General features: G+C 59.1%; 51 protein-coding genes and 10 pseudogenes (1 of these 61 running past the window's edge). 27 read left to right on the top strand and 34 right to left on the bottom strand.

Going from position 1 to position 56,147, the window contains the following annotated elements:
• The first annotated feature begins 9 nt into the window (after positions 1 to 9).
• Positions 10 to 543, top strand: coding sequence for a Bro-N domain-containing protein (locus LJU32_25070; GenBank protein WKV88606.1), 534 nt, complete (start codon positions 10 to 12; stop codon positions 541 to 543).
• 136 nt (positions 544 to 679) lie between these two features.
• Here the strand turns inward: LJU32_25070 and LJU32_25075 are convergent, their stop codons facing one another.
• Both LJU32_25075 and LJU32_25080 read right to left on the bottom strand, forming a co-directional pair.
• Positions 680 to 913: an HNH endonuclease gene (locus LJU32_25075; GenBank protein WKV91194.1), complete on the bottom strand. Its 234-nt coding sequence runs from the start codon at positions 911 to 913 to the stop codon at positions 680 to 682.
• Positions 913 to 1,695: a hypothetical protein gene (locus tag LJU32_25080; protein ID WKV88607.1), complete on the bottom strand. Its 783-nt coding sequence runs from the start codon at positions 1,693 to 1,695 to the stop codon at positions 913 to 915. The genes LJU32_25075 and LJU32_25080 overlap by 1 nt, the downstream gene beginning before the upstream one ends.
• A 270-nt stretch (positions 1,696 to 1,965) precedes the next feature.
• Between LJU32_25080 and LJU32_25085 the strand changes: the two are divergent.
• Positions 1,966 to 2,951: pseudogene (locus LJU32_25085) on the top strand (hypothetical protein).
• 3 nt (positions 2,952 to 2,954) lie between these two features.
• Here the strand turns inward: LJU32_25085 and LJU32_25090 are convergent.
• From LJU32_25090 to LJU32_25100, 3 genes are all read right to left on the bottom strand, one after another.
• Positions 2,955 to 4,145: a hypothetical protein gene (locus LJU32_25090; GenBank protein WKV88608.1), complete on the bottom strand. Its 1,191-nt coding sequence runs from the start codon at positions 4,143 to 4,145 to the stop codon at positions 2,955 to 2,957.
• A gap of 125 nt (positions 4,146 to 4,270) precedes the next feature.
• A complete protein-coding gene (locus LJU32_25095) occupies positions 4,271 to 4,948 on the bottom strand; it encodes a hypothetical protein (protein WKV88609.1) in 678 nt (225 codons plus the stop codon).
• Positions 4,949 to 5,506: 558 nt separating this feature from the next.
• The gene (locus LJU32_25100; GenBank protein WKV88610.1) at positions 5,507 to 6,322 is read right to left on the bottom strand and encodes a sulfite exporter TauE/SafE family protein; all 816 of its coding nucleotides are present in this window, start codon (positions 6,320 to 6,322) and stop codon (positions 5,507 to 5,509) included.
• A 109-nt stretch (positions 6,323 to 6,431) separates the two neighbouring features.
• Here LJU32_25100 and LJU32_25105 point away from each other — a divergent pair.
• The 4 genes and pseudogenes from LJU32_25105 to LJU32_25120 all read left to right on the top strand — a co-directional run bounded on the left by LJU32_25105 (position 6,432) and on the right by LJU32_25120 (position 8,324).
• A pseudogene (locus tag LJU32_25105) lies at positions 6,432 to 7,197 on the top strand (helix-turn-helix transcriptional regulator).
• Positions 7,198 to 7,290: 93 nt separating this feature from the next.
• Positions 7,291 to 7,608 (top strand): XRE family transcriptional regulator, encoded by a 318-nt coding sequence (locus tag LJU32_25110; GenBank protein WKV88611.1) that lies wholly within the window; start codon positions 7,291 to 7,293, stop codon positions 7,606 to 7,608.
• Between the two features lie 98 nt (positions 7,609 to 7,706).
• A complete protein-coding gene (locus tag LJU32_25115; protein ID WKV91195.1) occupies positions 7,707 to 8,018 on the top strand; it encodes a type II toxin-antitoxin system RelE/ParE family toxin in 312 nt (103 codons plus the stop codon).
• Positions 8,008 to 8,324: pseudogene (locus tag LJU32_25120) on the top strand (helix-turn-helix domain-containing protein). Before LJU32_25115 ends, LJU32_25120 begins: the two are co-directional and overlap by 11 nt.
• Here the strand turns inward: LJU32_25120 and LJU32_25125 are convergent.
• Positions 8,286 to 9,388, bottom strand: a pseudogene (locus LJU32_25125) (MBL fold metallo-hydrolase). The pseudogenes LJU32_25120 and LJU32_25125 sit on opposite strands and share 39 nt — an antisense overlap.
• A gap of 211 nt (positions 9,389 to 9,599) precedes the next feature.
• Between LJU32_25125 and LJU32_25130 the strand changes: the two are divergent.
• Together LJU32_25130 and LJU32_25135 are read left to right on the top strand one after the other, a co-directional pair.
• Positions 9,600 to 10,208 (top strand): TetR/AcrR family transcriptional regulator, encoded by a 609-nt coding sequence (locus tag LJU32_25130; GenBank protein WKV88612.1) that lies wholly within the window; start codon positions 9,600 to 9,602, stop codon positions 10,206 to 10,208.
• Positions 10,209 to 10,440: 232 nt separating this feature from the next.
• Positions 10,441 to 11,760, top strand: coding sequence for a methyl-accepting chemotaxis protein (locus tag LJU32_25135; GenBank protein WKV88613.1), 1,320 nt, complete (start codon positions 10,441 to 10,443; stop codon positions 11,758 to 11,760).
• A gap of 165 nt (positions 11,761 to 11,925) precedes the next feature.
• On the opposite strand, the gene LJU32_25140 is transcribed toward LJU32_25135, so the two are convergent.
• Complete coding sequence (locus LJU32_25140) at positions 11,926 to 12,252, bottom strand: DUF2025 family protein (GenBank protein ID WKV88614.1); 327 nt, start codon at positions 12,250 to 12,252, stop codon at positions 11,926 to 11,928.
• Between the two features lie 220 nt (positions 12,253 to 12,472).
• Here LJU32_25140 and LJU32_25145 point away from each other — a divergent pair, with 220 nt between their 5' ends.
• The gene (locus tag LJU32_25145; protein WKV88615.1) at positions 12,473 to 13,600 is read left to right on the top strand and encodes a glycerophosphodiester phosphodiesterase; all 1,128 of its coding nucleotides are present in this window, start codon (positions 12,473 to 12,475) and stop codon (positions 13,598 to 13,600) included.
• Positions 13,601 to 13,757: 157 nt separating this feature from the next.
• Complete coding sequence (locus tag LJU32_25150) at positions 13,758 to 14,063, top strand: PepSY domain-containing protein (protein ID WKV88616.1); 306 nt, start codon at positions 13,758 to 13,760, stop codon at positions 14,061 to 14,063.
• Positions 14,064 to 14,245: 182 nt separating this feature from the next.
• On the opposite strand, the gene LJU32_25155 is transcribed toward LJU32_25150, so the two are convergent.
• A complete protein-coding gene (locus tag LJU32_25155; GenBank protein WKV88617.1) occupies positions 14,246 to 15,868 on the bottom strand; it encodes a methyl-accepting chemotaxis protein in 1,623 nt (540 codons plus the stop codon).
• 275 nt (positions 15,869 to 16,143) lie between these two features.
• On the opposite strand from LJU32_25155, the pseudogene LJU32_25160 reads away from it, so the two are divergent.
• Positions 16,144 to 17,165 (top strand): annotated as a pseudogene (locus tag LJU32_25160) (transporter).
• Between the two features lie 217 nt (positions 17,166 to 17,382).
• On the top strand, positions 17,383 to 18,996 hold the full coding sequence (locus LJU32_25165) for an inorganic phosphate transporter (GenBank protein ID WKV88618.1): 1,614 nt from the start codon (positions 17,383 to 17,385) through the stop codon (positions 18,994 to 18,996).
• 125 nt (positions 18,997 to 19,121) lie between these two features.
• Here the strand turns inward: LJU32_25165 and LJU32_25170 are convergent, their stop codons facing one another.
• Positions 19,122 to 20,018, bottom strand: coding sequence for a LysR family transcriptional regulator (locus LJU32_25170; protein ID WKV88619.1), 897 nt, complete (start codon positions 20,016 to 20,018; stop codon positions 19,122 to 19,124).
• A 121-nt stretch (positions 20,019 to 20,139) separates the two neighbouring features.
• Between LJU32_25170 and LJU32_25175 the strand changes: the two genes are divergently transcribed.
• Complete coding sequence (locus LJU32_25175) at positions 20,140 to 20,898, top strand: SDR family oxidoreductase (protein WKV88620.1); 759 nt, start codon at positions 20,140 to 20,142, stop codon at positions 20,896 to 20,898.
• A 119-nt stretch (positions 20,899 to 21,017) separates the two neighbouring features.
• Here the strand turns inward: LJU32_25175 and LJU32_25180 are convergent, their stop codons facing one another.
• Entirely contained in the window at positions 21,018 to 21,455 is a 438-nt protein-coding gene (locus tag LJU32_25180; GenBank protein ID WKV88621.1) for a multidrug/biocide efflux PACE transporter, read from the bottom strand.
• An 88-nt stretch (positions 21,456 to 21,543) separates the two neighbouring features.
• Here LJU32_25180 and LJU32_25185 point away from each other — a divergent pair, with 88 nt between their 5' ends.
• Entirely contained in the window at positions 21,544 to 22,398 is an 855-nt protein-coding gene (locus LJU32_25185) for a LysR family transcriptional regulator (GenBank protein WKV88622.1), read from the top strand.
• A gap of 144 nt (positions 22,399 to 22,542) precedes the next feature.
• Here LJU32_25185 and LJU32_25190 read toward each other — a convergent pair whose 3' ends face one another.
• From LJU32_25190 to LJU32_25200, 3 genes are read right to left on the bottom strand one after another with little or no spacing between them, the layout of a single operon-like run.
• On the bottom strand, positions 22,543 to 23,772 hold the full coding sequence (locus LJU32_25190) for an RNA polymerase sigma factor (protein WKV88623.1): 1,230 nt from the start codon (positions 23,770 to 23,772) through the stop codon (positions 22,543 to 22,545).
• Positions 23,765 to 24,109, bottom strand: coding sequence for a YciI family protein (locus LJU32_25195; protein ID WKV88624.1), 345 nt, complete (start codon positions 24,107 to 24,109; stop codon positions 23,765 to 23,767). The genes LJU32_25190 and LJU32_25195 overlap by 8 nt, the downstream gene beginning before the upstream one ends.
• A 40-nt stretch (positions 24,110 to 24,149) precedes the next feature.
• The gene (locus tag LJU32_25200) at positions 24,150 to 24,575 is read right to left on the bottom strand and encodes a nuclear transport factor 2 family protein (protein ID WKV88625.1); all 426 of its coding nucleotides are present in this window, start codon (positions 24,573 to 24,575) and stop codon (positions 24,150 to 24,152) included.
• A gap of 141 nt (positions 24,576 to 24,716) precedes the next feature.
• Here LJU32_25200 and LJU32_25205 point away from each other — a divergent pair, with 141 nt between their 5' ends.
• Entirely contained in the window at positions 24,717 to 25,202 is a 486-nt protein-coding gene (locus LJU32_25205) for a GNAT family N-acetyltransferase (protein WKV88626.1), read from the top strand.
• Between the two features lie 18 nt (positions 25,203 to 25,220).
• Entirely contained in the window at positions 25,221 to 25,826 is a 606-nt protein-coding gene (locus LJU32_25210) for a pyridoxamine 5'-phosphate oxidase family protein (protein ID WKV88627.1), read from the top strand.
• Between the two features lie 122 nt (positions 25,827 to 25,948).
• Here LJU32_25210 and LJU32_25215 read toward each other — a convergent pair whose 3' ends face one another.
• From LJU32_25215 to LJU32_25225, 3 genes are all read right to left on the bottom strand, one after another.
• Positions 25,949 to 26,437, bottom strand: a complete 489-nt coding sequence (locus LJU32_25215; GenBank protein WKV88628.1) for a GNAT family N-acetyltransferase — start codon at positions 26,435 to 26,437, stop codon at positions 25,949 to 25,951.
• Between the two features lie 88 nt (positions 26,438 to 26,525).
• Complete coding sequence (locus tag LJU32_25220) at positions 26,526 to 27,011, bottom strand: GyrI-like domain-containing protein (GenBank protein ID WKV88629.1); 486 nt, start codon at positions 27,009 to 27,011, stop codon at positions 26,526 to 26,528.
• Positions 27,012 to 27,080: 69 nt separating this feature from the next.
• Positions 27,081 to 27,743 (bottom strand): LysE family translocator, encoded by a 663-nt coding sequence (locus tag LJU32_25225; protein WKV88630.1) that lies wholly within the window; start codon positions 27,741 to 27,743, stop codon positions 27,081 to 27,083.
• Positions 27,744 to 27,880: 137 nt separating this feature from the next.
• Here LJU32_25225 and alaC point away from each other — a divergent pair.
• A pseudogene (gene alaC, locus LJU32_25230) lies at positions 27,881 to 29,096 on the top strand (alanine transaminase).
• 179 nt (positions 29,097 to 29,275) lie between these two features.
• Here alaC and LJU32_25235 read toward each other — a convergent pair.
• A complete protein-coding gene (locus tag LJU32_25235; protein ID WKV88631.1) occupies positions 29,276 to 30,628 on the bottom strand; it encodes a GntP family permease in 1,353 nt (450 codons plus the stop codon).
• A gap of 81 nt (positions 30,629 to 30,709) precedes the next feature.
• Positions 30,710 to 31,242: pseudogene (locus LJU32_25240) on the bottom strand (gluconokinase).
• Between the two features lie 215 nt (positions 31,243 to 31,457).
• Between LJU32_25240 and LJU32_25245 the strand changes: the two are divergent.
• A pseudogene (locus tag LJU32_25245) lies at positions 31,458 to 32,488 on the top strand (LacI family DNA-binding transcriptional regulator).
• A 139-nt stretch (positions 32,489 to 32,627) separates the two neighbouring features.
• Here LJU32_25245 and LJU32_25250 read toward each other — a convergent pair.
• Positions 32,628 to 33,500 carry a LysR family transcriptional regulator gene (locus LJU32_25250; GenBank protein ID WKV88632.1) on the bottom strand — a complete coding sequence of 291 codons (873 nt, stop codon included), beginning with the start codon at positions 33,498 to 33,500 and terminating at the stop codon, positions 32,628 to 32,630.
• 122 nt (positions 33,501 to 33,622) lie between these two features.
• Here LJU32_25250 and LJU32_25255 point away from each other — a divergent pair, with 122 nt between their 5' ends.
• The 3 genes and pseudogenes from LJU32_25255 to LJU32_25265 all read left to right on the top strand — a co-directional run bounded on the left by LJU32_25255 (position 33,623) and on the right by LJU32_25265 (position 36,238).
• Positions 33,623 to 34,063, top strand: coding sequence for a PACE efflux transporter (locus tag LJU32_25255; GenBank protein WKV88633.1), 441 nt, complete (start codon positions 33,623 to 33,625; stop codon positions 34,061 to 34,063).
• Between the two features lie 125 nt (positions 34,064 to 34,188).
• Positions 34,189 to 35,612: pseudogene (locus LJU32_25260) on the top strand (MFS transporter).
• 227 nt (positions 35,613 to 35,839) lie between these two features.
• The gene (locus LJU32_25265) at positions 35,840 to 36,238 is read left to right on the top strand and encodes a hypothetical protein (GenBank protein ID WKV88634.1); all 399 of its coding nucleotides are present in this window, start codon (positions 35,840 to 35,842) and stop codon (positions 36,236 to 36,238) included.
• A gap of 163 nt (positions 36,239 to 36,401) precedes the next feature.
• Here LJU32_25265 and LJU32_25270 read toward each other — a convergent pair whose 3' ends face one another.
• From LJU32_25270 to LJU32_25290, 5 genes are all read right to left on the bottom strand, one after another.
• Entirely contained in the window at positions 36,402 to 37,544 is a 1,143-nt protein-coding gene (locus tag LJU32_25270; protein ID WKV91196.1) for a PAS domain-containing methyl-accepting chemotaxis protein, read from the bottom strand.
• 651 nt (positions 37,545 to 38,195) lie between these two features.
• Entirely contained in the window at positions 38,196 to 39,215 is a 1,020-nt protein-coding gene (locus LJU32_25275) for an ABC transporter substrate-binding protein (GenBank protein ID WKV88635.1), read from the bottom strand.
• Complete coding sequence (locus LJU32_25280; protein ID WKV88636.1) at positions 39,212 to 39,739, bottom strand: sigma-70 family RNA polymerase sigma factor; 528 nt, start codon at positions 39,737 to 39,739, stop codon at positions 39,212 to 39,214. Before LJU32_25280 ends, LJU32_25275 begins: the two co-directional genes overlap by 4 nt.
• 113 nt (positions 39,740 to 39,852) lie before the next feature.
• Positions 39,853 to 40,644 carry a PhnD/SsuA/transferrin family substrate-binding protein gene (locus LJU32_25285; GenBank protein WKV88637.1) on the bottom strand — a complete coding sequence of 264 codons (792 nt, stop codon included), beginning with the start codon at positions 40,642 to 40,644 and terminating at the stop codon, positions 39,853 to 39,855.
• 135 nt (positions 40,645 to 40,779) lie between these two features.
• Complete coding sequence (locus LJU32_25290; protein WKV91197.1) at positions 40,780 to 41,772, bottom strand: fatty acid desaturase; 993 nt, start codon at positions 41,770 to 41,772, stop codon at positions 40,780 to 40,782.
• A gap of 270 nt (positions 41,773 to 42,042) precedes the next feature.
• Here LJU32_25290 and LJU32_25295 point away from each other — a divergent pair, with 270 nt between their 5' ends.
• On the top strand, positions 42,043 to 42,459 hold the full coding sequence (locus LJU32_25295) for a GNAT family N-acetyltransferase (protein ID WKV88638.1): 417 nt from the start codon (positions 42,043 to 42,045) through the stop codon (positions 42,457 to 42,459).
• 120 nt (positions 42,460 to 42,579) lie between these two features.
• Here LJU32_25295 and def read toward each other — a convergent pair whose 3' ends face one another.
• The 3 genes from def to LJU32_25310 all read right to left on the bottom strand — a co-directional run bounded on the left by def (position 42,580) and on the right by LJU32_25310 (position 44,427).
• On the bottom strand, positions 42,580 to 43,119 hold the full coding sequence (gene def, locus LJU32_25300; protein ID WKV88639.1) for a peptide deformylase: 540 nt from the start codon (positions 43,117 to 43,119) through the stop codon (positions 42,580 to 42,582).
• Positions 43,116 to 44,072, bottom strand: a complete 957-nt coding sequence (locus LJU32_25305) for a YihY/virulence factor BrkB family protein (protein WKV88640.1) — start codon at positions 44,070 to 44,072, stop codon at positions 43,116 to 43,118. Before LJU32_25305 ends, def begins: the two co-directional genes overlap by 4 nt.
• Before the next feature lie 163 nt (positions 44,073 to 44,235).
• Entirely contained in the window at positions 44,236 to 44,427 is a 192-nt protein-coding gene (locus LJU32_25310) for a CsbD family protein (protein ID WKV88641.1), read from the bottom strand.
• 194 nt (positions 44,428 to 44,621) lie between these two features.
• On the opposite strand from LJU32_25310, the gene LJU32_25315 reads away from it, so the two are divergent.
• Positions 44,622 to 44,999, top strand: a complete 378-nt coding sequence (locus LJU32_25315; GenBank protein ID WKV88642.1) for a hypothetical protein — start codon at positions 44,622 to 44,624, stop codon at positions 44,997 to 44,999.
• Positions 45,000 to 45,160: 161 nt separating this feature from the next.
• On the opposite strand, the gene fadD1 is transcribed toward LJU32_25315, so the two are convergent.
• Complete coding sequence (gene fadD1 / locus LJU32_25320; protein ID WKV88643.1) at positions 45,161 to 46,858, bottom strand: long-chain-fatty-acid--CoA ligase FadD1; 1,698 nt, start codon at positions 46,856 to 46,858, stop codon at positions 45,161 to 45,163.
• Positions 46,859 to 47,204: 346 nt separating this feature from the next.
• Positions 47,205 to 48,892, bottom strand: a pseudogene (gene fadD2, locus LJU32_25325) (long-chain-fatty-acid--CoA ligase FadD2).
• A 225-nt stretch (positions 48,893 to 49,117) separates the two neighbouring features.
• On the opposite strand from fadD2, the gene LJU32_25330 reads away from it, so the two are divergent.
• Positions 49,118 to 50,062 carry an alpha/beta hydrolase gene (locus LJU32_25330; protein WKV88644.1) on the top strand — a complete coding sequence of 315 codons (945 nt, stop codon included), beginning with the start codon at positions 49,118 to 49,120 and terminating at the stop codon, positions 50,060 to 50,062.
• A gap of 42 nt (positions 50,063 to 50,104) precedes the next feature.
• Entirely contained in the window at positions 50,105 to 50,575 is a 471-nt protein-coding gene (locus LJU32_25335; GenBank protein ID WKV88645.1) for a MaoC family dehydratase, read from the top strand.
• 139 nt (positions 50,576 to 50,714) lie between these two features.
• On the opposite strand, the gene LJU32_25340 is transcribed toward LJU32_25335, so the two are convergent.
• A complete protein-coding gene (locus LJU32_25340; protein ID WKV88646.1) occupies positions 50,715 to 51,182 on the bottom strand; it encodes a PA2169 family four-helix-bundle protein in 468 nt (155 codons plus the stop codon).
• A gap of 206 nt (positions 51,183 to 51,388) precedes the next feature.
• Here LJU32_25340 and LJU32_25345 point away from each other — a divergent pair, with 206 nt between their 5' ends.
• Positions 51,389 to 51,625 (top strand): DUF3820 family protein, encoded by a 237-nt coding sequence (locus LJU32_25345; protein WKV91198.1) that lies wholly within the window; start codon positions 51,389 to 51,391, stop codon positions 51,623 to 51,625.
• Between the two features lie 30 nt (positions 51,626 to 51,655).
• Entirely contained in the window at positions 51,656 to 52,837 is a 1,182-nt protein-coding gene (locus LJU32_25350; GenBank protein WKV88647.1) for an aminotransferase class V-fold PLP-dependent enzyme, read from the top strand.
• On the opposite strand, the gene LJU32_25355 is transcribed toward LJU32_25350, so the two are convergent.
• From LJU32_25355 to zwf, 4 genes are all read right to left on the bottom strand, one after another.
• Positions 52,767 to 53,414 carry a hypothetical protein gene (locus tag LJU32_25355; protein ID WKV88648.1) on the bottom strand — a complete coding sequence of 216 codons (648 nt, stop codon included), beginning with the start codon at positions 53,412 to 53,414 and terminating at the stop codon, positions 52,767 to 52,769. The genes LJU32_25350 and LJU32_25355 overlap by 71 nt on opposite strands.
• A 167-nt stretch (positions 53,415 to 53,581) precedes the next feature.
• Positions 53,582 to 54,247, bottom strand: a complete 666-nt coding sequence (locus LJU32_25360) for a bifunctional 4-hydroxy-2-oxoglutarate aldolase/2-dehydro-3-deoxy-phosphogluconate aldolase (GenBank protein ID WKV88649.1) — start codon at positions 54,245 to 54,247, stop codon at positions 53,582 to 53,584.
• Positions 54,248 to 54,264: 17 nt separating this feature from the next.
• A complete protein-coding gene (pgl, locus tag LJU32_25365) occupies positions 54,265 to 54,978 on the bottom strand; it encodes a 6-phosphogluconolactonase (protein WKV88650.1) in 714 nt (237 codons plus the stop codon).
• Positions 54,965 to 56,147 carry the 3' portion of a glucose-6-phosphate dehydrogenase gene (zwf, locus tag LJU32_25370; protein ID WKV88651.1) on the bottom strand. The gene runs 284 nt beyond the window's last position, so 1,183 of the gene's 1,467 nt are visible here — the last part of the coding sequence; its start codon lies off the right edge, out of view; the stop codon is at positions 54,965 to 54,967. The genes pgl and zwf overlap by 14 nt, the downstream gene beginning before the upstream one ends.

The following is a 56,147-nucleotide window of genomic DNA, read 5'->3' on the forward strand; positions in this document are numbered from 1 at the left end:
GTCATAGATATGTCGGATCCATGCTCGGTAACTGTTTTCTCTCGCCACAATCTTTTTCTGCATGGCCTTCTATTAGAGAACCAGCCATGGTTCTCCGCCCGCGATGTCGGCCGCTTGATGGGTTTCCATCTGAATGAACGGGTGGTCAACAAGCTAGATAGCGACCAGCGCCGCGTTATGTGGATTGAGTACTTTCGAGAACCTGAACAGCATCTGATGCTCAGTGAGTCTGGGGTTTATGCGCTGTTGGTCTATCACTACGTTCCGGGAAATCGGTTATTGCGTGAATGGCTCACCAACGAGGTCGTGCCGACCTTGCGTGACGCTGCGGATTCAGGAGATTCAAATCGGCCAATGTTGAGCTTGTTGGATTGGCCGGAGATGTCGTTGAGTTTGCTGCATTGGCAGGATGAGGGCTGGATTCGGCTACGGGATATGCCGCACCTGTTAAATGATCAGACGCAGCGGAGAGCAACTACGATTCGACCTTGGTGGCGACGAGTTGCTCAGGCGTTCCAATCTTCGAAGCGCTCAATGGGCTAGGTGACGTGTTTATAGGAGCACTTTCGAGCCCCACGACTCTTCATAAGCAGTTCATGACAGCCATTCAATATCGACCGAGGGTTCGCACCCTCGGCGATCGTATGGGTAGGAAAAAGAACAACCGTGATTGGAATATTCAACCTTCAATTGCTTCCAACCGAAGCTTCAATCTCTGATTCACCAATGCGCCATGCACCCCAGAATGAATTTCCCGGTGACAACTTGGACATACAGCTGCCACATACCGTGGGTGGTCTAAACCACCATCGGAGAGCCTATTCACATGATGAGGTTCTAAATAGGGTATGCCATCTTTCTTCAAGAATGGAGCAGGCATCTCACAGCTTTCGCATATTCCCTGAGCACGCATCAATACGTAGAACGAGACCTTCCGGCTACGCTGATAAATCTTACGGGGGCGGATTGTCCGAATCCATCACTGCTAAGCTTACACGCAGCCACCGCGACCAGCCGCGCAGCAGCCAGAGACTCGGGAAGGTCAGCCTTGTCCTCGTACTCGTCACCAACTTCAATCGTTCCGCCAGAAATACCGACTGGGACTAGTCGAAAAACAATAGCCGCACGATCCTGGCCAGTTACATCAGGTTGAATCCGCGTGAACATATCTGCACAAGAAAATTCACCTACATAAGCGCAGCCTTTACCTTTGCCGAGTGACTTAAACAAATGCAGTGCTCGGCCGTCCACGGCATGCTCAGCAATGGCGCGGTTGCCACGAGTCAAAGTCATCGCACCTCGCTGTCCTTCACCCGTGTAAAGGTATGCGCCGTCGTCCCAACGATCTGCATAACCGTATTGTTCACCGCTATCGCCAGTAAACAAAAAAATCACTGGATAGATAGCTGACGCTGCAATGCCACTTTGGCGACTACCACCGAACGGCCCATTGATTTCAGTTTTTCGGTCATAAACAACCCCTGGCGTGAACTGCAACAAAAGCTCACCTTCTTCACGAGGTAACTCCACAATAGTGAAGCCTCGCTTCTTAAGGTAACTGTTGGTCGGATGCCCACCCGAAAAATCGCCTACCGCAACGCCAGTCGCCAAAGAGACAATTTTCTTCGCTGGATACAGGACCCCGCCCGCTTCAATGGCATAACGATGCGATTGGTTTTTTCCCAGCCTTGCCACTCAGGCCTACTCCGAAATTTGTGATCAAACTCCAGCATCGCGTTGCCTATTCGTTCCTTCGAGACCGCTTTGATCACCATGAGTGCCGCCCTTTGTAGTCAATGGCTGTAGGAAAATTCCTATAGTCGCCAAACTCCAAAAGGGTTTCAATACATGACAGAGCAAAGAGCCACTATTTCCAGGCGTTGCCTTTAATATCGGCGTGCTCCCCACCTGACTCGTTTACTCGTCTTAACGCGCCATCTTCTCCTCAAGGATCCGAGCCCCACCATGAAATTCGATCTCGCCTACTGCCTCAGCCTCGACGACAAGTTGTCGATCTATGACGTTCGCGATCTCAATTTCGATGAGACGGTGGCGTTTGACTCGGCGAAGGAACACTTCCAGTGCCCCAATGATGCCTGTCGCTCGGCGTTCGAGGCTTCCAATGAGTTGGGTACGTTTAACGCCAAGAACGTGAATTACGTGCGTACGCCGCACTTCAAGAATCTGCCCACGACGCAGCATGTGGCGGGTTGTCCGTATGCGAGTTTGAAGGCGTCGGCGTCTGGCGTTGAGACGGCGGATGGCGAGGTGGATGACGGGCGTGAGGAGCATTTCCCATCGGAGTTATTGCTGACCCGGCGTGAGTATGTGCGCAAGCCTGTCGCGCCAGCGGGGCGGCGGATGTGTTGCGGGATGATCCGGTGCGGGTGACGGCGGAGAGTGGTAAAGAGTCGGTGGGTCGTGAGTCGGCGCCGGACAAGACCAGTGTGTTTGCGCATCCGGTGGAGTGTTTTGTTTCGAACTTCGCCGACAAGGAGTTGCTCAAGCGGATGCCGTTGAAGGTCGGCGAGCATACGGCGCCGTACAGTTCGTTCTTCAAGAAGATCGAGTATCTGACGGACAACAAGGGGCTGATCTACTGGGGGCGGATCAAGAAGATCGAGGACTTCCACAGTGCCAGTTTTCGGATCGATTTCGAGGACAAGGTCTGGTTCAAGAAGCCCGAGGACAGCAAGAAGAAGCCGTATCCGGTCAGCGTTTATCTGAACAAGAAGCTGATCGACAACTACCGCAAGCGCAAGGCGTTTCTGGAGGAGATCAAGCACGCGGTGGATAGCGACAAGGCGTTGTTCTGTTTCTTCTATGGGGTGACGCCGGAGTTGAAGCAGGTACCCGGCAAGAAGAACCCCGAAAAGCCTTTCGAGGTCTTCAATGCCAATATCGAGAACCTGGATCACTTCATTATTCGTGAAGCGCCGGGGTTGGAGTGATGGCTAGCCTTGGGGCAGTTGCAGTTTTACGGCGCCAGGGTGTTGTTTGACTAGGGAGTACGGCAGGATCGACCAGTCAGGTCTATCACAAGAGCGTTGCACGCGAGCGAAGTACGCGCCGAGGTACAAGCCCTTCTCGGTGAAGTACCAAGGTGAAGTCCCCCAGATGCTTTCGTCCTGGAAGTTGCAGTCGTCATCTCCCGTCGGTGTCTTCATTTCTGTGGGGTACAGGGCCGTGAATTGTTTGATCACCCACGGCACCAACTCTTTGCTGACGTACTGATAGCGCGCGTTACTTTCGTCCTTGCTCAGAGGTTCGTCGCCCAAGCTGTCGCGTTCGGCATGTAAAAGTGGTTTGCCCTCACCGACCCACAGCACATCTTCGAGGGACAGCGGGTGGCCGGTTTTGACGTCAATGTTGAGCGGTGAATCGCCGAAGTCTGGATGCGCGCCGCCGCAGTAATAGCTGGTCGAGATGTTCAGGCTGACCACGGCTGGCGAGATCATTTTCGGTTGCACCTGTTGCATAAATTCGACGTTTTCGACGCCCTGCAGCTGGCAGCCGTGGTAACTGATGACTTCATTCCAGAGGCGTCCAAGCAACTGCTGGTTGACCCGTTGCTGATCATCTTTCGACAATCCGGACTCCACGCTGAACAGGGAAATCTTTGTCTCAGGCTCTGTCCACCATTGCAGGTCGTAGCCCATGAAGTTTTCTTTCTTCGCCGGTTTCAGTTTGAGTCCCTGCAGGCGCAAATAGTCGTAAGGCTCGCTGTAGGGCAAAGCGGCAATGAACGGCAAAGTTGATGAGGTGGGGGCGGTAAGTCTGGCCTCGATGAGTTTCACTGGCAGCTTCTTGCCCTGCGGACTTTTCCATTCGCCCTGCCAGCCGCTGCCGGTTTCTTCAAGTTCCAACGTTGACAGCGGCTTTTCGTCACCATAGCGATTATTGCCCTCGGTCAAGGTCAGCGTGCTGTTCTGCAACGCGCCACTGAGCGGCAAATCACGATGGTATTTTTCGTAGAAGTACCGACCGGTTACTTCGTCCTGCTGCGTGGTATTGAGCTCTACGACGATCGGCATTTTGCCCAACGTGCCGGTGAACACGCGTCGGCCATCATCGGCGTGGACACTTGGAATCAGCGAGAACAGCACAGAAGCGCATGGCGCCAGGCGCATCAGTCCCTTGAGCATTGATCGTTCCTTGAAAGAGTCAGAGGTCGCGCCGGCATTTGAGGGCCGGCGCGGATAAATTCGCGGCGATTATGGCGGGGTTGTGGTCGGGAATCGAGGGGCTGCGCAGGAAAGTAAACGCCACGTCAAGGCAGTTGCAGTGCAACCCCGCCCGGATGTTGTTTGACGATTGTGTACGGCAGAACGCTCCAGTCGACGAATCCGCAGACCGCCGCGACGTGGGGAAATGATGGCTCGAGCTTGATGCCCAGTTCCGTGAAGTGCCAACCAGGAAATTGCCAGGGATAACTCTCGTCGTAGTTGCAGTCGTTTTCGCCTTCGAGGGTAACTGTCATTTCACTGGAGTAGAGTTTCAGCAACTGCGCGACCAGCCAGGGTGCCAGTTCCTCACTGCGGTAGTTAGACCAGGAATCAGACGAGCCGGACGCCTCCCCGCCGAAGTCGCCCTCTCGTTGGAAATGCAATGGCTTGCCCCGCCCCACCCACAAAACATCATCAAGGGTCAGGAGTCTGCCTGTTTTAGTGTCGAAGTTGAGCGCATCCTGGCTTTGATCCGGATAGGCACCGCCGCAGAAATAATCTGATGAAATCAGAACACTCATCACTGTTGACGACATCCACAGCGGTTGGCTCGACTGCGCGTAACTGCCTGAACATCCATAAGACGACAATACCTCGCTCCACAAACGCGCCATCAATTGTTGGTTGATGCGTCGACGCTCTTCAAGGGAATAACCCGAGACCACTTCAAACAGAGAAGTGCCTGTCTTCGGCTCGCTCCACCACTGCAGCGTGTAGCCCATGAAGGTGTCGATGTTGCCTTTTTGAGTGTAACGCCCTGCAGCCGCAGGTACTCATAAGGGTACTTGTCGTGAAGTGTGGTGAAAAAGGGCAAGGCATCATCCGCTACATCGGGGATGACGGCTGGCTGTAACTTGATCTTCAGGCTTTTCCCAGCGGTGCTCGTCCAATCGCCATACCAACCATCAGTTGTCGGCTGCAGACGCAAGGTCGGGCGTGAGTCTTCCATCCGCGAGCCTTCCTCCAGCACAAGCGTTTCCCCGTCCGGAGCACCGTCGAGTGGTAGATCCTTGCGGTACTTCTTGTAAAAGTAACGTCCCTCTCCGGTACGAGGATTTATTTCGAGGACGATAGACGATTTACCCAACGTGCCGGTGAACAACTGCGCGCCGGTCTCGGCCCAAGTTGCCGTCGAGACAAAAGAACCCGTTAGAAAAAAACAGCAAAAATACGTAACAGTCCTCGGTACATCATTTCATCCCTGAATAAACGAGCAGCTGCCTGCGAAAGTAGCTGCGGATTATGGCGAGCTTGCGCGCTGGAATCGAGCGCCGTCGCGCTCAGCTCAAGCACAAGCTGATCATCACCACCATAAGTAAACCGATGTACGCGCGCGCATGCACCCGATCCGGTATCCGCCCAATCCATCGCGCAGCCAATCTGATCCCCAACAACGAGCCAACCGTCAGCACTGCAAACGCCAGGACATCGACATATCCGATATACCAAACACCCAGATCAGACTCAGTGAAACCGGCCAGCGCCATGTACGTCAGCGTCCCGGCCAGCGCTACCGGCACGCTGAGCGGATTGGCCATGGACGTCGCTTGCGACATGCTCAGCCCGCAACGGCGCAGCAGCGGCACGGTCATGACGCTTCCTCCTACGCCGAGGAACGTCGCGATGGCGCCGATGCCTACGCCGCCGGCGGATGTTTCTGTTGAGGTCAGTCGCCGTGGGAATGTGGTTTGGGACTGTGTGAGAAATCCTCGGCGCAGCAGGCAATCGACGATGGTCACGCCCAGATAGGTGATGAAGGCGTAGCGGATCACTTGGCCGCTGACCCACATCGCAGCGATGGCACCGACGACCGCGCCTACGCCGATAAACCCGCCCAATGGCCAGAGGTAGTCCCGGAGCAGATTGCCCGCGCGCTGGTGTTTGCGCGTGGCGATGAGGGCGTTGACGATCATCACGCAGGTCGAGGTGGCCACGGCGATGTGCATGGCCGATTGCGCGATGGGGTCGTCGGCTGCGTGGCTGGCGGTGAGCATGCGATAGAGCAGCGGCACGATGACGAAGCCGCCGCCGAAACCGAAGAGCACGGCGCTGATGCCGGTGAGGCAGCCGAACAATGTAAGCAGGAGGTAGAACATGGTGAGCGTCCAGAACCGGGAGCCGTGACATTAGTGCGGCAGGCATTGGCCGGCTTCAGCAGTTGGGCCAATAATGTTCGCGTTTACGCCAATCGCTGGAACTCGCCTGATGCGCAATATTTCGATCAATCAGCTTGATGACACGCCTCGCCCGGTCGTGGCCATCGGTACCGATTATTCCCACGGCCACCTACTCCCGTTTCATACGCATCGACGTGGGCAATTGCTCTACGGCGCCACTGGTGTAATGCGGGTCAGTACTCAGAGCGGCAACTGGGTGGTGCCGCCGCAGCGTGCAGTGTGGATTCCGCCGGGAGTCGCCCACGAAGTATTGATGCTAGGGGTGAGCACGCGCAGCCTCTACATTGAACCGTGCACGGTGGATTTGGGCCCGAAGTGCCAAGTGCTCAACGTGTCGGCGCTGCTGCGGCATTTGCTGATGGAGGCGGTGGACGTGCCGCTGATGTACGACCAGGCCGGACGCGACGGTGTGCTGATCAACTTGCTGTTGCATGAACTGACACGCAGTGCCCCCTTCCCCTACACATTCCTATGCCCGTCGAAGGAAAGCTCCTCAGTCTATGTCAGACCTTTCTGAACATGCCCAACACCCATCAATCCCCGCAGCATTGGGCGGACCAGTTACACATAAGCTTGCGTACCTTTAACAGATTGTTTCGGCAGCAGACCGGGCTCAGCTTTCGTCAGTGGCGCCAGCAGGCGTGCGTCGTGCAGGCGTTGGCACGGTTGGCGGCGGGGAAGCGGTGACGCGGATTGCTCTGGACTTCGGCTACGAGAGCCCGGCGGCGTTTTCGACGATGTTTCGGCGTGTGCTGGGACAGGCACCGTCCGTCTGGTTGGAGCCGACGAACTAGGCAAATTCGAAAAATGCGTTTGATCCCGGCCGAAAACAACTGTACAAAAACACAGTACATTTTCAATCAGCACTTTTGAGCCCGGAGCACACCATGGCCTCTCTTGCGATGAACCACGTCCTCGAACGCATTGCACTTTTCCAGTTCACCCCGACCCACTGCGTCCAAGCCCGCGCCATGCTGGGCTGGAGTGTTGAACAACTGTCGCGCGAGGCCGAGGTGGCAGTGGCAGATATCCAGCGTTTCGAAGCGCAGCAGGACGTGGCGGACGCCGCAAGACTGGCACTGGCTTATCGGTTTGAAGCGCAGGGGTTGGTGTTCTTCCCGGGGTTTGCACCGGGGCGCAGTGTCAGGGCGCAGGGGATGGCGGGGGAATCGGTGGGGCGTGGGGATTTTGCGATGGCTGACTGAAACGGCAATTTGATAATTATTCCAAAATAGGTATATTTCGCATGAGTGCAAGGAAGCCGCTTATGTGGGTCTGCAGTAGTAAAAAAGATCTCAAGCAGATGCCCACAGAGGTACAAGACGTTTTTGGTCACGCACTGGATCTGGCTCAACGTGGCCTGAAGTATTCAGATGCAAAACCAATGAAAGGGTTCGGAGGCGCAGGTGTCCTGGAGTTGATAGAAGACTTCGACACCGACACCTACCGCGCCATTTATACGGTTCGTTTTGGCAGTGCAATTTACGTTTTGCACTGCTTTCAGAAAAAGTCGAAAAGCGGGATTAAAACCGCCCAGTCGGACATTGATCTGATCAGAAACAGACTTCGAGCCGCCCAGGAACATGCGAAAGGATCAGAAAACCATGGAGATTGAAGTAGGTAGCGGAAACGTCTATCACGATCTGGACTTACCCAATGCAAGTGAAATGCAGGTGAAGTCGCAGCTCGCAGCGAAAATTGGCGCAATCATTAAGGCGCGTCATCTCACTCAGATTCAGGCGTCAGAAATCTTGGGACTATCACAACCCAAGCTTTCCGAAATGTTGCGTGGCAAATTTCGCGGAATCAGTGAGGCCAAAATGATGGAATGCCTTTCACGTCTCGGACGAGATGTGCAAATTGTAGTCAAATCGGCCCCCGATCACGGAAAGAGGGCCGTATTGAGGTGGTATTCGCTTGAGGCGAACGCGTCAGGCATTCTGAGCAAGCGCCTCCCCTCCTCTTCAACCGCCATCCACCACGCACTCCCCCGTTGTGGATGCGCAAGGTTGAACGCCTCCCCATCCGCGGTGTGGTAATCGCAATACTGCGTTCCCATGCAAGCGCAAGGATGCGATCAAAAGGTTCATGCCAGGCGTGCATGGCCAGGTCGAAGGTGCCGTTGTGGATCGGGAAGAGCCAGCGGCCCTTGAGGTCGATGTGGGCTTGCAGGGTTTCTTCCGGTTGCATGTGCACGTGGGGCCATTCGACGTTGTAGGCGCCGGTTTCCATCAGGGTCAGGTCGAACGGGCCGTATTGTTCGCCGATGCGTTTAAAGCCGTCGAAGTAACCGCTGTCGCCGCTGAAAAAGATTCGTGTGTCGGCGTCGATCATCACCCATGACGCCCACAGCGTGCTGTTGCCGTCGAACAGGCCACGGCCGGAGAAGTGCTGCGATGGGGTGGCGATGAAGCGGATACCGGCGATTTCGGTGCCCTGCCACCAGTCGTACTGGCGCACCTTGCTGGCGTCGATGCCCCATTTGATCAGGGTGTCGCCCACGCCCAGCGGGGTCAGGAAGTACGTGGTTTTGTTGGCGAGTTTGAGTACCGCTTCGTAGTCGAGATGGTCGTAATGATTGTGGGAGAGGATCACCGCTTCGATCGGCGGCAGTTCGTCGATGCTGATCGGTGGTTGGTGGAAGCGTTTCGGGCCAGCCCATTGCACTGGCGAGGCGCGCTCGGCGAACACCGGGTCGGTGATCCAGAATTTGTCGCGCATCTTCAACAAAAGCGTCGAGTGTCCCAAGCGGTAAACGCTGTGATTGGGCGCTGCGAGCAGATCTTCACGGGTCAGCGGCTGTACAGGAATGGCGGCGCTCGGACGGGTGTCGCGCGGTTTGTGAAAAATCATGTTCCACATGATCCGCAGCATTTTGCGCAGGCCTTCGCGCTGAACCGGCGCATGATTGCGAAACAGCCCTTGATCCTGGCGCGAGGCTTCAGGCGTGGGAGTGTTTTCCGGGAGAGAGACTGGATTGGCCATGACTGAACGACTCCGAAAAACCGTGTGCTGCACGGTATTCCACGGGAAATGAAAATGGCCAGGCTGCACGCAAAGGCCAAACGCTCTAGTTTGTAAGGTACGAGGATTAACGCAACATTACACTGAGCGGTGTAGTTTCTAGGTTGCATCAAAGCCGACGACAAGTAAACTGCCGAGTGTAATTTCCTCCCTTCTCTGCCGAAGCCCGCTCATGACCGCTCCACAACGCCTCACCGATCGCAAACGCGAAGCCATCATCCAGGCAGCGATCGCCGAATTCCGTGCCCACGGGTTCGAAATCACCAGCATGGACAAGATCGCCGCCACGGCGGGGGTGTCGAAGCGGACGGTGTACAACCACTTCCCGAGCAAGGAAGAGCTGTTCGCCGAGATCCTTAATCAGCTGTGGGCGCGGATCATTGCCGAGCCATCGGTGAGCTACGACCGCGAGCGACCGCTGCATGAGCAGCTGCGCCTGATGCTGCGAGAAAAAGTGCAGATGATGGCTGACGAGAATTTTCTCACCCTCGCCCGGGTGGCGATTGCCGCGACCATTCATTCCCCTGAACGTGCGCAGAACATGATCGAGCGCATGGGCGAGCGCGAGGAAGGCCTGACCGTCTGGATACGCGCGGCGCAAGCCGACGGACGGCTCAAGCCGGTGGATCCAGAGTTTGCCGCGCATCAAGTGCAGGGGTTGCTCAAGGCATTCGCGTTCTGGCCGCAGATCTCGCTGGGTCGCGCGGCCCTTGATCCAGACGCGCAGAATGCAGTTGCCGAGTCGGCGCTGGAGATGTTCCTGGCACTGTATCAGCGGTGAATCACCGACAGCGTCGAGCCGCGTACAACTAATCTCACAAAAAGTTATACAAACTCGCGAAAAATTCCTTTCTTGTACAACTTTATTAAGTTTTGTATAAGTAGCCATCTGCCAGTAACGGAACGCTGGCATTGAGCAGCCACCACCGAATGCCGTCTGTGCATTTCGGTCTGCCGGCGCAGGAATAGGGACTGAATCCTTTTGATTTTTCCCACTCCCGAGTATCGCAAGCATGTTTTTCAACCGCCACAAAGCCGCCCTCGAAGATCTGCAACACACCGTTTTTGACCAAGCTGCAATGCTCGAAGCGATCAACCGTTCGATGGCGGTGATCGAATTCGATCTTGATGGCGTGGTGTTACGTGCCAATGACAACTTCCTCAAGACCATGAGTTACACGGCTGCGCAGGCGATCGGCCAGCCACACCGGCATTTCTGCACGCCAGAGTTCGGTCGCAGTGCACAATACACTGAGCTGTGGTCGCGCCTGAAAAACGGTCAGTTCCAATCCGGCACTTTTGAACGAGTCAACAGCCAAGGCCAGCCGATCTGGCTGGAGGCCAGTTACAACCCGATCAAGGATGCGTCGGGACGGGTGGTCAAAGTGGTCAAATACGCGATGGACGTCACCGCCAAGGTGCAGCAGGAGAACGAGGCCAACGCCAAGCTGCAGGCGATCGATCGCGCGATGGCGGTGATCGAGTTCGATCTCGACGGTAACATTCTTACTGCCAACCAGAACTTTCTCATGCGCATGGGTTACAACCTCGCAGAGCTAAAAGGCCAGCATCACCGCTTGTTCTGCACCCCGGCGCTGGTCAACAGCAGTGCCTATCAGGATTTCTGGCGCCGCCTGAATCAGGGCGAGTTCTTCCACGGGCAGTTCGAGCGCGTGGATAAACGCGGTCAGATCGTCTGGCTGGAGGCCAACTACAACCCGGTCTACGACGCTTCGGGGCGTTTGTACAAAGTTGTGAAGTTCGCGTCTGACGTTACCGCCCGTGTCGAGCAACACGAGCAGGACGCGCGCAGTGCCAGCACCGCTTATCACATCTCGGTGGCGACGCGAAAAGTCGCCGAGCAAGGTACGCAGGTGATTCAACAGGCTGCCAGCGAAATGCGCGAAATCGCCGAGGACATCAGCCAGTCTTCAACTCTGATCGCGCAACTGGGCGAACGCTCTGAACAGATCACGGCCATCGTCAACACCATCCGCGCGATCGCCGATCAGACCAACCTGCTCGCCCTGAATGCTGCCATCGAAGCGGCGCGCGCCGGTGAACAGGGTCGCGGTTTTGCCGTGGTGGCCGATGAGGTCCGGCAACTGGCGGCGCGCACCAGCGGCTCCACAGCGGAAATTTCTACCATGATCAGTCTGATCCAGAGCGAAACACGGCAGGCGATCAAGAGCATGCAAGGCACCCGCGACCGCGCCGCAGAAGGCGTGGAATTGGCCAATCAGGCCGGGACGGTGATTCTGCAGATTCGCGACGGCGCCAGCGAGGCAGTGGATGCGGTGAGCATGTTTGCCAATGAGCGGGTGCCGGGGTGATCGGGACTGACATGAGCGCGTGACTGGATCGCAATTGCGGCTGGCGGTGAACCGAGGAGTGGCCTTCGCGAGCAGGCACGCTTCCACAGGGATTTTGTGAACGCCACAGATCCAATGTGGGAGCGAGCCTGCTCGCGAAGAGGCCCGCAACCCCACCGCAAAACCTCAACCGCGCACCAGACTCCGCACCGCCACAATCTCTGGCACTTCAGCCCTGCTCATGTAAACCCGCAACGGTTCGGTGATGTTGATGCGGTCGTCGATGTGTTGATCGAGCAACAACTGAATCAACTCGCGCCTGAGCGTCATGGTGGTGTCCGACGCCGTCGCCCAGACGAATTCACTGGCCGGGATGATGCCGTCGTCAGCCACGTCCATGCCGAAGGAATCTTCGCTGAAGCGCACGATATATTGGCTGGTCTTGCGGTTGAGGCCGACGAAGCCTTTGAGATCGTCGGCGGCCTGGCAGATGAGTTGGGAGGTGATGCGCATGGTAAACCTCACGAAAGATGATCGATGGTTTACACGCAGGGCAACGCAGCGGCGCGCCCTCTGCCGGGACGTCTGCCGAGGGCAAGCCTACTGCAAACAGCGCCACAAAAGTGCAGGAAATTTCCGTTTTGCTCGGTTTATGTCGGTCTGGCGATAGCCCTGCGGCGCTTCAGTTGTTAAAAGATACGTCTCGAAAAATACCTGCGAAAGGAACTCGACCATGCCTGCCACTTTTACCCGAAGCGCTCTGGTGCTGAGTCTGTTGATCGGCCTCGGTCAGGCGCACGCCGCCAGCCATCCCGAGCCCAAGGCAATCGCTGCCGCCCATGGCATTCCGCATCCGGCGGTGATCGCCCACCGTGGCGCGTCGTTCGATGCCCCGGAATCCACCGCTGCGGCCTACAAACTGGCCCGTGACCTCGGCGCCGATTACCTGGAGATGGATTTGCAGCGCAGCAAGGACGGCGTGCTCTTCGCCCTGCACGACGACAACCTGCAACGCACCACCGACGTCGCCAGCAAATTCCCCGAGCGCAAGGACAGTCCGGCCACCGCGTTCACCATGGCCGAACTGAAAACCCTCGATGCCGGCAGCTGGTTCAACACCAAATACCCTGACCGCGCACGCCCCTCCTACGCCGGACTGAAAATTCTCACCCTCGATGAAATCATCGACATTGCCCGCGCCAACCCGCAGCACAAACCGGGCCTGTACATCGAAACCAAAGAGCCGCAGCTGTTTCCCGGCATCGAACATGACCTCAAGGAAAAACTTCAGGATCGCGGTTGGCTGAGCCCGGCCGGTTCGAAACTGGCGAAAAGTGCGCTCGGCGTCGGTCAGGGCAAAGGCAAGGTGATCCTGCAGACCTTCGATAAGAACAGCCTGCAATTGCTGGAAAAGGAAATGCCGCAAGTGCCGAAGATCCTGCTGTTGTGGGTCGGCGAAGGCAGCATCGAGCCTAAATCCGCCGTGACGTTTGCCGCGTCCGGCGAGAAAGACAAAAACGTGTTCTACGGCAAGCAGGAACCGAAGTCGGAAGCTGAATTCAAGCAGTGGGTCGACTACGCCAAAGCTCAGGGCGCGATCGGCACCGGCCCTTCGGCGAAGCTGACTCATGGTGGAGATCAGAGCTACTCCGACCTGGTGCAACCGTGGATGAATCAGTACACCCACGATCAGGGCATGCTGGTGCACGTTTATACGGTCGACGAGGCGGTGGACTACGAGAAAGTCATGGCGGCGGGGGTTGATGGCATCTTTACCAACCGCGCCAGTGAATTGTTGAAGTTTTATAAGCGTCCGGTTGTTGGCAGTGTTGATGAGGTTTTGAAGAAGAACGGTTTCTGACTGGTTATCGAGTCGCCTGCTTCGCGAGCAGGCTCGCTCCCACAAAAGAGCAGTTTTATCGCGAAGCAGAGATTTAAGGGTGAGTTAAGTTGCGCTGGTTAATCTGAACCCACTTACACAGATCAACCACTTCAACGCACTGCCAAGGAATGAACCGATGAAAACTTTGACTGCCCTGTTTACCGCCGCTGCCCTGACCCTCACCGCTGGCCTGGCTCAGGCTGATGTTCGCATCGACCAAGTGCCGCAACTGGTCAAGGACGGCAAGATCAAGTCGCTGGAATCGATGAACGCCGAAGCACTGAAATTGCACCCGGGCGCAACGATTACCGACACCGACCTGGATAACCACTTCAACGGTTACGAGTACGAAGTTGAACTTAAAACCGCTGACGGCAAAGAGTTCGACGTGGACTTTGACGCCACCACCGGTAAAGTGCTGAGCAACAAGCAAGACACTTGATAGACCGCTGTTAAAAAGCCGCACGATTGAAAGATCGTGCGGCTTTTTCATGCCTGCCGTAAATCATGTGGGAGCGAGCCTGCTCGCGAAAGCGGAGTGTCAGCGACATCAATGTTGACTGTTCCACCGTTATCGCGAGCAGGCGAAGACCTACGAAAGTTGCCGGACGCTTGAACTCGCAATCAAGCACTCAACCGCGCCGTCACCTCATTCAACTGCCCCGACAACCCATGCAGGTTCTGACTGGCACTTTCGGTGCGCTGCACGTTGTCCAGGTTGGTACTGGCGATCGCCGTGATTTCAGTCAGGTTGCGCGAGATATCTTCGGCCACCGACGTCTGTTCTTCTGCTGCCGTGGCGATCTGACGGTTCATGTCGCGAATCGCCTCCACGGCCAAAGTGATGCGCTCCAGCATCGCGCCGGCCTGGGTCACTTGCTCGACGCTTTCGTCACTGCGCGCCTGGCCGCTCTCGATAGCCTGCGCGGCATCCACCGCGCCGGTCTGCACGTTCTGAATGATCTGGTTGATCTCGATGATCGACTCCGCCGTGCGCTGCGCGAGGTTGCGCACCTCGTCGGCGACGACGGCAAAACCGCGCCCGGCCTCACCCGCGCGTGCCGCTTCGATGGCTGCGTTGAGGGCCAACAGGTTGGTCTGCTCGGCGATGCCACGAATCACTTCCAGCACCTTGCCGATACGACCGCTGTCGGTTTCCAGGCGACGAATCACCGTGGCGGTGTTGGCAATTTCACCGCGCATCTGGGTGATCGAGTGAATGGTGGTCTGCATGACCTTTTCACCCTGCTGCGCCGACTGATCGGCATCGTCGGCAGCACGCGCGGCATCGGCGGCGTGACGGGCCACTTCCTGCGCCGTGGCAGACATTTCGTTCATCGCCGTGGCTACCTGATCGGTGCGGCTGAATTGCTCGCTGGTGCCGCCGGCCATGGTCGTGGCAATGGCATTCAACTCACCGCTGGCGCTGTCCCGATTGCTCGCGCTGTGCTGCAACCGAGTGAAGGTGTCCGCGAGAAAATCGCGCAAGGTGTTCGCAGCAGCAGCGAGGTTGCCCAGCTCATCGCGACGCTCGCTGACTACGCGCTCGGCCAATTGGCCACGGCTCAAGCGAGTGACGTAATCGATGAGGTTGCGGATCGGCTCGATCAGGTTGCGGCTGACCAGCCACAGGCTCAGCAGACCGATCAGCAAGCCTGACGCGAGCATCACCAACAGGCCCAGCCACACGGTGCGATCAGCGCTGGCACTGATCAATGCCGATTGCGCGGTGCCCTGCTCGCGCAGCTCGGCGACCAACGCGCTCATCTGTTCACTGGTGGCGCGGTCGACGCCTTTGACCGCAGCGTCGCCGGCGCTCGGATCACCACCGGCAGCCACGTAGGCATCGCGGCCCTTCTGGTAGGCAGCACCTAACTGGCGATGCTCTTCGCGCAAGCGTTCGATACGTGATTTGAGATTGGCCTCGATACCCTTCTGGCCGGCCAATTCACCGAGAATGTTCTGCACGTCGCGCTGGCGATCCTCGAACTGGCTCCAGTATTTCGCCAGATCTGCCGGTTGCTTGCCGCGCAGCAAGACGTTTTTCCACTCCTGCACCTGCACTTTGAATTGCAGGTTGGCTTCATCGATCAGTTGCGAAGTGTGCAACGGGCCAGCAATCAACTGGCTGTAGCTTTGCACGCCGTTGGAGAGGAAATGAAAGCAGGCCAGCGCGATCAACAGCATCGCCAGCAGACTGCCGCTCAGCAGGGCGAGAATTTGCGCTCTCAGGGATTTTTGCAGCATTGCAAGGTACTCGAAGCAGGGATGAGGCACGCCCGGGCGGACGTGAGAAATGGCCGGACTTCCCTGTCGTCGCACCGTGGCAAACGCCAATGGCGCGCAACCTAACTCACCTGAGATCGGCGCGCCAGAGCCTTCCTTGAGAAACTTCCGACAGCCGGCAAGGCATTGATTTGACGTCATTTTGCTGTCACAAAACGGTCACGTGAGCTTGCGATGATGCCGCTCAGGTGAACCTGAAAATCCTGCCCCAGACATCCTCCTCGCAGCGAGCCGCCATGAACCACAGCCTCGATATCAGTCATCGCGACCCGGACCTGTTTGGCTTGCTCTACGGCTTTCGCTTTCTGCCCGGTGAGCGTGGTCGGGAAATCGATTCGGCGACGGCTTTGCGCTGTTTGCAGGACGACAGTGACAGCGGCGAATTCCTCTGGCTGCACTTGAACCTGGCCCACGCCGCGTGCGAGCGCTGGATGAAAAATCATCTGCAATTGCCCGATGAGTTTTTCGAAGCGCTGCACGAAGGTTCGCGTTCGACGCGCATCGAGCATGTCGATTCGGCGCTGCTGGCGGTGGTCAACGATGTGGTGTTCAACCTCAGCAGCATGGTCTCCTCCGACGTGTCGACGCTGTGGGTCTGCGTGCGCAGCAAACTCATCGTCAGCGCGCGCCTGCAACCGCTGCACTCCGTGGACAAGTTGCGCTCGTCGGTGAAGGCCGGCGAGTGCTTTCGCTCGCCCTCGGAATTGCTCGTGCACCTGCTGCGCGATCAGGGCGAAGTGCTGACGCAGATCGTGCGCAAGACCAGCCTGAGTGTCGATCAGGTCGAAGACGAATTGCTCTCTTCGCGTCTGTCGACCAACCGCGCCGAACTCGGCGCCAATCGCCGCGTGCTGGTGCGGCTGCAACGGCTCCTGGCGCTGGAGCCGGGTTCGCTGCTGCGCCTGCTCAATCGTCCGCCGCCGTGGTTGCAGAAGGAGGACGTCAAGGAGTTGCGCAAATCCACCGAGGAGTTTGCGCTGATCATCAACGACCTCACCGCCCTCGGCGAACGCATCAAACTGTTGCAGGAAGAAATCGCCGCCAACCTCAACGAACAGAGCAACCGCACGCTGTTCACCCTGACCGTGGTGACGGTGCTGGCCTTGCCGATCAACATCATTGCCGGTTTTTTCGGCATGAATGTGGGGGTGTGCCGCTGTCGCAGGATCCCCATGGGTTCTGGGTGCTGGTTGCGTTGGTGGCGACATTCACCGTGATTGCCGGACGCTGGGCGTTTCGCAAGCGTGGGGATTATTGAGCTCTTGCCATGATCGTTCCCACGCTCTGCGTGGGAATGCATCAGGTGACGCTCTGCGTCACTGGGACGCGGAGCGTCCCGGGCGGCATTCCCACGCGGGAGCGTGGGAACGATCATGGTCAGACTAATAAGACAAACACTGACCTGCCGCAGTCTCTCCGTAACATTCTGCAACGATCATGGACGACATTCCTTCCCTCGCTCAGGATTGTTCGCCATGGCTACGCCTTCACTGACCGCCAGCCCTGCGTCCGCCGCCAGCGGCAGGCCGGCGCTCGACAAGAAACCCGGTCCGTTCACCTACGTGATCTTCTTCGCCGTGCTGGCCATGGGCATGCTGTTCACCGCCTACAGCCTGATGCACGACATGCACGAACTCGGCACGGTCGTCACCACGTGGACGCCGTTTCTGCTGCTCGGCGTGGCGCTGCTGATTGCGCTGGGTTTCGAGTTCGTCAACGGTTTCCATGACACCGCCAATGCCGTCGCGACGGTGATCTATACCCACTCGCTGCCGCCGAATGTCGCGGTGGTCTGGTCGGGCTTCTTCAATTTTCTCGGCGTGCTGCTGTCGAGCGGTGCGGTGGCGTTCGGCATCATCGCGCTACTGCCGGTGGAGTTGATTCTGCAGGTCGGCTCGTCTGCCGGTTTTGCGATGATCTTCGCCCTGTTGATCGCGGCGATCCTGTGGAACCTCGGCACCTGGTGGCTGGGTTTGCCGGCCTCCTCTTCGCACACGTTGATCGGCTCGATCATCGGCGTCGGCGTGGCCAATGCCTTGATGCACGGCCGCGATGGCACCAGCGGTGTCGACTGGGCACAGGCAACCAAAATCGGTTATGCGCTGCTGCTGTCGCCGCTGGTGGGTTTCGGTTGCGCGGCGCTGTTGCTGCTGGCATTGCGCGCGTTCGTCAAGAACCGCGCGCTGTACAAAGCACCCGAAGGCAATGCCCCGCCGCCGTGGTGGATTCGCGGTTTGCTCATCGCCACCTGCACCGGCGTGTCGTTCGCTCACGGCTCCAACGACGGTCAGAAAGGCATGGGCCTGATCATGCTGATTCTGGTCGGCACACTGCCGATGGCCTACGCGTTGAACCGCACCATGCCGGAAGAACAATCGCTGCAATTCGCCGCCGTGGCGCAAGTTACCCAGCAAGCGCTGGTGAAAAGCGCGCCAATGCCGGCACCTGCCGATCCGCGTCCGGTCCTTTCCGATTACGTGCGCAGCAAGGAACCGACGCCGCAACTGATCCCCGCCCTCGCCGCCCTGACCGGGCACATCGGCGAGGAAGTCAGAGGCTACGGATCGCTGGCGAAAGTCCCGGCCGAAGCCATGGGTAACGTGCGCAACGACATGTACCTGGCCAGCGAAAGCATTCGCCTGATGGACAAGAACAAGGTCGGTAACTTCGATGCCGACACCAGCAGCAAACTGCAGCTGTTCAAACAACAGATCGACAACGCCACGCGGTTCATTCCGCTGTGGGTGAAGATTGCCGTGGCCATCGCACTGGGGCTCGGCACCATGGTCGGCTGGAAGCGCATTGTCGTGACCGTCGGCGAAAAGATCGGCAAGACGCACCTGACCTACGCCCAGGGTGCCTCGGCAGAAACCGTGGCGATGCTGACCATCGGCGCGGCGGACATGTTCGGCTTGCCGGTGTCGACGACCCATGTGTTGTCATCGGGCGTGGCCGGGACCATGGTGGCCAATGGTGCAGGATTGCAGATGCGCACGATCCGCAATCTGCTGATGGCCTGGGTGTTGACCCTGCCAGCGGCCATTTTGCTGTCGGGCAGCCTGTATTGGCTGTTCACCCAAATCTTCTGACCCTACACAAATCCAACATGTAGGAGTGAGCCTGCTCGCGATAGCGGACTGTCAGTCAGCATTGATTTATCTGACCCACCGCTATCGCGAGCAGGCTCACTCCTACAACGCTTTGCATTCTCATGTTAGAGCGTCGAACGAACCACATCGCCGAGCCAATCCATGAACACCCGCACCCGCAGCGGCAAATGCCGTTGTCGCGCATACAACAATGAAATCGCCATCGGCGGTGCGGTGTATTGCGGCAGTACGGTTAGCAGTTCGCCATTTTCCAGATGCGGCTGCATGCCGGTGCGCGGTACCTGCGTCAGGCCGAAGCCGCCCAGGCACGCCGCTTCATAGGCGTCGGTGCTGTTGACCGTGACACTGCCGGCCATCGCCACCCGTCGCACTTCGCCACCCTCCTCATACACAAACCCTTCAGAACGCGAGCCCAGTACGCCGACGTAATGCACCAGCCGATGCTGCGCCAGATCCTCGATGGTCTGCGGCACGCCGTAACGTTGCAGGTAAGCCGGGCTGGCGCAATTGACCATCGGGAAGTCGCCAAGATGCCGGGCGACCACCGACTGATCCGGCTGCGCGCCGATGCGCAACACGCAGTCGAAGCCTTCGCCGAGCAGATCGACGCGGCGATCGGTGCTGCTGATTTCCATCTGCAGATTCGGATGGCGATCCATGAATTCCGGCAGACGCGGCATGATCAGCCGTCGCGCGAGAATGTTCGGCATGTCGACCCGGATGCGCCCGGTCAGCGACGCCTCGTCCTGACGAAACAGCCCTTCAATTTCATCCATGTGCGAGAGCAAATCCTTGCTGCGCTCATACAGCACCAGTCCATCCTGCGTGGCCTGCACCTTGCGTGTGGTGCGCTGCAACAGCCGCGTACCGAGCAAGGCTTCGAGTGCCTGCACTTGCTCGGACACGGTGGAGCGCGGCAGGCCGAGGCTTTCACCGGCGAGGGTAAAACTCGACAGTTCGCTGACCCGGACGAAGGTCCGCAGCAGTTCCAGTTTGTTCATGACAAGCCCCGGTGATTGTTCGGATGAACCGATCAGTGATTCCGCTTTTGCTGTGTTTATCAGCTCATGGCGGATAAATAAACTTCTTCCATCCCCACTCAATGCAATCGAGGAAGTCAGCATGAATCGCAAAATCGCACTGATCACTGGCGCCAGTCGTGGCCTGGGCCGCAGCGCCGCCCTGCACCTCGCCGCGCAAGGCATCGACATTATCGGCACCTACAACAGCCGCGCCGACGAGGCCCAAGTGCTGATCACTGAGTTGCAGGCACTCGGCGCGAAAGCGGCGATGTTGCAACTGGACGTCGGCCGCAGCGAAAACTTCGCCGCGTTTGCCGAGCAGGTTGAACAGGTATTGGGGCAAACCTTTGAGCGTCAGCGCTTTGATTTCCTGATCAACAATGCCGGGATTGGCGTGCACGCGCTGTTCAGCGAAACCACGCCGGAGCAGTTCGATCTGCTGATGAACGTGCAGTTCAAAGGACCGTTCTTCCTGACTCAGCAACTGCTACCGCTGATCAACGACGGTGGGCGCATCGTCAATATCTCCAGCGGCCTCACCCGCTTCAGCCTACCGGGGTACGGCGCTTATGCGGCAATGAAAGGTGCGATGGAAGTGCTGACCCGCTATCAAGCGAAGGAGCTCGGCGCGCGGCAGATTGGTGTGAACATTCTGGCGCCGGGTGCGATTGAAACCGATTTTGGCGGCGGCACGGTGCGCGACAACAACGCTGTCAACGCGATGGTCGCCGGCAACACCGCGCTGGGTCGCGTCGGGCAGCCGGATGACATTGGCGGTGCATTGGCGCTGCTGCTGTCGCCGGGTGGACAGTGGATCAATGGCCAGCGGGTCGAGGCGTCTGGCGGCATGTTTCTCTGACCTCAACCAACAGACTGTTTGTGGCGAGGGGATTTATCCCCGCTGGGCTGCGGAGCGGCCCCAAAATCGGGTCTGCTACGCAGCCCAACGGGGATAAATCCCCTCGCCACAGGGCTACCTCAGCTTTCATATGCGCGGCGGGCCATGAAGCGCTCGCGCAGCACGTCATAACCCCAGTGGTAGACATAGGTGTACGGCAGGAAAAACAGCAGCACGCCAATGTCAAGCAACAACGCCTGCCACAGGCTGACCGACAGCCACCAGGCAATCAGCGGCACGCCCATCACGATCAGTCCACCTTCGAACAACAACGCATGCACCACCCGCACCCAGGCGCTGTGCGGCAGATTCATCCGCGCCAGTGCACGGTCGAAAAAACGGTTGAACACTACGTTCCACGCCAGCGCCAACAGCGCGATCAACACGGTCACCGCGCCCATGTCGAGCAGCGGCTTTTGCATGATCCAGGCGAGCAGCGGTGTGCAGATCAGGATGGCGAGAAATTCGAAACCGATAGCCTGGAAAACACGTTCGGTGATGGACTTGTGGGCAGTCATGGCCGACTCCTAGTTTGACGATGGTTGCCATGATCCGACCGAATCCCGATACTTCATAACCAATAACCATCGATCAAGGCGATAGTTCATGGCTTCGCAGGAAGTGTTGTTGGCGTTTGTCCAGGCAGCGACGCAAGGTTCGTTTTCCGCAGCGGCGCGTAAATTGGGCCGCAGTCAGTCGACCATCAGCGCGGCGGTCGCGAGCCTGGAAATCGATCTGGACCTGCAGCTGTTCGACCGCAGCAGCCGCAAGCCCACGCTCACCCCCGCCGGCCACGTCATGCTGCAAAAAGCCGAGGGGATTCTGGCCGCGACCAGCCGCCTGGAAATGAGCGCTCGGCAATTGGCGCAAGGTGTGGAGCCGAAGCTGACGGTCGCTATTTCCGATACCTATCAGTCCTATCGTTTCGAGGCGGCACTGGTGGGTTTCGAGCAGCGTTACCCGGAGCTTGAGCTGGAATGCCTGATTGCCGAATGCGATGACCTGATCGAACTGGTCCAGCGCGGCCGGGCGCATCTGGCCTTCGCGGAAATGCAGGACAACTACCCGCCGGATCTGGTGACCTCGACTGTGGCCGAGCGCACGGAGATTGCCCTGTTCGTCAGCCGCGAGCATCCGTTGGCCAAGCTTGAGCATGTCGATCAGCAGATCCTCGAGCAACATCGTGAGTTGCGTCTGGCGACCATCGTCAATCCGTATGACAGTCGCGGCAAAGGCCGGGTGTGGTCGGCGCCGAGTTATCTGATGTTGCTGGAGATGGCTGAAAAAGGCTTTGGCTGGGCACCGTTGCCGAGGTGGCTGGTGCAGCGTTATGCCGCTGATTTGCTGATGGAGCTGGACGTGAGGGGCTGGCCGAAACCGGTGTTTGTCGATGCCTTGTGGTCACGCCTGTATCCGCCGGGGCCGGCGGGGAGCTGGTTGCTCAGCAAGATGCTGGAATAAGCGGTGCTGCCATTCGCGAGCAGGCTCGCTCCCACAATTGAAACGCGCTCACCTGTGGGAGCGAGCCTTCCAAAGAGGAATGCAACCACCTGTGGGAGCGAGCCTGCTCGCGAAAGGGCCAGCCGCACCGACGCAGCTTCCAGATCAACCCAGTCCCCTCAGTCGCCCCTCGATAAACCGCTGCTCCGGCGCCTGCCGCGTCAGCTCCAGCGCCCGCTGGTACGCCGCCCGCGCCTGCTCCACCCGGCCCAACTGCCGGCAAAACTCCGCTCGCGCCGAATGGGCCAAGTGGTAATCCTGCAACTCGCCACGCGCCAAAATCCCTTCAACCAACAACAACCCGGCCAACGCTCCATCCCGTTTGGCCACCGCCACCGCGCGGTTCAGCTCGATCACCGGCGACGGCACCGCGCGCAGCAACACGTCGTACAGACCGACAATCTGCTGCCAGTCCGTTTCCGCCGCCGACGGCGCTTCCGCATGCACCGCTGCAATCGCCGCTTGCAGGCAATATGGCCCGAAGCGCCGGGTAGTCAGCGCGCGCTCCACCAGTGCGCAGCCTTCGGCCATCAACCCGGCGTCCCACAACGAGCGATCCTGATCGTCGAGCAACACCAGTTCACCGCTCGGTGAGGTGCGTGCCGGCCGGCGTGATTCGTGCAGCAGCATCAGCGCCAGCAGACCCATGACTTCCGGCTCCGGCAGCAGCTCCATCAACAAACGCCCCAGCCGAATCGCTTCGCGCGTCAGATCCTCGCGGGTCAGCTCAGCGCCGACCGAAGCCGAATAGCCTTCGTTGAACACCAGATAAATCACCCGCAACACGCTGTCGAGGCGCTCGGGTAATTCATTCAGCGTGGGCACTTGGTAAGGGATTTTCGCGTCGCGGATCTTGGCTTTGGCGCGGACGATGCGCTGGGCAATCGCCGCCGGCGCCGAGAGAAAAGCGCGGGCGATTTCCTCGGTGGTGAGGTCGCAGACTTCGCGCAAGGTCAGCGGCACCTGCGCATCCGCCGCCAGTGCCGGGTGGCAGCAGGTAAAGATCAGCCGCAAGCGATCGTCTTCCACGTCTTCGCCGCTCCAGTCAGCCTGTTCCAGCTCATCGAGTTGCGCCAGCAGAAACGGTTGCGACGCCTTGAACCGCGCGCGCCGACGCAACACATCGATGGCTTTGAAGCGTCCGGTCGAGACCAGCCAGGTGCGCGGATTGTCCGGCACGCCATCGCGCTGCCAGCGTTCGACCGCGACGAAGAACGCCTCGTGCAAGGCTTCTTCGGCGAGGTCGAAATCACCGAGCAGGCGGATCAGCGTCGCCAGAATCCGCCGCGAATCCTCGCGGTAGACCTGCTCGACCCGCGCCCTGACGTCAGACATTCAACTGCCGCACCGGACGTACCTCAACGCTGCCAACCCGGGCTGCCGGAATGTTGCCGGCGACCTGAATGGCTTCGTTGAGATCCTTGGCATCGATAAGGTAGAAACCGGCCAGTTGCTCCTTGGTTTCAGCGAAAGGCCCGTCGGTGATCGACACCTTGCCGTTGCGCATCCGTACCGTGGTGGCGGTTTCCACCGATTCCAGCGCTTCGGCAGCGATCATCCGCCCGCTGCCCTGAATCGACTCGGCGTAGGCCCAGCATTCGGCGTCCTCCGGGCTGTCCGGCGAGGTGTGCAGCAGACGTTCATCGCTGTAGACCAGGCATAGGTATTTCATGGCGATCTCCTGATTCGAACGGATCAACTATGGCTGAAGATCAGGGAGTCACATCGAACAGCGTCGCGCCGCTCATCGGATCGAACGGTGCCGACCAATGCTCGTGCGCGATCTTCCACGCCCCGCCGATCTGCCGATAGCACGCGGTGGCGCGCATCCAGCAGCTCTGGGTTTCGCCCTTGTCGTTGGTGCCGCCGCAATTGGCCACCCAGTGGGCGAAAGCGATGTTGTCGGCGCTTTCGATGGCGATTTCGTGGAACTCGAAAACGTGCGGGCCGGGGCACATTTCCATGCACTCGACCCAGTGCGCGCGGTACGCCGCTTTGCCTTTGAATTGCAGCGCCTTGATCGCATCGAACGAGACGATGTCGTCGTCGTACAGGGCCATGACTTTCTCGACGTCCTTGGTCATCACCGCTTCGCGGTAGGTGTTGATCAGGGTCTGGATTTCGCTGTGTGCGCTCATGGTGTTCTCCGGGTTTTTTGTTGTGAAGACACCCTTAGTCGTTTGCCCTTTGCGTAGATCGACAGGCGAAACAAAAAAATTCACCGACGACAATCTCGCTAGAATCCGAGGCTCACTCCTTGTAGGAAAAAGGAAACTCCCTTGTCATCCCAACTCGTGCCTTACGACAGCCTTAGCCCTTTGCAACGTGAGCAAGTCGCGGCGATTGAAATCCACCCCGAGCAAATCAAGTTCTCCGGTGATATCCACGGTGCCCTGCACACCCTGCTGTCGAAACCCGGCCCCGGCGTCAAGGGTTTCGCCCTGCTGGCGGACGACGTGCCGGTGGCATTTCTGTTGCTCAAGCGCCCGCCGGTATTGCCCGCCTGGGCCGACGAGCACAGCGCCACGTTGCATGCGCTGCAGGTCGATCGGCGTGCGCAGGGCAAGGGCTACGGCAAGGCCTGTCTGCAAGCGCTGCCCGCTGTCGCCCGTGAAGCGTGGCCGGAGATCAAGGGGCTGGAATTGTCGGTGGACGCTGATAACGAGGCGGCAATTGCGCTGTATGCCAGGCATGGCTACGTCGACAGCGGCGAAGCGTACAAGGGCCGGATTGGGTACGAGCGGCGGATGGGCCTGTTTTTTTAAATCGTAGAGGGATAAACGATGATCGATTCGATAGAAGCATTGGAAGCCATTTACGGCCGGCCCCACGAACGCGCCGTGCGCAAGCAGATCGGCTTTCTCAACGAGGATTATCAGGCGATGGTGCGCCTGTCGCCGCTAGTGATCGTCAGCTCGGTGGGGACCGATGGCCTCGATAACTCGCCGCGCGGTGATGCGCCGGGGTTCGTTCGGATCATTGATCAAAACACGTTGGCCCTGCCAGATCGCCCGGGCAACAACCGCATCGATACCTTGCGCAATGTGCTGCACGATTCGCGGGTGTCGCTGCTGTTCATCATTCCCGGGATCGGCGAAACATTGCGGGTCAATGGCACGGCCCTGATCAGCGATGAACCGGCGTTGCTGGAGAGTTTCGCGGTGAATGGCAAACCGGCGAAAACAGTGTTGCTGGTGACGGTGGACGCGGCGTTTTTTCACTGCTCGAAAGCCTTTGTCCGCTCGGATGCGTGGAATCCCGAAACGCACCTGCCGCGCTCGGCCTTGCCATCTGCTGGCGCATTTCACAAGCGCCTGAATGACGGCCAGTTCGACGCCGACACCTACGATCGGGAAGCGCCGAAACGGGTGCTCGATAGCCTCTACTGACCCACCGCAATCTAATGTGGGAGCGGGCTTGCTCGCGAAGGCGGTGTGTCATGTAAATTGATGTTGATTGACCCAGCGCTTTCGCGAGCAAGCCCGCTCCCACAAGGGATCTCCACGTGCCGTTACAGGGTCAGGATCATCTCGTGCCACGCCATGCCGCCGTGGTCGGACTCGGACGGCTTGATGTAGGCAAAGCCAAAGCCGGCATACAGCGCAATGTGTTGCTCTTTGCACATCAAGTGAATCGTCGCTTTCTCCATCCCGCGCATGCGCTCGATGAATTCGGCGAGCAGGCGCTTGGCCAGGCCCTGCCCTTGGTAATCCGGGTGCACCACCACCGACATGATCACCACGTTCGGGCCTTTCGGGTCGTGGCCGATCAATTCCTTGAACGCCTCGTCGGACATCTGCACGTCGAACGCCGCGCCGGAATTGACGAAACCGGCGACCACGCCGTCCACCTCGGCGACGATGAAGCCGTCCGGCCAGGTGGCGATGCGCGTGGCGATCTTTTCGCGGGTGGCGGCTTCGTCGCCTTCATAGGCGACGGTTTCGATGGCGTAGCAGCGGTCGAGGTCGGCGGCGCTGACGTTACGGATCACGGTGTTCATGGCAGCTCAAAAATCTGTGGAAACAAGGCCCGCCAGCATAAAGCACAACCACCGGGACGGACATGCTCCGCCTCGATTGTTACGCCGCTCAGGCCTTGATCGGCAGCCAGATTTCCAGCGTGCCGGTATTGAGTTTCGGGTTGTAATCCTCGCTGTAGCGCTCGAATTCCGGGGCGTCCGCCGCTTCGTGGCCGGACTGCGGCAGCCAAGTGTTCCAGATGTACTGGAAGGTGTCAGGGAGTTGCGCCAGTGACCCCTTGTGCTCAAACACCGCATATTGCTGCGGCTGGATTTCAACCCAGCGGTACTTTTCCGGCAGGTCGTCGAGCTTGTCGATCTGCACCCCGGCGATGTATTCGAAACCGCCCTCGCCATCCGCATTGCAGCAAACGCCATAGGTCACTTCATTGACTTGCGCGGGGATTTTTCCCAAGTGCGGGATCAGTTTTTCCCACAACGCGGGAATGTCTTCGGTGGTCTCCTGAGTGAATCGCCCGCCGAAACCGGCAATCAGCAGAAATTGCCCGTGTTCGAAGCGAGGCTCGGTTATCTCGACGCGTTGTTGTTCATCCATGACGCGACTCCTCAGAACGGAAAAGTGGATTCGGCTGGGAGTATAGAAAGCTCGACCCGTTTCGCACGTTTACAGCGAGTGCAACTGCTCGACGGCGCCCGAGCCGACAAACTCGTTGTAGCCAGAAACGATCACGTACACCGCGAAATAACAGAAGATCGCCGCCGATGCCAGATAGGAGTAGCGCAGCAGCTTGTCGCCCAGCAGCTTGCCGCCGTGGCTTGCGGCGAAGCACAGACCGGCCGACCACAGCAGCCCGGCGCAGAGAAAGCCGCCCAAAAACAGCGCCGAACTCAACGGACCACCGCCACCGGATCGCGCGATCAAGGTACCGCCGACGGCAGCAAACCAGAGAATCGCACTTGGCGAAGACATGGCAAGGAAGATGCCGCGAAAGAATTCCTTGCGATGGGAGTTCTGCCCCACTTCCGCGGTTTCCGCCAGCAGCGCTTCGTGGTGGATCGCCGAATAAATCATCTTCGCCGCGAAGTAGATCAGCAGCGCCGAACCGCCAATCCATAGCACCCAGCGCACGGTTTCGTATTGCAGCAGAACGGTCATGCCGGCCAGCGCCAGCACCGCGTAGATCAGGTCGCCGACACAAGTGCCCAGGCCCAGGGCGAAGCCCTGAAAGTAGCCGCGCTGCATGGCCAGGGTGATCATCGCGATGTTGGCCACGCCGATATCCAGGCACAGCGAAAGGCTCAGCAAGAAGCCGCTGGTGAATTCCATTGAGCGATTTTCCTTGAAAAAATGTTTACAAGCGCGCTGGACAGTATGCCATCACTGCCCTTATCTTCCGCCACAGGTCACCGCAGTGACCAGCGTCGCTCGGACGGTTCCGGGCGCTTACGTTATCCGAGGCAACAATGGCCGAACAAGGTTCGCCGCGCCGCTTTGCGCGCATAGATCGACTCCCCTTACGTTTTCAACATCACCGCCGAGCTGAAAATGGCCGCTCGCCGCCGTGGTGAAGACATCATCGACCTGAGCATGGGCAACCCCGACGGTGCCACGCCGCCGCACATTGTCGAAAAACTGGTGCAGGTCGCCCAACGTGAGGACACCCACGGTTACTCGACTTCCAAGGGCATTCCACGCCTGCGCCGGGCGATTTCCAACTGGTACAAGCAGCGCTACGAAGTCGATATCGACCCGGAAAGCGAAGCCATTGTCACCATCGGTTCCAAGGAAGGCCTGGCGCATTTGATGCTGGCCACCCTGGATCAGGGTGACACGGTGCTGGTGCCGAACCCGAGCTACCCGATTCACATTTACGGCGCGGTGATTGCCGGCGCTCAGGTGCGTTCGGTGCCGCTGGTGCCGGGGGTGGATTTCTTCGACGAACTGGAGCGAGCCATTCGCGGCTCGATCCCCAAACCGAAAATGATGATTCTCGGCTTCCCGTCGAACCCGACCGCGCAGTGCGTGGAGCTGGATTTCTTCGAGCGGGTGATCGCCCTCGCCAAGCAGTACGACGTCTTGGTCATCCACGATCTGGCTTACGCCGACATCGTTTACGACGGCTGGAAAGCCCCGTCGATCATGCAGGTGCCGGGGGCCAAGGACATTGCGGTGGAGTTTTTCACCCTGTCCAAGAGCTACAACATGGCCGGCTGGCGCATCGGTTTCATGGTCGGCAACCCGGAACTGGTCAGCGCCCTGGCGCGGATCAAGAGCTATCACGACTACGGCACTTTCACGCCGCTGCAAGTGGCGGCGATTGCCGCGCTGGAAGGCGATCAACAGTGCGTGCGCGACATCGCCGAGCAGTATCGCCAGCGTCGTAACGTGCTGGTGAAGGGTCTGCATGAGCTGGGCTGGATGGTCGAGAACCCAAAAGCCTCGATGTACGTCTGGGCGAAGATTCCCCAGGCCTATGCGCATCTGGGTTCGCTGGAGTTTGCCAAGAAACTGCTGGCCGAAGCCAAGGTCTGCGTTTCGCCGGGCGTGGGTTTTGGCGAGTACGGCGATGATCACGTGCGCTTTGCCCTGATCGAAAACCAGGATCGCATTCGCCAGGCCGTGCGCGGGATTCGCGGGATGTTCCGCGCGGATGGGTTAGTCGCAAAAACTGGCGGCTAACACTAATCCCCGTGGGAGCGAGCTTGCTCGCGAAGGCGTCGTGTCAGCCACCTCAATACTGACTGAACCACCGCTTTCGCGAGCAAGCTCGCTCCCACAAGGGTTTTGTGCTCAGACTTGATATCTCCACCCACAAAAAAACCGCATCGCTGCGGTTTTTTGTGCCTGCAAAACGCCGTTTAAACGAACAGCGACAACAGCAGGATAAAGCCCAGGCCGACCACCGAGAGGATGGTTTCCATCGCGGTCCAGGTCTTGAAGGTCTCGGCCACGGTCATGTTGAAGTACTGCTTGACCAGCCAGAAACCGGCGTCGTTGACGTGGGACAGGATCAGCGAACCGGCGCCGGTGGCCAGCACCAGCAGCTCACGGTTGACGCCCGGAATCATGCCGACAACCGGCACCACAATGCCCGCGCCAGTGATGGTCGCCACAGTGGCCGAACCGGTAGCAATACGGATCACTGCGGCCACCAGCCACGCCAGCAGGATCGGCGAGATCTGCGCGCTGACCGCCATGTGGCCGATCACATCGCCCACACCGCTGGTCACCAGCATCTGCTTGAAGCCGCCGCCGGCACCGATGATCAGAATGATCGCAGCGGTAGGCGCCAGGCTTGCGTCGAGCCATTTGAGCATCTGTTGCGAACCGATGCCCTGCTTGTAACCGAAGGTGTACAGCGACAGCAGCAACGCCAGCAGCAGTGCGGAGATCGGGTGACCGATCATGTCCATCCAGATACGGAAGAAATGACCGTCCGGCAGTGCCACGTCAGCAAAGGTTTTCAGCAACATCAGGAACACCGGCAGCAGCACGGTGACCAGGGTGATGCTGAAGCTCGGCAGGTTGGCCGAATCGTTTTCACGGGCCAGTTGATCGACCAGTTCCTGATTCGGGTGACCGGGAATGTGCTTGGCAATGAAGGTACCGAAGATCGGACCGGCAATGATTGCCGTAGGCAGTGCGACGATCAGACCGTAGAGAATGGTCTTGCCGATATCAGCGCCGAATACGCCAATCGCCAGCAGCGGGCCCGGGTGCGGCGGCACCAGACCGTGCACCGCAGAGAGGCCGGCGAGCAGCGGGATACCGATCTTGATGATCGACACTCCGGTACGACGGGCAACGATGAACACCAGCGGAATCAGGAGCACGAAGCCGATTTCGAAGAACAGCGGAATGCCCACCAGGAACGCGGCGAACATCATTGCCCACTGGACTTTGTCCTTGCCGAAGGCGCGAATCAGCGTCTGGGCGATCTGATCGGCGCCGCCGGATTCGGCCATCATCTTGCCGAGCATGGTGCCCAGGGCGAGGATGATGCCGACGAAACCGAGCACGCCACCAAAGCCGTCCTGGAACGCCTTGATGATGGTGTTGATCGGCATGCCGGAAGTCAGGCCGAGGAAGGCGGCGGCGATGGTCAGGGCGATGAACGGGTGAATTTTGAATTTGGTGATCAGGATAATCAGGCCGATTACCGTGACCACCGCATCGAGCAGCAGGAACGTCTCGTGGGACATGCCAAACATGGGGGTGTCTCCTGGATTGTTGTTGTTATTAAAGCGGGTTGAACAGAAGTCGGGAGGACAGCGCTGTCTTTTTCAACATACTCATACCGCCTGTTTCAGACCGTTGGCCTGCCACCAGACGTGAGCCTGCAGGGCCAGCTCTTCGACGCTGTGAATCGAGGCATTGAGCGGCAGGGTCAGCGGCTCGCCCTTGGGCGATTCGAGGGTGGCGAACTGGCTTTCGATCAACGTCGCCGGCATGAAGTGGCCCGGGCGGTGCGATACACGCTCGGCGGCGACTTCCGGGGTCAGTTCAAGAAACACGAAACCCAGGCCCGGCAAGGCGCTGCGCAGGCGTTCGCGGTAACTGTGTTTAAGGGCCGAGCAGGTCAACACCGGGCGCTGGCCTTGGGCGTCGACGCGACGCAGTTCATCGCACAGGCTGTCGAGCCAGCCGGCGCGGTCTTCGTCGTTCAGGGGATCCCCGCGCTCATCTTTTCGATGTTCGCGGCCGGATGAAAAGTATCGCCTTCAATGGCAGTGGCGCCGCTCAAATGGCACAGGGCCTGGCTGACGCACGTCTTGCCGCAACCGGCAACGCCCATGATGACCAGGGCGGTGATGGGATGACTCATATAACACCTCAGCGCGCAGACAGCGCTACCTTTGCTAGCTATGACTCTAGTGCACAGGCAGAAGTTGCCGACGCCTTCTTGTCGTTTTTTGGGTTGCAGCAGGTTCGTTCCCGACGCCAAAGCGCGCAGATCAGGCAGGATCGCGTTCACGCATTTGCAGCTGCATCAGGACAGCGCTACCTTAGTGCCTTGATTTTTGTTTGGCAAGCCGCCCGATGACCTCCCCCAAGAACGATAAAAATACCCGCACCACCGGCCGTCCGACCCTCAATGAAGTAGCCCGCCTGGCCGGCGTCAGCCCGATCACCGCCTCCGCGCCCTGCGCGGGGTGAGCACAGTGGCCACCGAACTGGTGGAAAAAGTGCAGAAAGCCGCGCTCGAACTCAACTACGTCGTCAACCCGGCCGCCCGCGCGCTGGCCTCGGCGCAGAGCCATTCGGTTGTCGTGCTGGTGCCGTCGTTGTCCAACCTGCTGTTCATCGACACGCTGGAAGCCATTCATCGGGTGCTGACGCCCAAGGGCTTCGAAGTACTGATCGGCAATTTCCACTACTCGCGCGATGAAGAAGAAAACCTCCTGCGCAACTACATGGCCTATCAGCCACGCGGGTTTCTGCTGACCGGTTTTGATCGCACGGAAAGTTCGCGACGAATGATTGAAGTCAGCAACATTCCCTGCGTGTACATGATGGAGCTGGACAGCGCCGCCGGGGTCAATTGCGTGGGCTTTTCGCAATTGAGCGCGGGTGAAACTGCCGCCGAACACCTGCTATCTCGCGGGCGCAAACGCTTGGCCTACATTGGCGCGCAGCTGGATCAGCGCACCTTGTTGCGCGGAGAGGGCTTCCGCAAAGCATTGCAGAAGGCGGGCCGCTACGACCCGGATCTGGAAGTGCTGACGCCACGTGCTTCATCGGTGGGCTTGGGCGGAGAGTTGTTTTTGCAGTTGCTGGCGGCGCATCCGGACGTCGATGCAATCTTCTTTGGCAACGATGACCTGGCCCAAGGCGCGATGCTGGAAGCGTTGCGCAATGGCATCAAAATTCCCGAGCAGGTGGCGATCCTCGGTTTCAACGATCTGCCGATGTCCGAGCACATGGTCCCGCGCCTGAGCAGCATCAACACCCCGCGTGAGGCGATCGGCCGGCGCGCGGCAGAGCAGATGCTGACGTTGATGGCGGGTAACAAAGTGGCGCGGCCGGTGGAGGATATGGGCTTTGAGCTGAAGGTTCGCGAGAGTAGCTGACCCTTCACAAATGCTGAGTTGCAACACAACCCTTGTGGGAGCGAGCCTGCTCGCGAAAGCGGTGGGTCAGTCAGCTTTGATGCAGCTCACACGACGCCTTCGCGAGCAGGCTCGGTCCCACAGGGGATCTCTACCCAGTTCAATGGCTGAGCAGGTCAACCAGGGCCTGCGCGCCCTTCTGCAAGGGCTGGCTCTTGAGCCACACCGCGTGCACCGGCAGCACCAGGCCATTTTCGATGTTGCGAAAATTCAGCCGTTTCAAGCGCCCGGCCTCGAGCCACGGCTGCACCACCGACAGCGGGAAATTACCCCAGCCCAATCCCGCTTCGACCATTTCCATTGCCGTCTCAAGATTGTCCGTGCGCCAGTAGGATTCAGCCACCAACGGCCGCGTCTCGCTGATCGGCAAGTCGCGGCTGGCGACGATGATCTGGCGCACCTGCACCAGGTCTTCGAGAAACACATCGCGCCCTTGCAGCAACGGACTGTCCGCCGCCAGCGTGGCGATCATGCGTTCGCTGCCGACGAACTGAAAACGCTCCAGCGCATTCACGCTCAAGCCAGCGAAGGCCAGGCACACGCTGATCCGGCCACTGTGCAACATCGCCAGCACATCATCCTGTGGCCCAGTCAGCACTTCGATGTCGAGCAACGGATGCCGCTCGGCAATCACCTTGATCGCTGCCAGCAAGCGGCGTCGATCAATGTCCGCAACCACGCCGACCGACAATCGGCTTTCCAGCCCCAGCGACAACTCCACCGCGTGCACTTGCAGCTGCTTGAGCTGCTCGGCGATCAGTCGCGCGTGCGGCACCAGCGACTGCGCGATCGCCGTGGGTTGCGGCTCGCGATGGCTACGGTCGAACAATGGGTAACCAAGTTCCGCTTCAAGATTGGCGATGCCCATGCTCACCGCCGACGGCACCTTGCCCAATTGCCGCGCGGCAGCGGAGAACGAGCCGCGTTCGATCACCGCGAGAAACAACTCAATGCTGTCGCTACTGAAATTCAAATGCCCCACCTATCAATAAAACTGAAAGCTACCAACTTTTTCTTTCAGGTCTATTGAAGCTATCTTTCGCCGCCTTCGCCAGCCCTGCTGGTCAACATTCGGCAAGAAAGAGGCAAATCTGCATGCAAGGCGTGAAACGCAAACTGGTCTACGTGTCGCTCTACGAGGTGATCGGCATGACCTTCTCGGCCCTCGGTCTGGCGTTGTTGTCGGGTACATCGCCGGGCAGCACCGGGCCGCTGGCGGTGATCATCACCAGCATCGCCGTGACCTGGAATTTCATCTACACCTCGCTGTTCGAACGCTGGGAAAGTCGCCAGGTCTCGCGCACCCGCACGGTGAAACGGCGCATCGCCCATGCGGTCGGCTTTCAACTGACGCTGATCGTGTTTCTGATTCCGCTGATCGCCTGGTGGATGCACATCAGTCTGGTGCAGGCATTCCTGCTTGATCTGGCCCTGATCGTCTTCATCCCGTGCTACACATTCATGTTCAACTGGCTGTTCGACCGGATCTTCGGCCTGCCGAACTCGGCGCTGCCGGATTCTGCCGCTGCGGCATAAATCGCTAATTCGTAAGCAGATATTGCGAGAAATTAGCGGTTCAACCTGTTAAACCACCGACATTCACAATCCGCAAACACCGATAGCAGGCTAAGCTTTTCCATCTATAAAAAATGGATCAGCTTATGACTGCTCACGCTCCCGCCGCCGCGCCTGGTGATGGCATCGACCCGGTACGCGCCGCCGAAATTTCCGCCCGCATCGATCGGCTGCCCGCCGTCGCCACCCTCTGGCGTTTGGTGGCGCTGCTGTCGATCGGCGGATTTTTCGAACTCTACGATCTGTTCCAGACCGCCTACATCAGTCCCGGGCTGATTCGCGACGGCCTGTTCGCCACTGGCAGTCAGGGGTGTTCGGCTTCTCCGATCAGGCGGCGTTCGCCTCGGCGACGTTCCTCGGCCTGTTCCTCGGCGCCAGCCTGCTCAGTCCGTTGGCGGATCGTTTCGGTCGCCGGGCAATCTTCACCTTCGCGCTGATCTGGTACACGGTGGCGACAGTGCTGATGGGCATCCAGAGCTCGGCGCTGGGCATCATCGGTATGCGTTTTCTGGTCGGCATCGGCCTCGGTATCGAGCTGGTGACCATCGACGCTTATCTCTCGGAACTGGTGCCCAAACGCATGCGCAGCTCGGCGTTTGCCTTTGCGTTTTTCGTGCAGTTCCTCTCGGTGCCGGCGGTGGCTTTGATGTCATGGTGGCTGGTGCCGCAAGCGCCATTCGGCGTGTCCGGCTGGCGTTGGGTGGTGTTGGCCAGCGCAGTGTTTGCGCTGTTCATCTGGTGGCTGCGCAAGCGCTTGCCGGAATCACCGCGCTGGCTGGCGCAACACGGTCGCTTCGATGAGGCAAAGCGTATTCTCGATGACCTCGAAGCGCGCTGCGCCAAGGACCACGGCAAAGCCCTCGATACGCCAGAACCGGTGCCGGTCGATGTTGAAGGCAAGGGCCGTTTCGCTGATATCTGGCAACCTCCGTATCGCCGCCGCGCGCTGATGTTGATCGTCTTCCATATCTTTCAGGCGATCGGCTTCTTCGGTTTCGGCAACTGGCTGCCGGCGCTGCTTTCAGGTCAAGGCGTGAGCGTCACACACAGCTTGATGTACGCCTTTATCATCACCCTCGCCTACCCGCTCGGGCCGTTGTTGTTCGTCAAGTTTGCCAACCGTTTCGAGAACAAATGGCAGATCGTCGGCTCGGCCCTTGGTGCGATGACCTTCGGCACCCTGTTCGCCTTGCAGACCAGCGCCGTCGGGCTGATCTTCTGCGGGGTGATGATCACCTTCTGCAACGCCTGGCTGAGCTTCAGCTATCACTCGTACCAGAGCGAACTGTTCCCGACCAACATCCGCGCTCGCGCGGTCGGCTTCTGCTACTCGTTCAGTCGCTTGTCGACAGTGTTCAGCAGCTTGTTGATCGGCTTGTTTCTCGACAACTTCGGTACGCCCGGCGTGCTGGCTTTCATTGTCAGCAGCATGTTGATCGTGATGTTGACCATCGGCTGGTTCGGCCCGCGCACGCGTAATCTGGCGCTGGAGAATATTGCCCATCGCTGAAAGGCAACATCCTGATCAGGCCGACAAACGGTGGGCAGAACTGCTCATGACATGACTTGGATATTGAGGGCGAGATCCATGGACGCTCTATGACCGCCCGTCTGAATCGCATCCATTTCAGTGCCCACCTGTAATTTCTGACAGTAGACGAGAGCCCACGCCCGACGAATGATGCGCAAGCGGCAACGACTGGTTTCCGCTTCCACTCAGATATATGGAGATATCCCATGACCAGCACCTTCGACGCCAAAATCAGCTCACCTGGCGCACCGGTTATACCAGACTATAGCGCCACTGTAATAAACGTCACACCCAACGCGCCTCCTGTTCCCACCGCGGCTATCCAATCCAACAATGCTGCCAATATCCATTTAGGGCTTAGTTTTAAAGACGGTGGGCTAGCCAGCGGCTCGCATGACCTGACTTCGAATAATACAAGTGTCATATACAGTAATGGGGCTGAGACCGTTTTTCCCGGAATCTCGTCCGGACATATCGACATCGACAGCTCAGTGGGCACTTATAAGGGTAACTTCATCGCGGAGTGGAAAGATAAACATGGGAGGGACTGGACGGTCGACAGTACCTTTGACATTGCCGTTGTACCGACAAAATCAGCGAGCTGAACAATAGAGCGTTGCAGCGTTTAGATATGACAACGCTCATTTCCTGCGACCTTGCTCGCCAGAAATGAGCGTTGTGCCACGCAAGTTCAGTTCAACTGCAACGTCTCATTGAACTGGCTGATCGCATCCACCACATGCCGCGAGCCCTGCTGAATCTCCAGGATCACCTCCCCGCCTCATTCGCCAGCTCCACACCCAGGCCGGTGCGGCTCAGACTCGATTGCATGCTCGACACCGCGCTCAATGACAAATCGTGATTCCTGCGCACCACATCGACAATTTCCAGGGTCGCCTGACTGGTCCGCGCCGCGAGGCTGCGTACTTCGTCCGCAACCACCGCAAATCCCCGCCCATGCTCACCCGCGCGCGCGGCTTCAATCGCCGCGTTGAGCGCCAGCAAATTAGTCTGATCGGCGATGCCGCGAATGGTCTGGACGATGCTGCCGATGATGTCCGACTGTTTGCTTACCGCATCGATGCTCACCGCCGCTTCGTTCAGGTCGCGGGAAATGTCCTGGATGGTCTGCACGGTTTGCTGCACCACTTGTGAGCCTTTTTGCGCGCAGGCGTCGTTTTGTACCGAGGTGCTGTGGGCCGATTCCGCAGCGTTTTGCAGAGTGGTCATCTGTTTGGTGATGTCACTGGCGAACTTGACCACTTTGTACAAGCGGCCCTTGGCGTCGAACAGCGGGTTATACGAAGCCTCCAGATAAACCATCTGCCCGGACTTGTTCTTGCGCTCGAAACGGTGCGAGTGATATTCGCCGCGATTGAGCGAAGCCCAGAACGCCTTGTACTGCGCGGATTCGGCTTCGGCGCGGTGACAGAACAGGCTGTGGTGCTGGCCGACAATTTCAGGGTGCGCGTACTGCATGGTCTGCAGGAAGTTGTCGTTAGCGCGGATGACATGGCCTTCGGGAGTGAACTCGATCACCGCCATGGAACGACCGATCGCCGCCAGCATGGCTTCTTCTTCATGTTCTTTGTTGATGCGCGCGGTGATGTCCGCCGCGACCTTGATCACACTTCTGACCTGTTTGTCGGGCCCGAACACCGGCATGTAACTGGCTTCAAGCCAGATCTCCCGGCCGCTCTTGTTCAGGCGCAGAAAAGTGCCGCTGAGCGGTTCACCACGAGCCAGGTCGCGCCACAACTTCGCGTAGTCCTCGCTGCGATAAAAGCTTTCTTCACAGAAAATCCGATGGTGTTTGCCGCGCACTTCTTCGGCGCTGTAGCTCATGGTCTTGCAGAAGTTCTCGTTGGCGTCGAGAACGATGCCGTCCGGAGTGAACTCGATCATCGCCATCGAGCGGCTGATCGCTTCGATTTTCGCGTTGGCCTCGGTCAGCGCACAGCTGAAACGCTCGATTTCCCGCAGGTCAGCCTTGTGATGTAGGTTGAACATGGTCGTATCACCTTCCGCGCGTTGTTTTGATTTGATGAAAGTTCAGGTCTTGCAAGATCCATCACTACGTTCCACAGAACAGGCACACGCCTTCCTCCACAGGAGGAAGTTGTCAGGTGATAAATGATGATCAATCGGAGGGTTCGTGCAGCGACGCTCTGATCAAGACATCCTTTTCTTGATAGCCCGCATGCGGGCCAGCCCTAACGCGTAGAAGAACTTCCATTTAGGTGACGCTCCTTGTTGGTTCAGTGTCGGTGCCTTGGGTTGCGCACTCTGGCAGCATGAATCACGGACCAGCCTGTGCCGTCGGCGCGCTTGGCATGACGGTCGACATGGTTAGTTACCTGCAACTATAGCCAGCCCGACGTCGGGCGCAAGGCCATTAGTCGGCCAGTATCTGGCATTTTTTGCACAAGAAACGGTTCAGCGCGAAGAGATTGGTGACCAAGGCAGACGCTTTCGCGAGCAGGCTCGAACGCATTCCAAATGTGGGAGCGGGCTTGCTCGCGAAGACGTCATGAGAAGCACCGCAAAAACATCAGAAAAGAACTACAAACTCCCATTCACCTTGGCCGCCACCTCCCCCGGCACCCAAACCGTCCACACCTGCGGCTGATCACGCAAAAACGCCTCGGCCACCGCTCTCGGCCGCAGACGTTTCTCACTCATCCCCGCCAATGTCTGGTTAAGCAGATCAATCGGCAGATCGACTTTTTCAAAGAACGCGACCAACTCCGGGTACTGCGCCTTGAACGGTGCCGACACGCCGATCGCCAGGCTCGCCGGCATCGAACGCGTGCCCTTCGGATTCGGATTATTGGCGTCGGCCAGGGTCTTCCACGCCTCGGCGTCAAACGGCGGCTCTTCGAGTTTCACCAGTTTGAAACGCCCGAGCAGCGGCGTCGGCGACCAGTAATAGAACAGCACCGGTTTGCCGCGTTTGAACGACGACCCCACCTCGGCATCCAGCGCCGCGCCAGAACCGGTGCGGAAGTTGACGAAGCTGTCAGTCAAGCCATATGCCTTGAGCTTCTGGCTGTTGACGATTTCCGAAGTCCAGCCGGTCGGGCTGTTGAGAAAGCGTCCACGGCCCGGGTCTTCCGGATCGCGGAAGACATCCTTGTAGCGCGGCAGGTCGGCGACCGATTTCAGCTCCGGCGCCAGCGCCTGGATCCCGCGCTCGGGGTCACCCTTGATCACATATTCCGGCACCCACCAGCCTTCGGTAGCACCTTTGACCGTGTCGCCGAGGCCGAATACCTTGCCCTCGGCGGCAGCCTTGACCCACGCCGGACTGCGCCCCGCCCACTCTTCGCCGATCACCTGAATATCGTTTTTTGCCAACGCCGCCTCCAGGCTGACGGTGCTACCGGGCATCGTATCGGTCGGATAGCCGTAGCCTTTTTCAACGATCAGGCGAAGCACTTCGGTGATGAAGCTGCCGCTCTCCCACGTGATATCGCCGAAGTGGATGGGTGCGGTTTTCTCCGCCGCAGAAACAGCGCCGACGCTCAGGCTCAGGCTCAGCGCCAGCAGCGTGCGGCCGAGCAGGGTTTTGATCGATTTCATGCGGACCTCTTTTCTTCCAGGAATTGATTGGCGCTGTGGCGATCGCACAGCGCTTGGGAACGCGCCATGTACACGCTGACTGAACGTTGCGAGATGTCCAGTTCGGCAGCGATTTGCGGGTAGGTCAGGCCATCGATACGCGCCAGCAGGAAGGTCGAACGAACCTTGCTCGGCAAGCGATGCAAGCTGCGGTCAAGGCGTTCGAGGGACTGCGAGAACTGTGCGAGGTCTTCAGGCGAAGCGGCGACGTCAGGGTCGGACTGCTCGAGATGGCGACGCTGCAGATCCGCACGGCGCCAGTGCTGATAGAGCAGACGCTGCGCAATCGTCGTCAGCAGGGCGCGAGGTTCGCGAATGGCCGTCAGCGACGGGGCTTCGAGCAAACGGGCGAAGGTTTCGCCGGCGATGTCTTCAGCGCCGGACACGTCACGCAGGTGTCGACGCAGGTAATGACAGAGCCAGCGATGGTGTGCACGGAACAGGCGTTCCACGGTGTCACGATGGGCATGATTGGTCCCGGACATAAGGGCTCCTGGGCTAGGGTCGCTGAATGTCCGGTGTTCCGGTGGCGCGATCGTAGCAAGACGCCTTATGCGTTAATAATATTTAAATCTTATTTTTATATTCGATTAGTGAATTAGCGCAGCAGACCGTAGCCTTGAGCTTCAGCGTCTCGCTGGTAATCGAGCAGCACGTCATAGTCGCTTTCCGTTGCCGGCTGAATGTCAGCCAAACCCAAGGTCTGCACAACACCAGGCAATTCATGCAAAGAGTCATTCATCACTTGGAGCAGCCGGTCGACCTGCGCGTCGCTGGCTCCGGCAGCGGTAATGAACGGCAGTGTCGGACTCAACGCACTGCGCGCAATCACGCGCAAATCGCAGACTTCGTCCGGCGCGTGGCGGGCGATATAAGCAAATGTGACGCTATCGATCGCGGCCAAGTCGGCGAGGTTTTCGCGCAGCCAGCGCAGGCTCTCGCGGTGACCGCCACTGATGCCGACACGGGCGAAAAACCGGCCGTTTTCCTGCAATGGCGCCAGACGCTGGCGCAACAGGTTCATGCCGCTGTTGGAATCTTCGCTGTTGATCACGCCCCGGCTGTGACGAAAGTCGCCAAGCGCGTAGCGCGGATCAGCGGCGCGGCCAAGGATCAGGCTGCAATGCTCGCCGCCAGTGGCGTCAGGCAGTTCATAGCGCGGCCGGCCGATGACGCGCACCCGGCCACGCAGCGCGGTCATCAGCGGATAGCCGCAGGTCTGGGTGAGCAGCAGATCGGGTGATAACCACAGTTCGGGCAGTGTCAGGTTGGTCGCATCGAGACGGCTGTGGCCCAGGTGTTCAACGATGCGCGCCAGCCACTGCTCGTTTGCCACGCGGACGGGCTCGGGAGCTGGGTACATCAGTAGTTCGGCGTGGTGTTGGGTCATCGAAGCTTTTCCAGTGAAATACGCTGTGGGAGCGAGCCTGCTCGCGAAGGCTTTGTCCCATTAAGAATCATTTTGGACTGATACACCGCTTTCGCGAGCAGGCTCGCTCCCACAGGGTTTTGTGGCGTGTCAGGATTAATGAAATGGATGCTCTGGGCTGTCGATCGCTCTTAAGCCATTGCGCCGCCAAAACTGCCCATAACCGCGCACGACAAACCCGCCGCTGCGCGCGATCCAGCGTTCCCGGTGCATCCGGTAAACCCTGGGCAAGTCGTACCACGCCAGCCCCGGCAAGTCGTGATGCACCAGATGGAAATTCAAATTGAGAAACAGCCAGCGCCATGGCCAGCCGGCTTCGTTGAGCACGGTGCGCTGCTCGGGATGTACATGCGGTCGATGCTCGTGAAACGAACGAATCATCGCGATCGACAGCGCCGGCACGCTGATCAGGAACAGGTAATGCCACACCGGCAGAATGCTGAAGCGAGCAACGAAACCCAGCATCGGCAGAGTGACGCAACCGTGGGTCAGCCACATCCGCCAGGCTTGTGGATCAGCGTTTCTCAAGCGCTGCAGCTCTTCCAGTGCTAACGCCGTCAACGCCAGTGGCGCACCGATCACAAAGCGGCCCAGCAACGTCTTGTTCAGCCGGTGCAGGCTGCGCTCGAACATCGAACCGCCCTGCCAGTTCGCAGAGGTCAGGTAGCGACTTTCCGGATCGACACCGGGCACCGTCAGATCGTCGTCACGGTGATGGCGCAAGTGGCTGTCGCGATACAGCGTGTACGGATACCACACGGCAAAAGGCGCGTAGCCGAGGATTTTATTGACGAGGGTTGAGCGGGTCGGATGGCCGTGGAGCAGTTCATGCTGCAGCGACAACCACAACACCAGCAGCGGAATCAGCAGCAACGTGCTCAAGCCGCGTCCCAGCCAGGCGCTGTTGAGGAGGATGGCGAACCAGCCGGCGTACACACCGATCAGCAACAGCCAGGTCGGCCATTCGCTGCGGGCGGTGAAGCGCTGGCGCAGGGTCTCGATCTGCTGGCGATGCTCGGCATCGAAGTAAAAGCCATGGCGTTGCTCGGAACGGGAATCGTCCCCTTCTGTGCAACGAGGCGGTGGAATCTTGCAGATTATTTTCTTGATGGCGTGGAAGCCCGAGGGACGGGCTTCCGAAGGGTTGATCAATGGCCGAAAATGTCGACTTTCCTGGCTTTCTTCTCGGCGCGTTTTTCAATCGCAGTCTTGGCCGGTTTCTTCTTCGCGGCTTTCTTTGAATCCATACCTTTGGACATGATCGGTACTCCACTCACAGGGATGTGAGATCAGGTATACACCTATCCCGAGCCGCGCGTTCTTTTATAATCGGCGCTTTTCGAACCGACAGTCCGAACCATGTCCGACATCCACTACAGCCAGCTCGACGAATCGTTGTGGCCGCTGATGAACAAGTTCTACCGCAGCCACCAATCGTCGATGAAAGCCGTGCGCGAGGCGCAGCTGTGGGTCGCAAGGCGCGGCGAGATTGTAGCGGCGCTGTGCCTGCGTCCGGTATCGGGCGGACATTGGCTGACGGGGTTGTTTGTCGATCCGCAGTGTCGTGAGCAGGGCGTCGCTGCGCAGTTGATGGCCGCGGCGGTTGCTCAGGTGAACGAGCCGGTGTGGCTGTTCTGCCATCCGGATCTGCGCGGGTTTTATGAGCGGCGCGGCTTCAGCTTCGACCCCGCGTTGCCGCAGGCAATGGCCGAGCGGTTGAGCCGGTATGCGCGGAGCAAGCCGATGATTGCGATGGGGCTCAATCCTGCAGCCTGACGCAATTCTCTGTGGGAGCGAGCCTGCTCGCGAATACGGTGTGTCAGCGCCGAATCTGGTTCTGATACTCCGCATTCGCGAGCAGGCTCGCTCCCACAGGGATTGATGGTGTTCTGACAATCAGTCGTCAGCGTTGGGATCAAGGTCCGGGAACAGCACTTCGGTAAAGCCGAACTTGCTGAAATCGGTAATTCGCGACGGGTACAGCCGACCGATCAGGTGATCGCATTCATGCTGCACCACTCGCGCATGAAACCCCGAGGCCACGCGCACGATCGGCTCGCCCTTCGGATCGAAGCCTTCGTAGCGAATCTGCTGATAGCGATCCACCGCGCCGCGCAGGCCCGGCACCGACAGGCAGCCTTCGAAGCCCTCTTCCATCAACGGATTCAACGGCGTGATCAGCGGATTGATCAGGATCGTCTGCGGCACTGCTTCAGCGTCCGGGTAACGCTCACTGTGCTCGAAGCCGAAGATCACCAGTTGCAGGTCGACGCCGATCTGCGGCGCCGCCAAGCCTACACCGCCGACGCTTTCCATGGTCTGGAACATGTCGTCGATCAGTTGCCAAAGCTCGGCGCTGTTGACCATTTCCGGTGGTACCGGCGGGGCGATGCGCAGCAGGCGCTCATCACCCATTTTCAGAATTTCACGAATCATGGTCGCGCTTCATCAGTGTCCGGCTTGAGCGAATGATCGCGGCCCAGGCCCGAGACGTGTTGTTTGGTGGATTCGTCGGGCTCGCCAGGGGCTTTTTCGCCCTTGTCCTTGCCTTCGGCGGACATGTGCTCGATCACCGCATTCATTTCCGCGCCGAGCAACAGCACCGCGGCGGAGATATAGAAATACAGCAAGAGCACGATGATCGCCCCGATGCTGCCATACATCGCGTTGTAGTTGGCGAAGGTTTTCACGTAGAAGGCAAACCCCAGTGAAGCGAGGATCCACACCACTACCGCCAGCACCGAACCTGGCGTGATGAAGCGGAAGTCCTGTTTGACGTCGGGCATTACGTAATAGATCAGCGCCACCGCGACCATCATCAGAATCACGATCACCGGCCAGCGCGCAATCGTCCACACCGTGACGATGAAGTCTTCCAGCCCCACTTGTGCGGCAATCCAGCCCATCACCTGCGGCCCGAGCACCATCAGCGCGGCGGCAATCAGCAGCATGCCGGCGATGCCGACTGTATAGACGATCGACAAAGGGAAACGCTTCCAGATCGGCCGGCCTTCGACCACGTCGTAAGCGGCGTTCATTGCGCTCATCATCAGGCGCACGCCGGCGGATGCGGTGTACAGGGCGATCACGATACCGATGGACAGCAGGCCACCCTTGGATTGCTGTAACTGGTCGATCACCGGGTTGACCTGTTCCAGCGCCTGCGGCGGCAGGACCAGTTCGGATTGCAGGCGCAGCCAGGAGAAAAAGTCCGGCAGGTGCAGGAAACCGATCAGGGCGATCAGGAAGAGAATGAACGGAAACAGCGAGAACAGCATCTGGTAGGCCAGTGCCGAGGCGTAGGTCGACATTTCGTCATCGACGAACTCAGTGACCGTGCGCACCATCACCCGGTGCAGGGGCAGACCTTTCATGTCCGGAAATATCATTCGCGTCTCCTTGCGCCGCAAAAGGTTGAAGTCGTGGCGACTCAGGGGCCGTTATTAACCTCAAGGTAGCCTGTTTGACGAGCCTTTGGCGGATGACCGCAGGGTTCTGATACAGAAACGGCCATCCTTGGATGGCCGCTCGTGTGATTCGTTCAAGGCTCGCTTACGCCTTGTCGACGCCCTTTTTCACAGCGTCCTTGGCGTTGCCGACCGCTTGCTGGGCTTCGCCTTTTTTCTCTTGAACCTTGCCTTCCGCACGCATCTTGTCGTTGTCAGTAGCTTTGCCGACGCCTTGCTTGATATTGCCGACGGCTTCGTTGGCCATGCCTTTTACTTTATCGCCTGTGCTACTCATGGTGTTTCTCCGTGAAGCATAAAGGGAAGAAAAGTCATTACGTAACGATTGACCGGTTCGCTTTGCGCCAAGTTTCATTTATTTTCCCGGCATTTCGTCGTGGCACGCAGGTTGCGCTTTATGTTTGCCGGCGTAGCCCCGAGAATGCTCAGCCTACGGGCGTCGCGCCCGGCACACCGATTCGCAGGAATGTCATGAAGCTCAATAAAACCCAGGCCATCGCCCGTCGCAACCAGGAACTGGGCGGCGCCGTGCTCGGCACCAACAACTGCCACTTCGCCGAACTGAACCGTAACCGCAATATCTGGTGGTTCGACCTGCCGGTGTCGCGTCTGGCCATCGGTCAGTACGAGTGGATTCACTTGCTGCTGCACACCCCGGCCACCGATGAGTTGCTGCACCTGAAAGTGCCCACGGTGTTCCTGCGCGAAAAGCTCGAAGGCCTGGTGATTCGCAACGAAGGCAAACGCAAGGCGGCGCTGAGCCTGGAATTGAGTGCGGACAAGGATTCGTACCTGCAGGACATGCGACCGGCGGGGACCAATGTGAATTTTGCGCCGTTTCGTCAGTAGGATTTGCACTTGATCGTTCCCACGCTCTGCGTGGGAATGCATCTCGGGACGCTCTGCGTCCCTGCGGTGCTGGACGCGGAGCGTCCGGGCGGCATTCCCACGCGGAGCGTGGGAACGATCAGTTCACCAACAAAAAGCCCCGCATCTGCGGGGCTTTTTGTTTAAGCGGCGCTCTTGGCCTTGATCTTCTTCAGCTCTTCATCGCGCAATTCGCGGCGCAGGATCTTGCCGACGTTGGTGGTCGGCAGCGCATCGCGGAACTCCACCGAACGCGGCACCTTGTAGCCGGTGACGTTGGCGCGCATGTGGTCCATGACCTGCTCTTTGGTCAGGGTCACGCCCGGCTTGGCGACGATGAAAATCTTGATCGCCTCGCCCGACTTCTCGTCCGGCACGCCAATCGCCGCGCACTGCAACACGCCCGGCAAAGTCGCCAGCACGTCTTCCAGCTCGTTCGGATAAACGTTGAAGCCAGACACCAGAATCATGTCTTTCTTGCGATCGACAATGCGCATGTAGCCGTCCGGCTGGATCAGCGCGATGTCACCGGTTTTCAGCCAGCCGTCGCTGTCGAGCATTTCATCGGTGGCTTCCTGACGCTGCCAGTAGCCCTTCATTACTTGCGGGCCCTTGACGCACAGCTCGCCGATTTCACCCAGCGGCTGCTCGACACCGGCATCGTCGATGACTTTGCATAGGGTCGATGGCACCGGAATACCAATGGTGCCAATCTGGATGTGCTGGATCGGGTTGACCGTGGCCACCGGGCTGGTTTCGGTCATGCCGTAACCTTCGCAGATGGCGCAACCGGTCACGGCTTTCCAGCGCTCGGCCGCCGCCAGTTGCAGGGCCATGCCGCCCGACAGGGTGACTTTCAGCGCGGAGAAATCCAGCTTGCGGAAACCTTCGTTATTGCACAGCGCCACGAACAGCGTGTTCAGGCCGACGAAACCGCTGAACTTCCACTTCGACAGTTCCTTGACCATCGCCGGCAGGTCGCGCGGGTTGCTGATCAGGATGTTGTGGTTGCCGATCAGCATCATCGCCATGCAGTGAAAGGTGAACGCATAGATGTGATACAGCGGCAGCGGCGTGATCAGGATCTCGCAGCCTTCGTTGAGGTTGGAGCCCATCAGCGCCTTGCATTGCAGCATGTTGGCGACCAGGTTGCGGTGGGTAAGCATCGCGCCCTTGGCCACGCCGGTGGTGCCGCCGGTGTATTGCAGCACGGCGACATCGCCGCTGTCCGGGTTGGCTTCGGCCACTGGCTGGCCGTGGCCCTTGCTCAGGACGTCGTTGAACTTGATGGCCTTGGGCAAGTGATAGGCCGGAACCATTTTCTTCACGTACTTGATGACGCTGTTGATCAGCAGGCGCTTGATCGGCGGCAGCAGGTCGGCGACTTCGGTGACGATGATGTGCTTGACCCCGGTCTTCGGCACCACGGCTTCGGCCAGGTGCGCCATGTTCGCCAGGCACACCAGGGCTTTGGCGCCGGAGTCGTTGAATTGGTGTTCCATTTCCCGCGCGGTGTACAGCGGGTTGGTGTTGACCACAATCAGCCCGGCGCGAATGGCACCGAAGACCGCGACCGGATACTGCAGGACGTTAGGCAGTTGCACGGCGATTCGATCACCGGGCTGCAAGTCGGTATGCTGTTGCAAATACGCGGCAAAGGCCCCGGACAGCTCGTACAGCTCACCGTAGGTGATCGTCTTGCCCAGGTTGCTGAAAGCCGGTTTGTTGGCGAAGCGTTGGCAGGATTGCTTCAACACTGCCTGAATGTTCGGATACTCGTCTGGATTGATCTCGGCTGCGATTCCAGCCGGGTACTTATCCTTCCAAAAGTCTTCGATCATGGAAGCCCACTCCTCAGCAACGCGAATTCTTCACCGCATTTGATGCGATTATTATTGGTGTGTGTTTTGTATTGGTGAATCCGGCGTTTTACAGGCCGAGAAGTCACAAAGCGCGCCGAGAGTAGCAGCTTTGCCAAGGGTCGACCAGAGCCAAACGTGGGCCCTACAGTCATATTGATGACTCAAGACTTGCCAGCGGTCATTTTAGAGCAAAAATCCTATAACTCCCCAAAACCCCCGAATTCAGCGGGCACAAAGATTCGCGAGCAGGCTCGCCGCCACAGAAAGCATCGATACCTGTGGGAGCGAGCCTGCTCGCGAATGTCACAAGCGCAGCGGTTCAGGCCTAGGCGATATCCCGCAATTCGCGCCGCAGAATTTTCCCTACCGGCGTCATTGGCAACGACTCACGCAACACGATGTGCTTCGGCACCTTGTAGGCGGTGAAATTCTCTTTGCAGTACGCCTTCAGCTCTTCCAGGCTGACGCCGGTTTCCCGCGCCACGACAAACAGCTTCACCGCCTCCCCGACCGCTCGTCCGGCACACCGATCACCGCGCAGTTGGCGACTTTCGGGTGGGCCATGACCACGTCTTCGATTTCGTTGGGGTACACGTTGAAGCCCGAGACGATGATCATGTCCTTCTTGCGATCGACGATGCGCACGAAACCGTCCGGGTCGATCACGGCGATATCGCCGGACTTGAACCAGCCCTCGGCATCCAGCACTTCGGCGGTGGCTTCGGGCTTGTTCCAGTAGCCCTTCATGATCTGCGGGCCTTTGATGCACAGCTCGCCGCGCTCGCCCAGCGGCTGCTCGACGCCGTCATCGTTGATGATTTTCACCAGCGTGCCTGGTACCGGCAGGCCGACGGTGCCCAGGCGCGACTGGTCGCCGTAAGGATTGGTGCACGCCACTGGTGAGGTTTCGGTCAGGCCGTAGCCTTCGGTGATGCGGCAACCGGTCATCTGTTCCCAGCGCTCGGCGGTGGCCTTGACCAGCGCGGTGCCGCCGGAGTTGGTCAGCTTCAGACTGGAGAAGTCCAGAGTCTTGAAATCGGGATGGTCCATCAACGCGACGAACAAAGTGTTCAAACCCAGCAGTGCCGAGAAGCGCCAGTTTTTCAGTTCCTTGATGAAGCCGGCGATGTCACGCGGATTGGAGATCAACACGTTGTGGTTGCCCGAGACCATCATGCACATGCAATTCGCGGTGAAGGCATAGATGTGGTACAGCGGCAGCGGCGCGATCATCACCTCCTGGCCTTCGCGCAACAGCGGCTGACCGTCCGGGCCGAGTTGAGCCAGGCAGGCGCGCACCTGCTGCATGTTCGCGACAAGATTGCCGTGGGTGAGCATCGCGCCCTTCGCCAGGCCAGTGGTGCCGCCGGTGTATTGCAGCACGGCGATGTCATCGAGGCCGACGTTCAGCGGCTTGATACCCAGGCCGCGGCCCATGCGCAGCGCGCTTTTGAACGAGGTCGCTTGAGGTAGCGAATACTCGGGAACCAGTTTCTTCACTTTGCTGACCACGGTGTTGACCAGCCAGCCTTTGGCGGTGGGCATCAGGTCGCCCATCTTCGCTTCGATCAGGTATTGAATGTCGGTGTCGGGCAGCACTTCCTGGACTTTCTGCCCGAACAGGTTCAGGTAGACCAGCGCACGCGCGCCGGAATCCTTGAACTGGTGGCGCATCTCCCGCGGCGTGTACAGCGGGTTGGTGTTGACCACGATCAGCCCGGCGCGCAGGGCGCCGAACACGGCAATCGGATAATGCAGAACGTTGGGCATCTGCACCGCAATGCGATCCCCCGGCACCAGATCGGTATGGGCCTGCAGGTAACCGGCGAACGCCGCGCTCTGGCGCTCGAGTTCGGCGTAGGTCAGGGTGATGCCCATGCTGCTGAACGCCGGGCGGTCAGCGAATTTCTTGCAGGAACGCTCAAACACTTCAATGACCGACTTGAACTCGCCCATGTCGATGTCCAGCGGTACGCCGGCCGGGCGTTTGTCATTCCAGAAATCAGGTTGCATTGTTCTTGTCCTCTTTACCTGAGCCGATCCGGGAGCCGCTTTCTGTCGTTTCTGCTTCGTCCATGGAAGGTGAAAAGCACAAAGCGGAGCTTCACGGACACTAGCAGCTATGGCCATTGAGGCAAATATGAGGCAAGCCCTCATTGATCCCGTGAATCTTCCTGCCGTGGCGTGAGCTGATCAGACGCGCTATACACTGTGGCGATGCTGAGCAAAGGAATCGCCATGACCCACGACACCTTCTGGCTGGACGCGAGTGACCGCAGCCGCCTGTACGTCAACCGCTGGCTGCCGGCCACGCCTTTGAAAGCGGTGATTCTCGTCGCCCATGGCATGGCCGAACACAGCGCTCGATACGCCCGCCTCGCCGACACGTTTTGCGACAAAGACTATGGCGTGTACGCCCCGGATCTGCGCGGCCATGGTCGCACCGCCGACAACGGCACCCTCGGCCATTTCGCCGATGACGATGGCTGGTGCAAGGTGGTTGGCGATCTGGCCAGCCTCAACCAGCACATCGGCCAGCAACATCCCGGCGTGCCGATCATCCTGCTCGGCCACAGCATGGGCAGCTACATCGCCCAGGCCTATCTGCTGCACCACAGCGCCAGTCTGCACGGGGCGATTCTCAGCGGTTCGAATTTCCAGCCAGTGGCCCTGTATCGCGCCGCCCGGCAGATTGCCCGGCTGGAAAAACTGCGGCAGGGCGGCAAGGGCCGCAGTGCATTGATCGAGTGGCTGTCGTTCGGCTCGTTCAACAATAAATTCAAACCGGTGCGCACCCGTTTTGACTGGCTGAGCCGCGATCCGGTCGAGGTCGACAAGTACGCCGCCGACCCGTTGTGCGGCTTTCGCTGCACCAATCAGCTGTGGATCAACCTGCTCGGCGGCTTGCAGCAAATCAGCAAAGCGTCCAATCTCGCGCAGATCGATCCGGGCCTGCCGCTGCTGGTAATCGGCGGCGAATGTGATCCGGTGAGCGAGGGCAAGCGTCTGACTGATCTGGCCAATGCCTTGCGCAGGGCCGGCAGCCAGCACCTGCAACTGAAGATCTACCCACAGGCCCGGCACGAATTGTTCAATGAAAGCAATCGCGACGAAGTGACCGCCGATGTGCTCGACTGGATCGACCAGGCCCTGAGCCACCGGCGCCCGCAGCGCAGCGAATAATTTTTGTGGATTCACTGAAATCCGTCACAGGAAACGAAACCGATGACCCAGGTTACCAACATCCCTTACGAAGCCCTTGAAGTCGGCCAGACCGCCAGCTACAGCAAGACTGTCGAAGAGCGCGACATTCAGCTGTTTGCTGCGATGTCGGGCGACCACAACCCGGTGCACCTGGACGCCGAATTCGCCGCCGCCAGCATGTTCAAGGAGCGCATTGCTCACGGTATGTTCAGCGGTGCGCTGATCAGCGCCGCCGTTGCCTGCGAGCTGCCTGGGCCGGGCACCATTTATATCGGTCAGCAGATGAGCTTTCAGAAGCCAGTGAAGATCGGCGACACGCTGACCGTGCGCCTGGAGATTCTGGAGAAACTGCCGAAATTCCGCGTGCGCATTGCCACTCGCGTATTCAATCAGCGTGATGAGTTGGTAGTGGATGGCGAGGCGGAAATTCTCGCGCCGCGCAAACAGCAGACGGTGACGTTGCCGACATTGCCGGCGATCAGTATCGGTTGATCGAAAAGATCGCAGCCTTCGGCAGCTCCTACTTTGCAATGCATCCCTGTAGGAGCTGCCGCAGGCTGCGATCTTTTGCTTTCCAGACGAGCATAAAAAAACGCCAGACATGCTGGCGTTTTTTTCAGCCGGCTAACTCTTACGAGTTCGCACGAGCCTGGTTACGCAGGGCTTTCACCTGGTCGTGGTTGCGTTGTACGCCGTGGTACTGACGCTCAACCAGATCCTTGATGCCCACCAGATTGTGCTTGTTGATCTTCTCGATCGCTTCACGATAAGCCTTCAGCGCATGGTCTTCACCGCGCTCGGCTTCGTTCAGCACAGCCTCTTCGTCTTTACCGGTGAACATTGATTTCACGTCTACCCAACGACGGTGCAGATCACCGGCAACGCTGGTCGAAGTTTCCGGATCACCGCCCAGCGAACGCACCTGAGCCTGCAGCTCCGCTGCTGCGGTAGCGCAATCGGCGGAACGCTGCACGAACAAGGTTTTCAGTTCCGGGTGCTTGATGTCTTCGGCGCAAGTCTTGAACCCTTCCTGACCGTCCTTGCAGGTTTCAATCAGGTCGTTGAGTACAGAGATGGCTTCTTTATTCATGTCGGTCATTTTTCAATTCCTTGCGATGGGTTGAAGATGCAAGGAATATTGCAGCGTGCGTGCCAGCTTCGCTTCAAGAAATAAGTCCTTTAATTTCAATAAGTTATAAAAGATTGAACCATCTGTATGCTGGTTTTTTGCATGATCTGTCATTTGGCCTGCATGCAGAATGCCTGTATTTTCCAGGCTGTTATGTGAATGAATGAAGCGTGCTGATGAATCCGGAAAAACTCGAACTGCTGATCACCCGCGAGATGCCTTTCGGCAAGTACAAAGGGCGGATCATTGCCGACCTGCCTGGCCCCTATCTGAACTGGTTCGCCCGTGAAGGCTTTCCCCACGGCGAACTCGGTGGCCTGCTGGCGCTGATGCAGGAGATCGACCACAACGGCCTGTCCGACCTGCTCGAGCCGTTACGCGCCAAACACGGCAAACCCGCCCCGCGCCACTGACTCGCCCTCCTTTCTTGAGCCTTGCCGACCATGCCTGACAACACCCGCCGCGCCCGTGACGAAGCCTTCTGGCAGACATTCGCCGACCGATACGATGTGCAGCCCGGCCCGGTCAATCTGGAGAACGGTTACTTCGGACGCATGTCGCGCACGGTGATCGAGGAGTACCAGCGCAACATTGAGCTGATCAATACCAGCAACTCGGTTTATGCGCGCCAGCGCTTCGAACAGCACGACAACCTTGAGATCCGCGCGCAACTGGCCGAGCTGATTGGAGTGCGCGCGCAAAGCGTAGCCCTGACGCGCAACGCCACCGACGGCCTGCAATCGCTGATCCGCAATTACAATCGCCTGCAACCGGGCGATCAGGTGCTGATCTGCGACCTCGAGTACGACACGGTCAAAGGCGCCATGCGCTGGCTGGCGAAACACCGTGGCGTTGAGGTCATCGAGATTACCCACCACCATCCCGCCAGTTTCGACAGCCTGCTGGAAAGCTACCGCGAAGCTTTCACCCGCCACCCGAAGCTCAAACTGATGGCGCTGACCCATGTCACCCATCGCACCGGTCTGGTCATGCCGGTGCAGGCCATCGCCGCATTGGCCAAAGAGCATGGCGTCGACATCATCCTCGACGGTGCCCACGCCCTCGGCCAGATCGAATTCGATCTGCAAGCGTTGGGCATCGCGTTCGCCGGTTACAACCTGCACAAGTGGATCGGCGCGCCTCTGACGCTTGGCTTCATTTACATCGCCCCGCAGCGCCTGGCCGACATCGATCCGGACATGGGCGAGATGCATTATCCGGTCACCGACATTCGCGCGCGCACCTCGTACAGCACGCCGAACATCCCGGCGCTGATGACCTTGCCGCTGGTGTTCGAAGAACACGACGCCCTCGGCGGTGCGGCCGCCAAAAGCGCACGCCTGAATTACCTGCGCAACCTGTGGGTCAGCGCCGTGCGGCACCTGCCGGGCATCGAGGTGCTGACGCCTGAGGACCCGCAACTGTATTGCGCGATCACCGCGCTGCGTTTCACCCGGCATGCCGATCAACAAGTCATGGCCGAACGCTTGCTCAGCGAATTCAACCTGTTCACCGTGGTGCGCACCGGCGCCGCGTGCGGACCGTGCATTCGCATCACCCCGGGGCTGACCACCACGGCTGGCGAGATGGAACAGTTGGTGCGGGCGCTGGACCAACTGCGCTAGAACGGCGCACCGGAGTTTTTTCGTAGCCTTCGAGACCCAGCTGCGACGACACGGCGAAGGTATCGATGCCGAGGGTCTGGCAGGCGAAGGCACCGTCTTCGAGTTCTCCGCCGGCAATTGGCTGCAACATCAGTCGCAAAGCGTCTTTGGCGGGAGCTACACAGCCGCAGCGGCCGGGCAAGTGCAAAGTGCCGGCCCAAGCCTCGTGGTGAGACTGCGCACCTGCTTCGTCGCCGGGAATGAATACGTTCAGGTTCAGGCAAGAACTGCCGGGTGCCGGTTGATCCGGATAGACACTGGTGAAACGGACGATGCCGTGGCTGTCGGTCGATTGACTGCCGCCCAGGCTGATGTCGCCATCGACACGCTGTTGGATGCGCACCAGCGCGCCGATAACCGGCTCGCTGGTCATCGCATCGACCAGCGACAGACGCAGGATCAGCGGCAGACCTTCGACACCCTGACTGATATTGCGCACCTCGGGCTGGGCTGCAGGCCGATCGGCGCGACCAGGGAATGGCGGCTTCGGTTGATAAGGAAATTGTGGCGTAGGGGTCAGAGACTGAAGGTCGTCCATGAAGCGTTCTCTCTTCCATAAGATGAACGCAGGTTAACCCCGTGATAAAGCCAGCGTGCGGTAACTATGTATCGCGGCGTGTACAGGCACTTTTTCAGCGCAAAAAAGGTGCGCCGACCAAGCGCACCATAAAGCCGTAAAGCACACAACGAAGTGTCAGGTAACAATCAGTCCAGCAGCGCCAAGGCTTCGGCGGTGCATTCCTGAATGCGCGCCCAGTCGCCATTCTTGATCCACTCCGGATCAAGCATCCAGCTACCGCCCACGCACATGACGTTTTTCAGCGCCATGTAGCTCTTGATATTGGCCGGGCCGACGCCACCAGTCGGGCAGAATTTCACTTCGCCGAACGGGCCGCCAAGGGCCTTGATTGCCGCCACGCCACCGCTGACTTCCGCCGGGAACAGCTTGAAGCGGCGATAGCCCAGACCATAGCCTTCCATGATCCCCGAGGCGTTGCTGATGCCTGGCAACAGCGGAATCGGGCTGTCGACGCTGGCTTCGAGCAGGTCGCGGGTGATGCCCGGGGTGACGATGAATTGCGAGCCTGCCGCTTCCGCTGCTGCGAGCATGTTGCGGTCGAGCACGGTGCCGGCACCGGTCATCAATTCCGGACGCTGTTCACGCAGGATCTGAATCGCCTTGAGGCCGAACTGCGAACGCAGGGTCACTTCCAGCGCGGTCAGGCCACCGGCGGCGAGCGCGTCGGCCAGTGGCAGCACGTCCTGTTCGCGGGCGATGGTGATCACTGGCAGGATCCGCGCCTTGGCGCAGAGACTGTCGATCAGGGCAACTTTGTCCGCCATGGAAACGGTCGGGGATGGGGTTGTCATAGCGGCTGTTCCTTGGCTCATGGGCACCAGTAAATCTCTAACGTAGGTTGCAGAAACGCGCGCACCGGCATGGCCGCGACGTCGTCGGATGCCAGCGCGGCATTCAGGGTGGTCAGTTTCGACTGACCGGAAATCGACAGGATCTTGTGCTTAGCCGAGGCCAGCAGCGCGCGGCTCATGGTCAGGCGCTGCCGCGGCACGCTGGGCGCCAGCATCGGCCAGCAACGGCGCGTGCCGTCGGCCTGCAACGCCTCAGTCAGGTTCGGGCTGTCGGGGAACAGCGACGCGGTGTGGCCGTCATCGCCCATGCCCAGCACCAGTACGTCGATCGGCGGCAACTCGGCGAGCAAACGGTCAGCCTGCTCGGCGGCCTGCTCAACGTTGGCTGCCGCGCTGTAGAGACTGAGAAATTGCGCCTTGGCTGCCGGGCCTTTGAGCAGGTATTGCTTGAGCAGGCCGGCATTGCTGTCGGCGTGTTCGACCGGCACCCAGCGCTCGTCGGCCAGGGTCACAACGACTTTCGACCAGTCCAGCTCCTGCTTGGCCAGGTGCTGGAAAAACGCTACCGGGCTGCGCCCGCCGGACACCACCAGTACCGCGTTGCCGCGCGCCGCAATGGCGTCGCTCAGTTGCTTGGCAACGTTCAGCGCCAGGCCTTCGGCGAGCAGCACCGGGCTGTTGAATTCGCGGGCAGTCACGCCCGCCGGCAGTTGCACATCAGATATCGCCATACCACGACCTCCCGTCCCGCGTGATCAAAGCAATGGAGCTCATCGGCCCCCACGACCCGGCCGCATACGGCTTGGGCGCGTCACCGGATTTCTTCCACCCGGCGATCAGCTGGTCACACCACTTCCACGCGGCTTCGATTTCATCTTTACGGACAAACAGGTTCTGATTGCCGTTCATCACTTCCAGCAACAACCGCTCATAGGCATCGGGGATCCGCGCGCTACGCCAGGTGTCGGAGAAATTCAGTTGCAGCGGGCCGCTGCGCAGTTGCATACCCTTGTCCAGGCCCTGCTCTTTGGTCATCACGCGCAAGGAAATGCCTTCGTCCGGTTGCAGGCGGATGATCAGTTTGTTGCTGATCTGCAGGCGCTGCTCCGGGGCGAAGATGTAGTGCGACGGTTCCTTGAAGTGGATGACGATCTGCGACAGCTTCTGCGGCATACGCTTGCCGGTACGCAGGTAGAACGGCACGCCGGCCCAGCGCCAGTTGCGGATGTCGGCACGCAGGGCGACGAAGGTTTCGGTGTCGCTCTGGGTGTTGGAATTCGGTTCTTCGAGGTAACCCGGAACGGATTTGCCCTCGCTGTGGCCAGCGATGTACTGGCCGCGCACCACTTGTGTGGTCAGGCCTTCCGGGCTGATCGGCGCGAGCGCCTTGAGCACTTTCACTTTCTCGTCACGGATGCTGTCGGCGGACAGGTCGGCCGGCGGGTCCATGGCAATCAGGCAGAGCAGCTGCAACAGGTGATTCTGGATCATGTCGCGCAGTTGGCCGGCCTTGTCGAAATAGCCCCAGCGGCCTTCGATGCCGACCTTCTCGGCGACGGTGATTTCCACGTGGGAAATGTAGTTCTGGTTCCACTGGGTTTCGAACAGGCTGTTGGCGAAACGCAGGGCGATCAGGTTCTGAACGGTCTCTTTGCCCAGATAGTGGTCGATGCGGTAGGTGCGGTCTTCCGGGAAGAACTGCGCGACGGCGTCGTTGACCTTGCGCGACGACTCCAGGTCAGAGCCGATCGGTTTTTCCAGCACCACTCGAGTATTTTCGGCCAGACCGACTTTTTCCAGGTTCTCGCAGATTGCGCCGTACACCGCTGCCGGGGTGGCGAAGTACGCGATCATGCGCTGACTGCTGCCGACCAGTTCCGCCAGCGCCACGTAATCTTCA

The sequence above is a fragment of the Pseudomonas sp. B21_DOA genome (assembly GCA_030544685.1).
Taxonomy (GTDB): domain Bacteria; phylum Pseudomonadota; class Gammaproteobacteria; order Pseudomonadales; family Pseudomonadaceae; genus Aquipseudomonas; species Aquipseudomonas fluorescens_AO.

Excerpts from the sequence above, each read along its gene's own strand:
- LJU32_25355 (WKV88648.1), bottom strand. The coding sequence starts at position 53,414 with ATGGACGACCTTCAGTCTCTGACCCCTACGCCACAATTTCCTTATCAA.
- LJU32_25210 (WKV88627.1), top strand. The coding sequence starts at position 25,221 with ATGATCGATTCGATAGAAGCATTGGAAGCCATTTACGGCCGGCCCCAC.
- LJU32_25170 (WKV88619.1), bottom strand. The coding sequence starts at position 20,018 with ATGAACAAACTGGAACTGCTGCGGACCTTCGTCCGGGTCAGCGAACTG.
- LJU32_25070 (WKV88606.1), top strand. The coding sequence starts at position 10 with ATGTCGGATCCATGCTCGGTAACTGTTTTCTCTCGCCACAATCTTTTT.
- LJU32_25180 (WKV88621.1), bottom strand. The coding sequence starts at position 21,455 with ATGACTGCCCACAAGTCCATCACCGAACGTGTTTTCCAGGCTATCGGT.
- def (WKV88639.1), bottom strand. The coding sequence starts at position 43,119 with ATGATTCGTGAAATTCTGAAAATGGGTGATGAGCGCCTGCTGCGCATC.
- LJU32_25115 (WKV91195.1), top strand. The coding sequence starts at position 7,707 with ATGCCCACAGAGGTACAAGACGTTTTTGGTCACGCACTGGATCTGGCT.
- LJU32_25190 (WKV88623.1), bottom strand. The coding sequence starts at position 23,772 with ATGTCTGACGTCAGGGCGCGGGTCGAGCAGGTCTACCGCGAGGATTCG.
- LJU32_25255 (WKV88633.1), top strand. The coding sequence starts at position 33,623 with ATGCAAGGCGTGAAACGCAAACTGGTCTACGTGTCGCTCTACGAGGTG.
- LJU32_25235 (WKV88631.1), bottom strand. The coding sequence starts at position 30,628 with ATGTTTGGCATGTCCCACGAGACGTTCCTGCTGCTCGATGCGGTGGTC.
- LJU32_25150 (WKV88616.1), top strand. The coding sequence starts at position 13,758 with ATGAAAACTTTGACTGCCCTGTTTACCGCCGCTGCCCTGACCCTCACC.
- LJU32_25340 (WKV88646.1), bottom strand. The coding sequence starts at position 51,182 with ATGACCGACATGAATAAAGAAGCCATCTCTGTACTCAACGACCTGATT.
- fadD1 (WKV88643.1), bottom strand. The coding sequence starts at position 46,858 with ATGATCGAAGACTTTTGGAAGGATAAGTACCCGGCTGGAATCGCAGCC.
- LJU32_25100 (WKV88610.1), bottom strand. The coding sequence starts at position 6,322 with ATGTTCTACCTCCTGCTTACATTGTTCGGCTGCCTCACCGGCATCAGC.
- LJU32_25310 (WKV88641.1), bottom strand. The coding sequence starts at position 44,427 with ATGAGTAGCACAGGCGATAAAGTAAAAGGCATGGCCAACGAAGCCGTC.
- LJU32_25335 (WKV88645.1), top strand. The coding sequence starts at position 50,105 with ATGACCCAGGTTACCAACATCCCTTACGAAGCCCTTGAAGTCGGCCAG.
- LJU32_25130 (WKV88612.1), top strand. The coding sequence starts at position 9,600 with ATGACCGCTCCACAACGCCTCACCGATCGCAAACGCGAAGCCATCATC.
- LJU32_25285 (WKV88637.1), bottom strand. The coding sequence starts at position 40,644 with ATGACCCAACACCACGCCGAACTACTGATGTACCCAGCTCCCGAGCCC.
- LJU32_25330 (WKV88644.1), top strand. The coding sequence starts at position 49,118 with ATGACCCACGACACCTTCTGGCTGGACGCGAGTGACCGCAGCCGCCTG.
- LJU32_25110 (WKV88611.1), top strand. The coding sequence starts at position 7,291 with ATGGCCTCTCTTGCGATGAACCACGTCCTCGAACGCATTGCACTTTTC.
- LJU32_25350 (WKV88647.1), top strand. The coding sequence starts at position 51,656 with ATGCCTGACAACACCCGCCGCGCCCGTGACGAAGCCTTCTGGCAGACA.
- LJU32_25165 (WKV88618.1), top strand. The coding sequence starts at position 17,383 with ATGGCTACGCCTTCACTGACCGCCAGCCCTGCGTCCGCCGCCAGCGGC.
- pgl (WKV88650.1), bottom strand. The coding sequence starts at position 54,978 with ATGGCGATATCTGATGTGCAACTGCCGGCGGGCGTGACTGCCCGCGAA.
- LJU32_25185 (WKV88622.1), top strand. The coding sequence starts at position 21,544 with ATGGCTTCGCAGGAAGTGTTGTTGGCGTTTGTCCAGGCAGCGACGCAA.
- LJU32_25075 (WKV91194.1), bottom strand. The coding sequence starts at position 913 with ATGCGTGCTCAGGGAATATGCGAAAGCTGTGAGATGCCTGCTCCATTC.
- LJU32_25225 (WKV88630.1), bottom strand. The coding sequence starts at position 27,743 with ATGGAATTCACCAGCGGCTTCTTGCTGAGCCTTTCGCTGTGCCTGGAT.
- LJU32_25200 (WKV88625.1), bottom strand. The coding sequence starts at position 24,575 with ATGAGCGCACACAGCGAAATCCAGACCCTGATCAACACCTACCGCGAA.
- LJU32_25345 (WKV91198.1), top strand. The coding sequence starts at position 51,389 with ATGAATCCGGAAAAACTCGAACTGCTGATCACCCGCGAGATGCCTTTC.
- LJU32_25090 (WKV88608.1), bottom strand. The coding sequence starts at position 4,145 with ATGCTCAAGGGACTGATGCGCCTGGCGCCATGCGCTTCTGTGCTGTTC.
- LJU32_25305 (WKV88640.1), bottom strand. The coding sequence starts at position 44,072 with ATGATATTTCCGGACATGAAAGGTCTGCCCCTGCACCGGGTGATGGTG.
- LJU32_25360 (WKV88649.1), bottom strand. The coding sequence starts at position 54,247 with ATGACAACCCCATCCCCGACCGTTTCCATGGCGGACAAAGTTGCCCTG.
- LJU32_25275 (WKV88635.1), bottom strand. The coding sequence starts at position 39,215 with ATGAAATCGATCAAAACCCTGCTCGGCCGCACGCTGCTGGCGCTGAGC.
- LJU32_25195 (WKV88624.1), bottom strand. The coding sequence starts at position 24,109 with ATGAAATACCTATGCCTGGTCTACAGCGATGAACGTCTGCTGCACACC.
- LJU32_25315 (WKV88642.1), top strand. The coding sequence starts at position 44,622 with ATGAAGCTCAATAAAACCCAGGCCATCGCCCGTCGCAACCAGGAACTG.
- LJU32_25175 (WKV88620.1), top strand. The coding sequence starts at position 20,140 with ATGAATCGCAAAATCGCACTGATCACTGGCGCCAGTCGTGGCCTGGGC.
- LJU32_25095 (WKV88609.1), bottom strand. The coding sequence starts at position 4,948 with ATGGGCTACACGCTGCAGTGGTGGAGCGAGCCGAAGACAGGCACTTCT.
- LJU32_25265 (WKV88634.1), top strand. The coding sequence starts at position 35,840 with ATGACCAGCACCTTCGACGCCAAAATCAGCTCACCTGGCGCACCGGTT.
- LJU32_25280 (WKV88636.1), bottom strand. The coding sequence starts at position 39,739 with ATGTCCGGGACCAATCATGCCCATCGTGACACCGTGGAACGCCTGTTC.
- LJU32_25145 (WKV88615.1), top strand. The coding sequence starts at position 12,473 with ATGCCTGCCACTTTTACCCGAAGCGCTCTGGTGCTGAGTCTGTTGATC.
- LJU32_25135 (WKV88613.1), top strand. The coding sequence starts at position 10,441 with ATGTTTTTCAACCGCCACAAAGCCGCCCTCGAAGATCTGCAACACACC.
- LJU32_25140 (WKV88614.1), bottom strand. The coding sequence starts at position 12,252 with ATGCGCATCACCTCCCAACTCATCTGCCAGGCCGCCGACGATCTCAAA.
- LJU32_25215 (WKV88628.1), bottom strand. The coding sequence starts at position 26,437 with ATGAACACCGTGATCCGTAACGTCAGCGCCGCCGACCTCGACCGCTGC.
- LJU32_25155 (WKV88617.1), bottom strand. The coding sequence starts at position 15,868 with ATGCTGCAAAAATCCCTGAGAGCGCAAATTCTCGCCCTGCTGAGCGGC.
- LJU32_25220 (WKV88629.1), bottom strand. The coding sequence starts at position 27,011 with ATGGATGAACAACAACGCGTCGAGATAACCGAGCCTCGCTTCGAACAC.
- LJU32_25295 (WKV88638.1), top strand. The coding sequence starts at position 42,043 with ATGTCCGACATCCACTACAGCCAGCTCGACGAATCGTTGTGGCCGCTG.
- LJU32_25270 (WKV91196.1), bottom strand. The coding sequence starts at position 37,544 with ATGGCGATGATCGAGTTCACTCCGGACGGCATCGTTCTCGACGCCAAC.